This window comes from Micromonospora sp. NPDC050980 (assembly GCF_040653835.1).
Lineage (GTDB): Bacteria > Actinomycetota > Actinomycetes > Mycobacteriales > Micromonosporaceae > Micromonospora.
On record NZ_JBFAGS010000005.1, the window covers coordinates 283,149 to 335,434 of the forward strand.

Annotated in this window: 56 protein-coding genes and 2 pseudogenes (1 of these 58 only partly in view); 32 read left to right on the forward strand and 26 right to left on the reverse strand. The window is 73.9% G+C overall.

Translation table 11 applies throughout. The annotated features are described in order from the left end of the window. On the reverse strand, positions 1–124 hold the 5' portion of the coding sequence (locus AB0H28_RS11440) for a DUF2267 domain-containing protein (protein WP_358037242.1). Its footprint begins 272 nt before the window's first position; the window shows 124 of its 396 coding nt (coding positions 1–124); the start codon lies at positions 122–124; its stop codon lies beyond the left edge, outside the window. Between the two features lie 133 nt (positions 125–257). Here AB0H28_RS11440 and AB0H28_RS11445 point away from each other — a divergent pair, with 133 nt between their 5' ends. Continuing rightward, a complete protein-coding gene (locus tag AB0H28_RS11445; protein ID WP_358037245.1) occupies positions 258–2,399 on the forward strand; it encodes a molybdopterin-dependent oxidoreductase in 2,142 nt (713 codons plus the stop codon). Here AB0H28_RS11445 and AB0H28_RS11450 read toward each other — a convergent pair. After that, positions 2,353–2,589 carry a hypothetical protein gene (locus AB0H28_RS11450; protein ID WP_358037248.1) on the reverse strand — a complete coding sequence of 79 codons (237 nt, stop codon included), beginning with the start codon at positions 2,587–2,589 and terminating at the stop codon, positions 2,353–2,355. The genes AB0H28_RS11445 and AB0H28_RS11450 overlap by 47 nt on opposite strands. A 115-nt stretch (positions 2,590–2,704) precedes the next feature. Here AB0H28_RS11450 and AB0H28_RS11455 point away from each other — a divergent pair, with 115 nt between their 5' ends. Beyond that, on the forward strand, positions 2,705–3,307 hold the full coding sequence (locus tag AB0H28_RS11455) for a class I SAM-dependent methyltransferase (RefSeq protein ID WP_358037251.1): 603 nt from the start codon (positions 2,705–2,707) through the stop codon (positions 3,305–3,307). 45 nt (positions 3,308–3,352) lie between these two features. On the opposite strand, the gene eccB is transcribed toward AB0H28_RS11455, so the two are convergent. Next, positions 3,353–4,735, reverse strand: a complete 1,383-nt coding sequence (gene eccB, locus AB0H28_RS11460; RefSeq protein ID WP_358037254.1) for a type VII secretion protein EccB — start codon at positions 4,733–4,735, stop codon at positions 3,353–3,355. Positions 4,736–4,891: 156 nt separating this feature from the next. On the opposite strand from eccB, the gene AB0H28_RS11465 reads away from it, so the two are divergent. The 11 genes from AB0H28_RS11465 (at position 4,892) to AB0H28_RS11515 (ending at position 13,475) form a co-directional block, all read left to right on the forward strand. Continuing rightward, complete coding sequence (locus AB0H28_RS11465) at positions 4,892–5,161, forward strand: metal-sensitive transcriptional regulator (RefSeq protein ID WP_358037257.1); 270 nt, start codon at positions 4,892–4,894, stop codon at positions 5,159–5,161. Between the two features lie 133 nt (positions 5,162–5,294). Next, positions 5,295–6,695 carry an MBL fold metallo-hydrolase gene (locus AB0H28_RS11470; RefSeq protein WP_358037260.1) on the forward strand — a complete coding sequence of 467 codons (1,401 nt, stop codon included), beginning with the start codon at positions 5,295–5,297 and terminating at the stop codon, positions 6,693–6,695. 71 nt (positions 6,696–6,766) lie between these two features. Continuing rightward, positions 6,767–7,354: a rhodanese-like domain-containing protein gene (locus AB0H28_RS11475; RefSeq protein ID WP_358037263.1), complete on the forward strand. Its 588-nt coding sequence runs from the start codon at positions 6,767–6,769 to the stop codon at positions 7,352–7,354. After that, a complete protein-coding gene (locus AB0H28_RS11480) occupies positions 7,351–8,247 on the forward strand; it encodes a sulfite exporter TauE/SafE family protein (protein ID WP_358037266.1) in 897 nt (298 codons plus the stop codon). The genes AB0H28_RS11475 and AB0H28_RS11480 overlap by 4 nt, the downstream gene beginning before the upstream one ends. Continuing rightward, positions 8,186–8,794, forward strand: coding sequence for a class I SAM-dependent methyltransferase (locus tag AB0H28_RS11485; protein ID WP_358037269.1), 609 nt, complete (start codon positions 8,186–8,188; stop codon positions 8,792–8,794). Before AB0H28_RS11480 ends, AB0H28_RS11485 begins: the two co-directional genes overlap by 62 nt. A gap of 78 nt (positions 8,795–8,872) precedes the next feature. Further along, entirely contained in the window at positions 8,873–9,583 is a 711-nt protein-coding gene (locus tag AB0H28_RS11490; RefSeq protein WP_358037272.1) for a spermidine synthase, read from the forward strand. 72 nt (positions 9,584–9,655) lie between these two features. Next, entirely contained in the window at positions 9,656–9,835 is a 180-nt protein-coding gene (locus AB0H28_RS11495) for a hypothetical protein (protein WP_358037275.1), read from the forward strand. A gap of 89 nt (positions 9,836–9,924) precedes the next feature. Further along, on the forward strand, positions 9,925–11,604 hold the full coding sequence (locus AB0H28_RS11500) for a long-chain-fatty-acid--CoA ligase (RefSeq protein ID WP_358037278.1): 1,680 nt from the start codon (positions 9,925–9,927) through the stop codon (positions 11,602–11,604). A 59-nt stretch (positions 11,605–11,663) separates the two neighbouring features. Then, entirely contained in the window at positions 11,664–12,026 is a 363-nt protein-coding gene (locus tag AB0H28_RS11505; RefSeq protein ID WP_358037281.1) for a nuclear transport factor 2 family protein, read from the forward strand. Between the two features lie 64 nt (positions 12,027–12,090). Continuing rightward, positions 12,091–12,327: a hypothetical protein gene (locus AB0H28_RS11510; RefSeq protein WP_358037283.1), complete on the forward strand. Its 237-nt coding sequence runs from the start codon at positions 12,091–12,093 to the stop codon at positions 12,325–12,327. A 56-nt stretch (positions 12,328–12,383) separates the two neighbouring features. Continuing rightward, positions 12,384–13,475, forward strand: coding sequence for a winged helix DNA-binding domain-containing protein (locus AB0H28_RS11515; protein ID WP_358037286.1), 1,092 nt, complete (start codon positions 12,384–12,386; stop codon positions 13,473–13,475). Positions 13,476–13,602: 127 nt separating this feature from the next. Here the strand turns inward: AB0H28_RS11515 and AB0H28_RS11520 are convergent, their stop codons facing one another. The 3 genes and pseudogenes from AB0H28_RS11520 to AB0H28_RS11530 all read right to left on the reverse strand — a co-directional run bounded on the left by AB0H28_RS11520 (position 13,603) and on the right by AB0H28_RS11530 (position 15,604). Continuing rightward, positions 13,603–14,256 (reverse strand): hypothetical protein, encoded by a 654-nt coding sequence (locus AB0H28_RS11520; RefSeq protein WP_358037287.1) that lies wholly within the window; start codon positions 14,254–14,256, stop codon positions 13,603–13,605. Between the two features lie 18 nt (positions 14,257–14,274). Further along, positions 14,275–14,592, reverse strand: a pseudogene (locus tag AB0H28_RS11525) (SAM-dependent methyltransferase); the annotation flags it as partial. A 22-nt stretch (positions 14,593–14,614) separates the two neighbouring features. Then, positions 14,615–15,604, reverse strand: coding sequence for a LysR family transcriptional regulator (locus AB0H28_RS11530; protein WP_358037290.1), 990 nt, complete (start codon positions 15,602–15,604; stop codon positions 14,615–14,617). Between the two features lie 92 nt (positions 15,605–15,696). On the opposite strand from AB0H28_RS11530, the gene AB0H28_RS11535 reads away from it, so the two are divergent. Continuing rightward, complete coding sequence (locus AB0H28_RS11535; RefSeq protein WP_358037293.1) at positions 15,697–16,956, forward strand: MFS transporter; 1,260 nt, start codon at positions 15,697–15,699, stop codon at positions 16,954–16,956. 29 nt (positions 16,957–16,985) lie between these two features. Here the strand turns inward: AB0H28_RS11535 and AB0H28_RS11540 are convergent, their stop codons facing one another. The 4 genes and pseudogenes from AB0H28_RS11540 to AB0H28_RS11555 all read right to left on the reverse strand — a co-directional run. After that, complete coding sequence (locus tag AB0H28_RS11540; protein WP_358037296.1) at positions 16,986–17,591, reverse strand: GNAT family N-acetyltransferase; 606 nt, start codon at positions 17,589–17,591, stop codon at positions 16,986–16,988. Positions 17,592–17,647: 56 nt separating this feature from the next. After that, complete coding sequence (locus tag AB0H28_RS11545) at positions 17,648–18,256, reverse strand: class I SAM-dependent methyltransferase (protein WP_358037298.1); 609 nt, start codon at positions 18,254–18,256, stop codon at positions 17,648–17,650. A gap of 25 nt (positions 18,257–18,281) precedes the next feature. Beyond that, positions 18,282–18,926 (reverse strand): alpha/beta hydrolase, encoded by a 645-nt coding sequence (locus AB0H28_RS11550; protein WP_358037301.1) that lies wholly within the window; start codon positions 18,924–18,926, stop codon positions 18,282–18,284. Positions 18,927–19,052: 126 nt separating this feature from the next. Then, positions 19,053–19,286 (reverse strand): annotated as a pseudogene (locus AB0H28_RS11555) (aminoglycoside phosphotransferase); the annotation flags it as partial. Positions 19,287–19,308: 22 nt separating this feature from the next. Between AB0H28_RS11555 and AB0H28_RS11560 the strand changes: the two are divergent. Next, positions 19,309–19,914 carry a YdeI/OmpD-associated family protein gene (locus tag AB0H28_RS11560; protein ID WP_358037304.1) on the forward strand — a complete coding sequence of 202 codons (606 nt, stop codon included), beginning with the start codon at positions 19,309–19,311 and terminating at the stop codon, positions 19,912–19,914. Between the two features lie 11 nt (positions 19,915–19,925). Here the strand turns inward: AB0H28_RS11560 and AB0H28_RS11565 are convergent, their stop codons facing one another. Next, positions 19,926–20,465: an ATP-binding protein gene (locus AB0H28_RS11565; RefSeq protein WP_358037307.1), complete on the reverse strand. Its 540-nt coding sequence runs from the start codon at positions 20,463–20,465 to the stop codon at positions 19,926–19,928. Between the two features lie 68 nt (positions 20,466–20,533). On the opposite strand from AB0H28_RS11565, the gene AB0H28_RS11570 reads away from it, so the two are divergent. Then, positions 20,534–20,941 (forward strand): nitroreductase family deazaflavin-dependent oxidoreductase, encoded by a 408-nt coding sequence (locus tag AB0H28_RS11570; RefSeq protein WP_358037310.1) that lies wholly within the window; start codon positions 20,534–20,536, stop codon positions 20,939–20,941. Here the strand turns inward: AB0H28_RS11570 and AB0H28_RS11575 are convergent. From AB0H28_RS11575 to AB0H28_RS11590, 4 genes are all read right to left on the reverse strand, one after another. After that, entirely contained in the window at positions 20,905–21,627 is a 723-nt protein-coding gene (locus tag AB0H28_RS11575; RefSeq protein ID WP_358037313.1) for an AAA family ATPase, read from the reverse strand. The genes AB0H28_RS11570 and AB0H28_RS11575 overlap by 37 nt on opposite strands. Before the next feature lie 4 nt (positions 21,628–21,631). Continuing rightward, positions 21,632–22,369 carry a GNAT family N-acetyltransferase gene (locus AB0H28_RS11580; protein ID WP_358037316.1) on the reverse strand — a complete coding sequence of 246 codons (738 nt, stop codon included), beginning with the start codon at positions 22,367–22,369 and terminating at the stop codon, positions 21,632–21,634. Positions 22,370–22,525: 156 nt separating this feature from the next. Continuing rightward, entirely contained in the window at positions 22,526–23,035 is a 510-nt protein-coding gene (locus tag AB0H28_RS11585) for a GNAT family N-acetyltransferase (RefSeq protein ID WP_358037318.1), read from the reverse strand. 111 nt (positions 23,036–23,146) lie between these two features. Beyond that, on the reverse strand, positions 23,147–23,773 hold the full coding sequence (locus AB0H28_RS11590; RefSeq protein ID WP_358037321.1) for a VOC family protein: 627 nt from the start codon (positions 23,771–23,773) through the stop codon (positions 23,147–23,149). A gap of 62 nt (positions 23,774–23,835) precedes the next feature. On the opposite strand from AB0H28_RS11590, the gene AB0H28_RS11595 reads away from it, so the two are divergent. Further along, positions 23,836–24,420, forward strand: a complete 585-nt coding sequence (locus AB0H28_RS11595; protein ID WP_358037324.1) for a GIY-YIG nuclease family protein — start codon at positions 23,836–23,838, stop codon at positions 24,418–24,420. A gap of 2 nt (positions 24,421–24,422) precedes the next feature. Here AB0H28_RS11595 and pyrE read toward each other — a convergent pair whose 3' ends face one another. After that, on the reverse strand, positions 24,423–24,947 hold the full coding sequence (pyrE, locus tag AB0H28_RS11600; protein WP_358037327.1) for an orotate phosphoribosyltransferase: 525 nt from the start codon (positions 24,945–24,947) through the stop codon (positions 24,423–24,425). Between the two features lie 19 nt (positions 24,948–24,966). After that, positions 24,967–25,122 (reverse strand): hypothetical protein, encoded by a 156-nt coding sequence (locus tag AB0H28_RS11605; RefSeq protein WP_358037435.1) that lies wholly within the window; start codon positions 25,120–25,122, stop codon positions 24,967–24,969. Between the two features lie 75 nt (positions 25,123–25,197). On the opposite strand from AB0H28_RS11605, the gene AB0H28_RS11610 reads away from it, so the two are divergent. Further along, the gene (locus AB0H28_RS11610) at positions 25,198–25,773 is read left to right on the forward strand and encodes an HD domain-containing protein (RefSeq protein WP_358037330.1); all 576 of its coding nucleotides are present in this window, start codon (positions 25,198–25,200) and stop codon (positions 25,771–25,773) included. Between the two features lie 130 nt (positions 25,774–25,903). Here the strand turns inward: AB0H28_RS11610 and AB0H28_RS11615 are convergent, their stop codons facing one another. The 6 genes from AB0H28_RS11615 to AB0H28_RS11640 all read right to left on the reverse strand — a co-directional run bounded on the left by AB0H28_RS11615 (position 25,904) and on the right by AB0H28_RS11640 (position 34,764). Continuing rightward, positions 25,904–27,724 carry an acyl-CoA dehydrogenase gene (locus AB0H28_RS11615; protein WP_358037333.1) on the reverse strand — a complete coding sequence of 607 codons (1,821 nt, stop codon included), beginning with the start codon at positions 27,722–27,724 and terminating at the stop codon, positions 25,904–25,906. 17 nt (positions 27,725–27,741) lie between these two features. After that, positions 27,742–29,211 carry an ATP-binding protein gene (locus AB0H28_RS11620; protein ID WP_358037336.1) on the reverse strand — a complete coding sequence of 490 codons (1,470 nt, stop codon included), beginning with the start codon at positions 29,209–29,211 and terminating at the stop codon, positions 27,742–27,744. 66 nt (positions 29,212–29,277) lie between these two features. Next, on the reverse strand, positions 29,278–30,321 hold the full coding sequence (locus tag AB0H28_RS11625; protein WP_358037339.1) for an alanine--tRNA ligase-related protein: 1,044 nt from the start codon (positions 30,319–30,321) through the stop codon (positions 29,278–29,280). Positions 30,322–30,885: 564 nt separating this feature from the next. Beyond that, on the reverse strand, positions 30,886–32,394 hold the full coding sequence (locus AB0H28_RS11630; RefSeq protein WP_358037432.1) for a glycosyltransferase family 4 protein: 1,509 nt from the start codon (positions 32,392–32,394) through the stop codon (positions 30,886–30,888). A 126-nt stretch (positions 32,395–32,520) separates the two neighbouring features. Next, on the reverse strand, positions 32,521–33,660 hold the full coding sequence (locus AB0H28_RS11635; RefSeq protein ID WP_358037342.1) for an acyl-CoA desaturase: 1,140 nt from the start codon (positions 33,658–33,660) through the stop codon (positions 32,521–32,523). A 12-nt stretch (positions 33,661–33,672) separates the two neighbouring features. Next, positions 33,673–34,764: a ferredoxin reductase gene (locus AB0H28_RS11640; protein ID WP_358037345.1), complete on the reverse strand. Its 1,092-nt coding sequence runs from the start codon at positions 34,762–34,764 to the stop codon at positions 33,673–33,675. A gap of 83 nt (positions 34,765–34,847) precedes the next feature. On the opposite strand from AB0H28_RS11640, the gene AB0H28_RS11645 reads away from it, so the two are divergent. The 10 genes from AB0H28_RS11645 (at position 34,848) to AB0H28_RS11690 (ending at position 45,743) form a co-directional block, all read left to right on the forward strand. Continuing rightward, positions 34,848–36,080, forward strand: a complete 1,233-nt coding sequence (locus AB0H28_RS11645) for a helix-turn-helix domain-containing protein (RefSeq protein ID WP_358037348.1) — start codon at positions 34,848–34,850, stop codon at positions 36,078–36,080. Positions 36,081–36,193: 113 nt separating this feature from the next. Next, entirely contained in the window at positions 36,194–37,195 is a 1,002-nt protein-coding gene (locus AB0H28_RS11650) for a nitroreductase (protein ID WP_358037351.1), read from the forward strand. Between the two features lie 516 nt (positions 37,196–37,711). Beyond that, positions 37,712–39,025, forward strand: coding sequence for an aminotransferase class I/II-fold pyridoxal phosphate-dependent enzyme (locus tag AB0H28_RS11655; RefSeq protein ID WP_358037354.1), 1,314 nt, complete (start codon positions 37,712–37,714; stop codon positions 39,023–39,025). After that, on the forward strand, positions 39,022–40,200 hold the full coding sequence (locus AB0H28_RS11660; protein ID WP_358037357.1) for an MFS transporter: 1,179 nt from the start codon (positions 39,022–39,024) through the stop codon (positions 40,198–40,200). Before AB0H28_RS11655 ends, AB0H28_RS11660 begins: the two co-directional genes overlap by 4 nt. Beyond that, positions 40,197–41,162, forward strand: coding sequence for a sulfotransferase (locus tag AB0H28_RS11665; protein WP_358037360.1), 966 nt, complete (start codon positions 40,197–40,199; stop codon positions 41,160–41,162). The genes AB0H28_RS11660 and AB0H28_RS11665 overlap by 4 nt, the downstream gene beginning before the upstream one ends. Before the next feature lie 5 nt (positions 41,163–41,167). Then, positions 41,168–41,998: an SDR family oxidoreductase gene (locus tag AB0H28_RS11670; protein WP_358037363.1), complete on the forward strand. Its 831-nt coding sequence runs from the start codon at positions 41,168–41,170 to the stop codon at positions 41,996–41,998. Positions 41,999–42,028: 30 nt separating this feature from the next. Then, positions 42,029–42,868, forward strand: coding sequence for a methyltransferase domain-containing protein (locus AB0H28_RS11675; RefSeq protein ID WP_358037366.1), 840 nt, complete (start codon positions 42,029–42,031; stop codon positions 42,866–42,868). 14 nt (positions 42,869–42,882) lie between these two features. Then, entirely contained in the window at positions 42,883–43,761 is an 879-nt protein-coding gene (locus AB0H28_RS11680) for a family 3 encapsulin nanocompartment shell protein (RefSeq protein WP_358037368.1), read from the forward strand. A 12-nt stretch (positions 43,762–43,773) separates the two neighbouring features. After that, positions 43,774–45,051, forward strand: coding sequence for an FAD-dependent oxidoreductase (locus tag AB0H28_RS11685; RefSeq protein WP_358037371.1), 1,278 nt, complete (start codon positions 43,774–43,776; stop codon positions 45,049–45,051). Continuing rightward, the gene (locus AB0H28_RS11690) at positions 45,051–45,743 is read left to right on the forward strand and encodes an aspartate/glutamate racemase family protein (protein ID WP_358037374.1); all 693 of its coding nucleotides are present in this window, start codon (positions 45,051–45,053) and stop codon (positions 45,741–45,743) included. The genes AB0H28_RS11685 and AB0H28_RS11690 overlap by 1 nt, the downstream gene beginning before the upstream one ends. On the opposite strand, the gene AB0H28_RS11695 is transcribed toward AB0H28_RS11690, so the two are convergent. After that, positions 45,740–46,609, reverse strand: coding sequence for an alpha/beta hydrolase (locus AB0H28_RS11695; protein WP_358037377.1), 870 nt, complete (start codon positions 46,607–46,609; stop codon positions 45,740–45,742). The two genes, AB0H28_RS11690 and AB0H28_RS11695, sit on opposite strands and share 4 nt — an antisense overlap. Positions 46,610–46,730: 121 nt before the next feature. On the opposite strand from AB0H28_RS11695, the gene AB0H28_RS11700 reads away from it, so the two are divergent. The 3 genes from AB0H28_RS11700 (at position 46,731) to AB0H28_RS11710 (ending at position 49,006) form a co-directional block, all read left to right on the forward strand. Beyond that, entirely contained in the window at positions 46,731–46,901 is a 171-nt protein-coding gene (locus AB0H28_RS11700; RefSeq protein ID WP_358037380.1) for a hypothetical protein, read from the forward strand. Between the two features lie 189 nt (positions 46,902–47,090). Further along, entirely contained in the window at positions 47,091–48,590 is a 1,500-nt protein-coding gene (locus AB0H28_RS11705) for a SulP family inorganic anion transporter (RefSeq protein WP_358037382.1), read from the forward strand. Beyond that, positions 48,590–49,006, forward strand: coding sequence for a MerR family transcriptional regulator (locus AB0H28_RS11710; RefSeq protein ID WP_358037385.1), 417 nt, complete (start codon positions 48,590–48,592; stop codon positions 49,004–49,006). Before AB0H28_RS11705 ends, AB0H28_RS11710 begins: the two co-directional genes overlap by 1 nt. A gap of 14 nt (positions 49,007–49,020) precedes the next feature. Here the strand turns inward: AB0H28_RS11710 and AB0H28_RS11715 are convergent, their stop codons facing one another. Further along, positions 49,021–49,281, reverse strand: coding sequence for a hypothetical protein (locus AB0H28_RS11715; RefSeq protein ID WP_358037388.1), 261 nt, complete (start codon positions 49,279–49,281; stop codon positions 49,021–49,023). Between the two features lie 17 nt (positions 49,282–49,298). Then, positions 49,299–51,080, reverse strand: a complete 1,782-nt coding sequence (locus AB0H28_RS11720) for an N-acetylglutaminylglutamine amidotransferase (RefSeq protein ID WP_358037391.1) — start codon at positions 51,078–51,080, stop codon at positions 49,299–49,301. Between the two features lie 153 nt (positions 51,081–51,233). Between AB0H28_RS11720 and glnA the strand changes: the two genes are divergently transcribed. Next, positions 51,234–52,286: type I glutamate--ammonia ligase (glnA, locus tag AB0H28_RS11725; RefSeq protein ID WP_358037394.1), on the forward strand; the 1,053-nt coding region annotated here is incomplete at its 3' end.

Consider the following 52,286-nt stretch of genomic DNA (forward strand, 5'->3'; position numbering starts at 1 on the left):
CCGACTCGTCGGCGGTGACCCGCTCGGCGAGGGTCTGCAGCACCGCCCGGGAGATCGTCGCGGCGTCGTCCGCGGGCAGCTCGGCCCGGCGCGCCACCGCGTCGACGAACAGGGGAAACCGCATGCCGTCCCTCCCCTCGCCGCCGATCCCGCGACCGGCGTGCCGCCACCCGGCCCCGGCGAGTACCCGGCCCGCCCGCACCCAAACGATCTCCAAGATCCGCTCCGCCTCGGCGGGGGTGGGTAGCATCCGCGGCATGGCCCCCGTCACCCACCCCGGCGCCTGCCCGCTGGACTGCCCCGACACCTGTGTCTGGCAGCTCACCGTCGCCGACGGCCGGGCCGTCGCGCTGCGCGGCGACCGCGACCACCCGTTCACCCGGGGCGCGCTGTGCGGGAAGGTGAACCGTTACCTCGACGCGGTCAACGGCCCGGACCGGCTCACCACGCCCTGGATCCGCACCGGCCCGAAGGGCGCCGGGCGGGTGGCCTACCGGCCGGCGACCTGGGCCGAGGCCCTCGACCGGGTGGCCGCCGGGCTGCGGGCGAGCATCGACCGGGACGGGCCGGAGGCGGTGCTGCCCTACTACTTCGCCGGCACCATGGGTCTGGTCCAGGGCTGGACCATGGGGCCGCGGCTCTTCGCCCACCTGGGCGCGTCCCGGCTGGACACCACCATCTGCACGGCGGCGGCGAACGCGGCGACCCGGTCCGTCTACGGCCGGTCGGTGGGCTTCGAGCCGGAGACGATCGTCGAGGCCCGGCTGATCGTGCTCTGGGGCGCGAACCCGCTGGCCACCAACCTGCACCAGTGGCCGTTCGTGCAGCAGGCCCGCGAGCGCGGCGCGTACGTGGTGACGATCGACCCGCTGCGCACCGACACCGCGGCCCGCAGCGACGAGCACGTCGCGCCGCTGCCCGGCACCGACGCGGCGCTCGCGCTCGGGCTGATGCGCCACGTCCGCGACGCCGGTGCGGCCGACGAGCGGTGGTTGGCCGCGCACACCGTCGGCTGGGCCGAGCTGTCCGCCCGCCTCGACGAGTGGCCGGTGCGGCGGGCCGCCACCGAGTGCGGCCTGCCGGTCGAGGTGGTGCGCCGGCTCGGCGACCGGATCGCCACCACCCGGCCCACCGCGATCCGGGTCGGCCTCGGCCTGCAACGGCACGCCGGCGCCGGGCAGGCGATCCGGGCGATCTGCGCGCTGCCGCTGGTCACCGGCGACTTCCGGTATCCCGGCGGCGGGGCGCTGGTGACCACCAGCGGGCACCACCCGATCGACAACGGGCCGGTGATCCGGCCGGACGGCATGCCGGCGCCGCCGGCCCGGTCGTTGAACATGAGCCGGCTCGCCGCCGTCCTCACCGGGGAGGCCGACCCGCCGGTGACCTCGCTCGTGGTGTTCAACGCCAACCCGGCCGCGACCGCGCCGGACCAGACCCGACTGCTCGCCGGCCTGCGCCGCGCCGACCTGTTCACCGTGGTGCTGGAGCAGCGCTGGACCGACACCTGCGATCACGCCGACGTGGTGCTGCCGGCCACCATGCAACCCGAGCACCTCGATCTCCAGACCTCCTACGGGCACCACTACACGACGCTGAACCTGCCGGTCACCCGCGCGCCCGGGGAGGCGCTGCCGAACACCGAGATCTTCCGCCGGATCGCCGCCGCACTCGGCGTCGACCACCCGGCGTTGCGGGACAGCGACGAGGACCTGGCCCGGCAACTGCTGGCCGGCACGCCGGTCACGTTCGAGGAGCTGCGCGAACGCACGTTCGCCCGGCTCACCGGCGTGCCGGTCGGCTCGGCGCCGTTCGCCGACGGCGGCTTCCCCACCCCGGACGGGCGCGCGCGGCTGCACGACCCGTCGCTGGCCCGCCTCGGCGTGGACCCGCTGCCCGGCTACACGCCGCCGGCCGAGGCTGCCGACGGCGACCTGGCCCGCCGGTTCCCGCTGCTGCTGCTCGCCCCGGCCGGCCGTTACCTGATGAACTCGACGTTCGCCTCGCTGCCCTGGCACGCGCGCCGGGCCGGGCCGCCCCGGGTGCACCTGCACCCGGTCGACGCGGCGGCGCGCGGGCTGGCCGACGGCGACGCGGTGCGGGTGCGCAACGACCGGGGCGCGTTCCTCGCCGCGGTCATGGTGGACGAGGCGACCCGGCCGGGGCTGGCGTTCACCTACAAGGCGTACTGGGCCCGGCTGAGCCCCGGCCGGTCCACCGTCAACGCGGTGACCGCGGTGCGCGACGCCGACCTGGGCGGGGCGCCGACGTTCCACGACTGCCGCGTCGAGGTGGAGCCGGTGCCGGCCGAGCTGCTGGCCACCGATCCACCCGCCGAGCCGGCCGGGCCGCTCACGCCTCGGCGAGCGCGTCCAGCACCAGCGCGGCGGTCCAGCTGAACGCCGGTGAGCCGAGGCCGGCCCCGGTGTCCGGGTGGAAGTACTCGTGGCAGCCCGCGCCGTCGACCAGGGCGAGCAGGGACGGCCGGTCCGCCCGCAGCACGGCGGCCGGTTCGCCGCGCAGCCGGTCCGGGGGGGGCTCCGGACGAACGCGCCGGGGCCCGGCCGAAGAGACAACCCAGTTGCCCATGGCGTCGCTCCGAGAAAGTGCCGGGCCCCAGCCTCACCGAGGAAATGCGCATAGGTAAATAGACCTGTAAATCAACGGGTATAGGCACCGTAACCGTGCTTGTTACCGTGGGGACATGGGCAAGCCGACCCGCTGGGTGACCGACACCGAACCCGGCCACTCGCAGTGGTACGTCGACCGGTTCCGCCGCCTCGCCGCCGAGGGGGCCGACCTGGCCGGCGAGGCCCGGTTGGTGGACGCGCTCGTGCCGCCGCGCGCGCGGATCCTCGACGCCGGCTGCGGCACCGGCCGGGTGGCCGCCGCGCTGGCCGCCCGGGGGCACACCGTGGTCGGGATCGACGCCGACCCGACCCTGATCGAGGCGGCCCGCGCCGACCACCCCGGCCCCCGCTTCCTGATCGCCGACCTGGCCGAGCTGGACCTGCCCGGTCAGGGTGAGGCGGAGTCGTTCCACGCCGCGGTGGTGGCCGGCAACGTGATGACCTTCGTCGCCCCGGGCACGGAACGCGCCGTGCTGGCCCGCATCGCCGCGCACGTGCGCCCGGACGGCCCGGTGGTGGTCGGCTTCGGCACCGACCGGGGTTACCCGGTCGCCGCGCTGGACGCCGACGCGGTGGGCGCCGGACTGCGCCCCGAGCACCGTTTCGCCACCTGGGACCTGCGCCCCTGGCACGACGACGCCGGGTTCGCGGTGACGGTGCTGCGTCGGCCCGCCTGAGCCGTAGACCGCGTCGGTGGAGCGCCAGGCGGCCCGACCCGCCCGTCACGCCGGTGCGGCCACCGCCCGGGCGGCCTCCGGGTCCAGCGGGCTGCCCGCCGGCAGCAGATCGACCAGGCTCGCCGGCAGTCGCACCGGGCGCACCCCGGCGTAGCCGAGCATCCCCGGCACCCTCGCGCCGGCCAGCACGTACCGCCGGCCCAGGTCGGTGAGCACGCAGACCGCGCCGCCGGTCGCGCCCGGCGCGGCCACCGCCTCCACCAGCGCCCCGCGCCCCGGCTCCACCACGACCCGGTCGGCCAGCCCGCTGCGCCCCCCTGGGGTACGCGGAGCGGCGGTCAGGTCCGGCGCGCTCACCCCGAACCGGATCTCCCGTGCCCCCGCCTCGTCGCCGGCCCGGGCACAGAGCGCGCCGCCCTCGGGTGCGGCCAGGCGGGGCGGCACGACGGGCGGGGCGGTCGGCCCCGACGGCACCAGGTCGGGCAGCTTCGGCAGCGCGGCGAACCGGCCGAGCGTGATCGGCTCGGGCTCACCCTGGCCGGTGCGTGCGAGCAGCAGCGCGGCCTGCAACTCGGTGATGCCGGCCAGCCCACCGCGTGCGGCCACCGCGTACTGCCGGCCGCCACCGGAGTTGCGCACCAGGTAGACATCGCCCACGGTGGCGCCGTCCACCCGCTCGGCGGGGGCGCCGAGGTCGCCCACCGGCGGCGGGCCCAGGTCGGCGCCGGCCGGCACCGTGTTGAGCAGCGCCGCCGCGACCGGCACGGCGCGTTGCCGGGTGGCGGCCAGCGCGGCGAGCGCGCGGTCGGTGTCGCGCAGCAGGTAACGCCGGTCGCGCCAGAGCAGGTGCAGCCCGCCGTCCGGGTGGCGGACCAGCAGCCCCTGCTCACCGAGCGCCTGGCCGCCCGCCGCGCCGCGGCCGATCAGCAACGTGGACCGGGCCTCGGCCCGGCCGGCCTCACCGGTGACCGACGAGCAGATCGTCCAGGCGTCGCGGACCAGCCGGTTCGCCGCGGGCAGCGAGTCGGGGGCGTCGGCGATGCCGAGCGGCAGGCCACGTGGCACACCCTCGATGGCGCGGCGGCTCACCAGCACGGTCTGCGGCCGGTCCGCTCCGATGATCAGCAGGGCCGAGGCGTAGTTGAGCACCGGGTGCAGCTTCTCGTCGCGGTAGACGAAGCGGGCGCCGGACTCCTTCTCCACGATCACCGCGCGGCTGTCCCGCCAGGCGCTGCCGCCGCCGGCCCACCGCCCGTACAGGGCCGTCGCGCCGAGCGCGATCGCCGCCACCAGCAAGCTGGCCAGGCCGGCGCCGGCCAGCCGGCGGAACGGCGACCGCGCCGGGTCGGTCTCGCGCATGACCAGCGCGGCGACCGCCCGCTGCACGGCGAACTGGTACGAGTGCAGCTGGTCCTGCCGCGACGCCATCAGGTCCCCCCACCGGGATAGTCGCCGCACAGGATAAGCGCTGCGTCGATCCTCCGGCGACCCTGCGTGCCCCCACCCCCCGCCCCTCTGGTCCACCGCCTGGCCGGGTGGCGGGTCGGGTACCCCCTGGGGTATGTTCGGTGCAGGAGGTGGGACGTGAAGCTTCGACCCGAGATGACCAGCGACGCGCTGACCCGGCTCAAGCGGGCCCGGGGCCAGCTCAATGCCGTGATCGAGATGATGGAGAACGGCGAGGACTGCCGCGCGGCGCTGACCCAGCTCGCCGCGGTGTCCAAGGCCATCGACCGGGCCGGGTTCAAGATCATCGCCTCCGGCATGCGGCACTGCGGCACCGCCCGGCAGGCGGGCGAGGAGCCGGAGATGACCGAGGAGGAGCTGGAGAAGCTCTTCCTCGCCCTGGCCTAGCCAGCACGCAACGCCCGATCCGGGTCGCGTGATCGCGGCCCGGATGGGTACTCCCGTGCCCGGGAAACCCGGGCCGCAGTCTGTCCGTCACATACCCCCGGGGGTATGTGACGCAAAGAGAGGAGAACGGCACGTGACCGTCGAGGTGTCCGTCATCGCCACGTCCTCGCTCGGCGACCGCAGCTACCTGGCCTCCGACGGCCGGGTGGCGATCGTGGTCGACCCGCAGCGCGACATCGACCGCGTCCTGCACCTGGCCGGAGCCCAGGGAGCACGCATCACCCACGTGGTGGAGACCCACATCCACAACGACTACGTCTCCGGCGGCCGGGATCTGGCCCGGATCACCGGCGCGCACTACCTGGTGGCCGCCGCCGACGAGGTCGGCTTCGAGCGGGTGCCGGTGGCCGACGGCGACGTGGTGCCGGTGTCGGACGAGCTGCGGCTGCGGGTCGTCGGCACGCCCGGCCACACGTTCCACCACCTGTCGTACGTGCTGGACGAGGCGAGCGACGGCGGCTGGACGCCGGTGGGCGTGTTCACCGGCGGTTCCCTGCTGTTCGGCACCACCGGGCGCACCGACCTGCTGGGCCAGCAGCACGCCCACGAACTGGCCCACCACCAGCACGCCTCCGCCCGCAAGCTGACCGACCTGCTGCCCGACGGCGCACAGGTGTGGCCGACACACGGCTTCGGCAGCTTCTGCTCGGCCAGCCAGGCCGACGCGCCCGAGTCGACCATCGGCCGGGAGAAGGAGGCCAACCCGGTGCTGCGGCTGGCCGCCGATCGGTTCGTCACCGAGACGCTCGCCGGCCTGGACGCCTACCCGGCCTACTACGCCCACATGGGCGTGGCCAACGCCGCCGGTCCCGCCCCGGTCGACCTCACCCCGGTAGCCCGCGCCGACGCCGGTGAGCTGCGCCGCCGGATCGCCGGCGGCGAGTGGGTGGTCGACCTGCGGCAGCGCAAGGCGTACGCGGCCTCGCACCTGGCCGGCACCGTCAGCCTCGGCCTGGACGGGCCGATGTCGACCTGGCTCGGCTGGCTGATCGACTGGGGCGTGCCGATCACGCTCCTGGCCGAGACCCCGGACCAGGTCGCCGACGCCCGGCGCGAACTGGTCCGGATCGGCATCGACCGGCCGGCCGCCCAGGCCACCGGCGCGCCCGAGCAGTGGGCCACCGAGCGGTCGGAGGTGCGCGGGCTGGCCGTGGCCGACTTCGCGGCCCTGGCCGCCGCGCAGGCCGGCGACGTGCCCGCCGGGCTGCCCGCCCCGCAGGTCGTCCTCGACGTGCGGATGACCAACGAGTGGCGGGCGGGCCACATCGACGGCGCGGTGCACGTCCCGCTGCCCGACCTGCCCGCCCGGCTCGCCGACGTGCCCGCCGGGACGGTCTGGGTGCACTGCGGCTCCGGCTACCGGGCCACCGCCGCCGCGTCCCTGCTGGCCAACGCCGGCCGCGACGTGGTGCTGATCGACGACCTGTTCGCCCGGGCCGAGGCCGCCGGCGTCCGGATGGCGCCGACCGCCTGATCTCCGTTCCACGCCCGGCCGGCGCGCCCATCGCGCCGGCCGGCGACGCCCCCTGCCCAGAAGGAGAAAGCATGACCACCACGAGTCCCTCGACCGTCGACGCGGCCACCCTGCGGGAGCTGATCGCCGCCGGTCGCGCCCCCCGGATGCTGGACGTCCGCACCCCCGGCGAGTTCGAGGCCGCGCACGTCGCCGGCGCCTACAACGTGCCGCTGGACCTGCTCAAGGAGCACCGCGAGGAGCTGCGCAACCACCTCGACGAGGACGTGGTGCTGATCTGCCGCTCCGGCGCCCGGGCCACCCAGGCCGAGCAGGCGCTCGCCACCGTCGGCCTGCCCAACCTCAAGGTCCTCGACGGCGGCATGCTCGCGTGGCAGGCCACGGACGCCCCGGTCAACCGGGGCCGGCCGCGCTGGGACCTGGAGCGCCAGGTCCGCCTCGTCGCCGGCTCGATCGTGCTGGCCGCCGTGGTCGGCTCGGTGTGGGCGCCGGGCCTCAAGTGGGTGGCCGGCTTCATCGGCGCCGGCCTCACCTTCGCGGCGGTCTCGGGCACCTGCGCCATGGGCATGCTGCTCAGCAAGCTGCCCTACAACCAGGGCGCGAGCTGCGACCTGGACACGGTCGTCGGTCAGCTGCGCGACGCCGGGCGTCGGTCGTGACCGCGCTGGCGCTGACCGTGGCCGGCGCGGTGCTCATCGGCGTGAGCCTCGGCCTGCTCGGCGGCGGCGGGTCCATCCTCGCCGTGCCGCTGCTGGTCTACGTCGCCGACCTGCCCGCCAAGGAGGCCATCGCCACCTCGCTGCTGGTCGTCGGCGCGACGAGCGCCGTCGGCGTGCTGCCGCACGCCCGCGCCCACCGGGTGCGCTGGCGCACCGGCCTGGTCTTCGGCCTGGCCGGGATGACCGGGGCGTACGCCGGCGGCCGGCTGGCCGAGTTCGTCCCGGCGGGCGTCCTGCTCACCGCGTTCGCGCTGATGATGCTCGCCACCGCGGCCGCGATGATCCGCGGCCGGCGCCCGGTCGAGGGGCGTCCGACTCCGCACGAGCTGCCGGCGCGCCGGGTGATCCTCGACGGTGTGGTGGTCGGCCTGGTCACCGGCCTGGTCGGCGCGGGCGGCGGCTTCCTGGTGGTGCCCGCCCTGGCCCTGCTCGGCGGGCTGCCGATGCCGGTCGCGGTCGGCACGTCGCTCGTCGTGATCGCGATGAAGTCGTTCGCCGGCCTGGCCGGCTACCTGTCCAGCGTGCAGATCGACTGGAGGCTCGCCGGCGCGGTCACCGCCGCCGCGATCCTGGGCAGCCTGCTCGGCGGCCGACTGGCCGGCCGCATCCCGGAGGACGTCCTGCGTCGGGCGTTCGGCTGGTTCGTGGTGGTGATGGGCGTGTTCGTCCTGGCCCGGCAGTTGCCGCCGGTCGCGGGGCTCGCGCTGGCCGTTCTCGCCACAGCCGGTACGGTCACGGTGGCGGTGTGGGGCCGTCGAAGGAGGGTGCACAGTGGACAGCAACGCCTGGGACGACCGGTACGCGACCGCATCCGGCCTGGTGTGGAGCGCTGAACCGAACCGGTTCGTGGTCGAGTCGGTCGCCGGCCTGAATCCCGGCTCGGCGTTGGACCTCGCCGCCGGCGAGGGGCGCAACGCGCTCTGGCTGGCCGGTCAGGGTTGGCGGGTCGCCGCGGTGGACTTCTCGGCCGTGGCCGTCGAGCGGGGGCGGGAACTGGCCGCCGCGCGGGGCGTCCCGGTCGACTGGCGGGTCGCCGACGTGACCGCGTACCGGCCGGTGCCGGGCAGCTACGACCTGGTGCTGATCAGCTACCTGCACCTGCCGGCCGCCGACTTCGCCGGGGTGCTCGCCGCAGCCCGCTCGGCGCTACGCCCCGGCGGCACGCTCGTGGTGGTCGGCCACGATGTGACGAACCTCGCCGACGGCACCGGCGGCCCGCAGGACGCGAACGTGTTGCTGACCCCGGAGGCGGTGGTCGACGGGCTGGCCGGGCTGCGCATCCGGCGTGCCGAGACAGCCCGCCGCCCGGTGCCGACCGCCGACGGCGGCACGGTCGACGCGCGGGACACCGTGGTGGTGGCCACCCGCCCCGCCGACTGACGGTGGGGTGGGCGTTCGCCGAGCCGGACCCGGAGCCGGCCGGTAACATCCGGTGACGGATCGGCGGAGAGGACCGCGGTGGGCGTGCGTTTCGAGGAGTTGGCCTGGCGGGAGACCCCGATCGGGGAGATCAGCCTGCGCCGGCGGCGGGATCCGGCGCTGGACGCCGACGTCTACGAGGTGAAGCTGGACGACGAATACCTCATGTCGAGCGCCTTCCCGGTCGCGGAGATCGAGCTGGCCCGGCTCGGCCTGGCCCCGCTCACCGGGGAGAAGCTGGACGTGGTGGTGGGCGGGCTCGGGCTGGGCTACACCGCCCGCACCGCGCTGGAGGACGCCCGGGTGCGGTCGCTGCTGGTGCTCGAGGCGATCGAGGACGTGATCGACTGGCACCGCCGGGACCTGCTGCCGTTCGCCGCCGGCCTGGCCGCGGACCCGCGTACCCGGTTCGTCCGGGCGGACTTCTTCGCCGCGGTCGCCGACGGCGGTCTCGACCCGGACGAGCCGGGGCGGCGGTTCGACGCGGTGCTGCTCGACGTGGACCACTCCCCCCGCCACGTGCTGCACCCGAGCCACGCCCCGTTCTACTCGGTCGACGGGCTGCGCCGGCTGGCCGCGCTGCTGCACCCGGACGGGGTGTTCGCGCTCTGGTCGAACGACCCGCCGGACTCCGCCTTCCAGCGCACGCTGACCGAGGTGTTCCCGACCTCGGTGGCGCACGTCGTCCGGTTCCCCAACCCGTTGCAGGGCCGCCCGGCGGCGAACACCGTCTACGTGGCCCGGCGCTGACCGTCCGCCGCCGGCATGGTCGCCGGCGGAGCGGGAAAGCGCGCGGTCACCGGAGGAGACGGGAGGCACGACATGCGGGCGTTGCTCTGGGTGGTCGGCGTGGTCGCCGGCGTGCTCATCCTGCTCGGGCTGCTGCTGGAGGCGGTCCGCTGGCTGATCATCATCGGGGTGATCGCGCTGGCCGCGGTCGTCGTCGTCGCGATCCTGAAGACCCGGCGGGTGGCGCACCGCCACTCCGCGACGCACCGCTGATGTGACGAACCCGGCAACCTACGCCAACGTAGGTTACCGGCCGGTCACGTTAGGCTGGGCCGTCATCCGCGCAGCGAGGAGAGACGGCGATGGACACGACCGACCCGCGGCCCTGGACCCGCAGCTACGCACCCGGGGTGCCGGCCGAGATCGCCGAACCGGACGGGTCGCTCGTCGACCTGCTCACCGACGCGGCGGCCCGGTTCGGGCCCCGGGTGGCGCTCGACTTCTACGGCGCCACCACCACCTTCGCCGAGCTGGCCGAGCAGGTGGCCCGCGCCGCCGAGGCGCTGCGCCGACTCGGCGTCTCGCCCGGCGACCGGGTGGCGCTGGTGCTGCCGAACTGTCCGCAGCACGTGGTCGCCTTCTACGCGGTGCTGCGCCTCGGCGCGGTGGTGGTCGAGCACAACCCGCTCTACACCGCCGACGAGCTTGACCGGCAACTCACCGACCACGGCGCCGAGGTGGCCGTCGTGTGGGACCGGATCGCGCCGCTGGTGGCGGGGCGCGGCGCCGTGCGTACCGTGGTCGCGGTCGACCTGACCGCGGCGCTGCCCCGGCTCAAGCGGTGGGCGCTGCGGCTGCCGCTGCCGAAGGTCCGCGCCGCCCGCGCGGCCATGACCGGCCCCGCGCCCGGTGCGCCGGCGTGGTCGGACCTGCTCGCCGCCGCCGGCGAACTGCCGGCCGCGCACCCGGGCCCGGGCGTCGACGACGTCGCGTTGTTCCAATACACCGGCGGCACCACCGGCGTGCCCAAGGGCGCCGTGCTGACCCACCGCAACCTGCGGGCCAACGCCGCGCAGGGCCGGGCCTGGGTGCCCGGCCTGCGTGACGGCGCGGAAACCGTGTACGCGGTGCTGCCGCTGTTCCACGCCTACGGGCTGACGCTCTGCCTCACGTTCGCCGTGGGCATCGGGGCGACGCTCGTGCTGTTCCCGCGCTTCGACGTCGACCAGGTGCTCGACGCGACCCGGCGACGCCCGCCGACGTTCCTGCCGGCGGTGCCGCCGGTCTACGCGCGGCTGGCCACCGCCGCCCGCGAGCGCGGCGCCGACCTCACCTCGATCCGGTACGCCATCTCCGGCGCGATGGCGCTGCCGCCGACCACTGTGGACCTCTGGGAGCAGGTGACCGGCGGGCTGCTGGTCGAGGGCTACGGCATGACCGAGACGTCCCCGATCACGTTGGGCAACCCGGTCGCGCCGACCCGCCGCCCCGGCACGGTCGGAGTGCCGTTCCCCTCCACCGAGATCCGCATCGTCGACCCGGAGGACCCGACCCGCGACCGGCCCGCCGGTGCGGCCGGTGAGCTGCTGGTCCGCGGCCCGCAGGTGTTCTCCGGCTACTGGAACCGGCCGGACGAGACGGCGCGGGTGCTGCTGCCCGGCGGGTGGCTGCGCACCGGCGACATCGTCACCATGGACGCCGACGGGTTCGTGACCGTGGTCGACCGGATCAAGGAACTGATCATCACCGGCGGCTTCAACGTCTACCCGTCCGAGGTGGAGGAGGCGTTACGCCGCATTCCCGGCGTGGTCGAGGCCGCCGCCGTGGGGGTGCCCACCGCGGACGGCGAGGAGGTGGTCGCGGCCGTGGTGCTCGACGTCGCGGCGGCCGGCCCCCCGGAGGCGATCCGCACCGCCTGCCGCGCCCACCTGGCCGGCTACAAGGTGCCCCGCCGGGTGGTGGTGGTCGAGGACCTGCCCCGCTCGCAGATCGGCAAGATCCTCCGCCGCGAGGTCCGCGACCGGCTGCTCGCCGACGGCTGACGTTCTGCCGAGCGCGAAGTCGCCGGCGGACACCCCGGCGTGCGGGCCACACTCGACGCATGACGGCACCCGACCCGGCACGCGCCCGACTCGCCGGCCTCTACGAGGCGTTCAACGCGCGCGACGTGCCGACCCTGCTGGCGGCGATGACCCCGGACGTCACCTGGCCCAACGGTTGGCAGGGCGGCGTCCTGCACGGCCGCGCCGAGGTGGGCGACTACTGGCGCCGGCAGTGGGCCGAGCTGGAGCCGACGGTGACGCCGACCGGGTTCGCCGCCGAACCCGACGGCCGCGTCGCGGTCACCGTCCACCAGGTCGTCCGGGACTCAGCCGGCGCCGAACTCACGAACCAGACCGTCACACACGTCTACCGGCTCGTCGGCGGGCTGGTGGCCGAGATGGAGATCCGCCCGCACCCCTGAGTCGGTCGCTCTCCCGGCGCGCGCTGACGTTTGCCGCCGCGCCGGCACGGGTAGACGGGCGTCCATGATGGAGTCACGGGGTAAGGCGGTCGGGCGTTATCTGCTGCGAATCGTCGGCGTGGTGGCGGTGATCTGCGGGCTGCTGATGGCGGTCGGCAGCCTCGCCGACGGCAACCTCGTCGGGATCGTCCTCGGCGCCGTGCTGATCGGCGGCGGCGTCTTCGCGCTCAAGCGTTCGGGCGGCCCCCGCCGGGCGGAGGGCTCGACCTCCCCGCCGGTCGCGGGGCAGCGGGCACACTGACCCGACACCGGCCGCGTCTCGCGGCCGGTGTCGGTGCCTGCGCCTAGGCTGTGGCGATGGTCGACCGACGGCAGGTGCTGAGCTTCCGCGTCCGCGCCCAGCAGCTCGACCGCGCCGAGGGCACGCCTGCCGACACGGCCGTGCTCGACCTCGGCGCGCAGGACACCGGCCCCGACGGCGGCCGGTGGGCGTTGGCCGTGCGCGGCGTCGACGCGTCGGCGTGCTCCGGCGACGACCTGGTCCTGCTCTGGACCGTGCGCGGCGCCCCCCACCTCTACCGTCGCGCCGACGTCGGGCGGGTGGCGGCCGCGGTCGAGCCGTTCTCGGACGCCGACGCCGGCAAACGCATCTACGACGCGGCCAAGCCGTTGAAGGCCGCCGGGATCGGCATCCTCGCCGCGCTCGACGAGGTGGCCGACCGGATGCGGGCGATCGTCACCGGGCCGACGGTCAAGGGAGACGTCTCGGGCCGCCTCGCCGAGACGCTGCCCGAGCCCTACCTGCGGTTCTGCCGCCCGTGCGGTGCCACCCACCTCTACGAGATGCCATTCCGCCTGGCCGCCGTCCGGGCCGGCCTGGAGCTGACGCCCGGCACCTCACCGCCGGTGCTGCGCCGCATCCCGGCGTTCCGCCGCGCGGCGGCCCCCGGTGACCGGTTCGACGTCGTCCGCGCCTACCTGCGACTGCTCGGCCCGGCCACGCCGAAACAGGTGGCCGGCTACCTCGACGCCCCGGTCAAGGACGTGCAGGCACGCTGGCCGCAGGACGTGGTGCAGGTGACCGTCGATGGCGAGACCCGCTCGCTGCTGGCCGACGACGAGGCGGCGCTGGCGTCGGCCGAGAGCACCGCGACCCGGCTGCTCGGCCCGTTCGACCTCTTCCTCCAGGCGAAGGACCGGGCGACGCTGGCGCCCGAACCGATCCGCGCCAAGGAGTTGTGGCCGGTGCTGGGCCGGCCGGGCGCGGTGCTGGCCGACGGCGACCTGATCGGCACCTGGCGGCCCCGCAAGGCCGGCGCGAAGCTGACCGTCGCCGTGCAGCCGTGGCAGAAGCTCACCGCCGCCCACCGCCGGGCCGTCACCGAGCAGGCCGAACGCCTCGCCGCGCACCGCTCGGCCACCCTCGCCGGTGTCGAGTTCACCGACTGACGGGGCCGGGCGACGAGTGACGAGCCGCCGGTACGGGTGGCGCTGCGGGTCGCCGATGTCGAGGCGGCAGCGCTCCCGTCCGGGTGACCACTCGCGGAGCCAGGAACGGGCCGACCGGGACCAAGCCTCAGTCGAGGCATTCGACGGTCGCGGGCACCAGGCCGTGGCGTCGCACGACGTCGATGAGCCGGCGTAGCAGCGGGCGCACCACGGTCCGGTCGAGCGGCTCGGCCGTCACGTCGAGGCACCACGCCACCCCGCCACCGACGCGACGCAGATCCCAGCGGAGCGTGACGTCGTCGACGCGCAGCCGTCCCGTCCCGACGACGCCGGCGGCGGTGCTCCCGTCGAGGCGCAGGGCCCGGCGCAGGGCGGCCAGCGGCGCGGCGTCGAGCCCGCCGGCGAACAGCACCCGGTGCACGGCCGGACCGACGCCGAGCCGCAACGGCGCCACGGCCGCCAACGGCACGTCGTCCCGGAAGTGGCCGCGCAGCGTCTCCTCGTCGGGCAGCACCCGACCGCCCGACCGGCGGTAGGTCTCCTCCGCGTCGGCGCGGGTGACCGCGCGGACCCGGGCCCGCACGTTCGGGTCCGCGCGCACCGCTCGGGCGAAGGCCGCCGAACTCCACCAGCCGCCGTCCGCCGGCGTCCACCCGGCGGTACGCAGCCGCGTCGCCGACAGGTCTTCGGCCAGGTCGAACTCCTCGACCAGCAGCCCGACCGGCGTGGCCGGGTCGAGCAGGTAGTAGTCGAGCGTGGACGGCACCGGAGCCTCGGTCACCCGGGCACGGTAGCGCGCTCACCGGTGGCCGAAGACAAATCCGCCCTCGACACCCGGGGCCGGGTGGTGCGTCATCTCGGCCTCCACCGTGAACCCGGCCGAGTCAAGCCATCGTGCGACCCGCTCCGGCGGTCGCCGGTGCACGTGCACGCGCATCGGGTGGCCGCCGTACCCCTCGGTCTTGAGCCGGCTGCCGTCGCCGGCGTGGAACCCGAGCAGCACGACACCGCCCGGACGCAGCACCCGGTGGAACTCGGCGAGGACCGTGGGCATCTCGGCGTCGGGGACGTGGATGAGCGAGAACCAGGCGAGCAACCCGGTGAGGCACTCGTCGGCCGGGTGTCGTCGAGCCAGCCGGTTACGTCCACTGTCGGCACCCTAGCCGTCGGTCCCCCGCCGCGTGGCCCCGGACCGCCGCCGGGGTGAACCGGGGCCAGGACGGTCGCCAGACCGGCTCGGACAGCGGCGGCAGGCTCGCGAGGTGGTCGATGATCGGCCGGAGGCCCGGGTGCGGGTCCGCCGGCAGCAGCAGCGAGATCGGGTACGCGAGCGTCGGGCGCACGATCGGGATGCGCCGCAGGTCGTGGCCGGGCGGCCAGAGGTAGCGGTCGCGGGCGCCGACGAGGGTGGCCAGGTCGGCGGAGTCCGCCAGCGCGTCGAGGAGGACCTCGGTGCCGAAGTTCGGCCCGGCGGCGTCGACGCGCAGGTCGAACGCGGCGGCGAGCTGGTCGTAGAACTCCGCCCATTCGCTGCCGGCCACGATGCCCGGCACCCAGATCCGGTGCCGGCGCAGCTCGGGTGGGGTCAGCGTGGGGGCGGCGGCGAGCGGGTGCCGGGGGCCGACGAGGAGTTCCAGCGGGGAGTCGAACGCGTGGACCATCCGCACGTCGGGCGGCAGCGTCGCCGGGTCGGTGACGGTGCGGAAGGCGGCGTCGAGGTAACCGGCGGCGACGGCCGCGGCGACCCGGTGCGGGTCGTCCACCCGCAGTGTCACCACGTCGAGGTCGACGCCGGGGCGTGAGCGCCAGTAGTCGTGCAGCAGGACGGCCTGCGCGCTGCGCAGGCCGAGCACGTCCACGCGCGGGGCCCGGGAGGCCGGCCGGACCGCGGCCACGCCGCGGTCGGCGTGCGCGACGACACCGCGGGCGTGCGGCAGGAACGCCTGGCCGTCGAGGGTCAGGTCGACCCCCCGGGCGGTGCGGGTGAACAGACGGACGGCCAGTTCCCGCTCCAGAGCGGCGACGCGCTTCGAGACGGCCTGCTGGGTGACGCCCAGCTCGTCGGCCGCGTGCCGCAACTGCCCAAGCTCGGCCGCCCGGACGAACGATCGCACTGCCTCGGTGTCCACCGGCTCAGCCTATGGCCGCCCAACCGACGGTTGTGGCTCGCCCGTCGGTGGTTGTTTGCTCCCGCCCGCCGGTCGCCGGTCTGATGCGCAGGATGCGGGAGAAACTGGGGGCCGACTTCGGCCGGCTGTGGTGGGCCTACGCGGTGAGCACCTACGGAACGTGGCTCGCCTTCGGCGCGTTTCCGCTGCTCGCGGTGCGGGTGCTGCACTCGTCGGCGGTCGCGGTGTCGCTGCTGGAGGCGGCCGGGTTGGCGGTGGCGGCGCTCGTCGCGATCCCGCTCGGACCGTGGGTGGAGCACCGGCCGAAGCGCCCGGTGATGATCAGCATGGACCTGGTCCGGTTCGCCGCGCTGGCGAGCGTGCCGGTCGCGTACGGCCTGGGGTTGCTCAGCTACGGCCAACTCCTTGTCGTCGCGGTGGTTTCCGGGAGCGCCGGCATCGCGTTCACGGCGGCGTCCGGCGCGTACCTGAAGCATCTGGTCACCGGCGACCGGCTGCTGGTCGCGAACGGGCGGTTCGAGGGCACGGCCTGGGTGGCGACCGCGTTCGGCCCGCCGCTCGGCGGCGCGCTGGTCGGGCTGCTCGGCCCGGTCGTCACCGTCACCGCCGACGCGGTGAGCTACCTGCTCTCCGCGGTGGCGGTGCGGCGCGTCCGCGGGGGTGACGTGGCGACGCCCCGCACCGGCGGCAGGCGCGGCGCCGACGTGCTCGCCGGCTGGCGGTTCATCCGCCACGACCCGGTACTGCGGCGCCTGTTCCTCAACGCGGTGCTGGTCGGCGGTCTGATCACGGCCACCGTCCCGTTGCTGGCCGTGCTGCTGCTCGGCGACTACGGCTTCCCGGCCTGGCAGTACGGGCTGGCGTTCGGCCTGCCGGCGCTGGGTGGCTTCGTGGGTGCCCGGCTCTCCCCCGGTCTGGTCCGGCGGCACGGCCTGCACCGGGTCATGACCACGGCCGGCTGGCTGCGCTCGATCTTCCCGCTCGGGCTGGCGTTCCTGCGGCCCGGCGTCACCGGGCTGGTCACCGTGATCGTGGTGGAGTCCCTGCTGATCGTGTGCATGGGTGTGTTCAACCCGATCCAGGCCACCGAACGCCTGCGGCGGACTCCCCCGGACCGGGCCGCCCGGGTGCTCGGCGCGTGGAGTGTCGGCAGCCGGCTCACCCAGGCCGCGCTCACGGTGCTGTGGGGTGTGCTGGCCACCGTCGTCGGCCCGCTGGCCGCGATCGCCGTCTCCGGCGGGTGCCTGCTCGCCACCCCGCTGCTGCTGCCCGGCGCGGCGCTCCTGCGGTCCGACGCGTCCGCGTCGACCGGCGTCCCCGCGCCCACACCGTCCGGCCGGACCGGTTCGTGAGCGCGGTTCGCCGACGGATCGGGACAACCTCAGCGGGCCCGCCACATCTGCCGGGTCATCTCGTACTCGACCTCGCCCTGCTCCGCGCCCGGCAACGGCTCGTCCCAGCGGGGGAAGTACGTGCGCACGTAGCGCATGCCGACGGCCTCCATGACGCCGCGCGAGCCGACGTTCACGGCCATGGTCTGCGCGATCACCCGGCGCTGCCCGACGGTGTCGAAGGCGTGCCGCAGCAGGCGGCGGGACGCCTCACTGGCCAGGCCCTTGCGCCAGTGCCGGCGGACGAGCCGGTAGCCCAGTTCCGCGACGGTGGGGTCGTCGGGCTGGTCCGGGCCGTGCGCCGGCGGGAGCATCATGAGGCCGACGAACTCGCCCTCGTCCTCGCTGGCCGGCGCGGCCGAGCCAGGCGTGGCGTCACCGGACCCGAACGCCATCCAGAAGCCCAGGCCGTCGACCTTGGCCGCGTGGCCCATCCGCCGGGCGTGATAGCCGATCACCTCGTCCCTGGTACGCGGCCGGTCGAAGAGAAAGCGCAGCACCTCGGGGTCGGAGTCGAGCCGCACCTCCAGGTCGAGGTGCCGGTCGGCCAGCGGAACCAGCAGCAGCCGCTCGGTACGCAAGATCGGTTGGGGCATCCGGCAACGATCGCACGACCCGGCCGACCCCGGCGATCGTTTTCCGCCGGCCCGACTCAGCCGGCGGTCCGCACCGCCGCGACGGCGGCGTGCGGCCGGTGGGCGCCGTCACCGGGCCGGTGCCGGCGCTGCACCTCGGTGAAGCCGGCACCCGCCAGCCGGGCGGAGAACTCGTCGACCGGCCAGCGGTAGGCGGTCGTCACTTTGTGGTCGAACGCGGCGATCTCGTCGCCGACGAAGATGCCGAACACCGCGGTCGCGCCCGGCGCGGTCACCCGCCGGAACTCGGCGAGCACGCCGTCGAGGTCGGGCGGCGGCAGGTGGATCACCGAACCCCAGGCCAGGATGCCGGCCGCGCTCCGGTCGGCGAGCGGAAGCCGCTCCATCGACCCGAACACGTAGCGACCGCCGTCGTGGGCGGCCCGGGCGTGGGCGATGAACTCGGGCACGATGTCGAAGCCGGTAGCGTCCGCGCCCAGCGCGCGGAGGAAGTCCGTCAGGTGGCCCGGCCCGCACCCGAGGTCGAGCACCGGCCCGGGCCGTCCGGTCAGGTGCCGCCGGATGAACGCGAGGTCGTCGGCGTGCACCTGGCCGCTCGTGCCGAACAGCTCGATGTAGCGGTCCGCCACGGCGGCGTACGCCCGGCGGACCTGTTCCGTCGTCATGCCCGGAACCCTACGAGCCGCGGGCTCAGGGCAGCAGGTAGCCGGACAGCCGATCGGCGAGTTGCTTCGGGTGGCTGAGCGGCACCGAGTGGCCGCCGTCGATCTCGTCGGGTGTGATGCCGAGCCGCTCGGCGGTCACCCGCCGTTGGAAGTCCGCCTCGAAGAACTGGTCCTCACGGCCGATGAGCACGGTCGTCGGCACGTCCGGCCAGGAGCCGAGGGGCCAGGGCTCGTCGCCCTCGGCGCTGACGTGCTGCCGCGCGTGGCGCGCGGCCTCGGCCACCACCTCGGCCGGCACGCCGTTGTAGAACTGCTGCTCCTCGCTCAGACCTTCCGCGCCCCGGTAGCCGGTGTCGTCCCACCAGTCGGCGGGCCGCTCACCCGGCCGGGGGATCATCGGGGTGAGCAGGACGAGCAGCCGGACCGGCAGCTTCTCGGCGACCAGCGGCGCGGTGAACGCGCCGTAGGAGTGGCCGACCACCACGAGATCACGCCGGTCGCCGACCGCGTCGACGACCACCTGGCAGAACTCGGCGAGGCCGGCCGACCTGTCCTCGATCGGCAGCTCCGGCACCACCACGTCGTGGCCGAGGTCGGTCAGCTCGGGCACCAGGAGATGCCAGTCCCAGGCGCTGCCCCCGCCACCGTGGATCAGCACGAAAGTCGCCATGTCCCGGAGTGTCCCGGCCGGGTACGACATCGCTCAGCGGATCGTGCCGGTCAGGCGTCGCAGCGCGGCGGCGGCGGGCGGCCCCCAGGTGGCCTTGCCGCCCGGTCGACCGTGGACGCCGTTGTCGGGCACCGGCAGCGGGAGGCGCGCGGCGAGCCCGGGCACCCAGTGATGTTCCTTGTACAGCAGCGCGCCCGCCGTCGCGGTCGCCCAGGGAAGCCGGACGGCCAGGTCGTCGCCGAGCCGCCACATCTGGTTGTCCCACCCGCGCGCCGCGAGCCGGAGCGGACGGTCGGCGAGGTCGCGATGCTGGTCGCGGAGCAGATCCCGGACCAGCTCGGCGGTGATCGGGTGCGTCATACCGAACGGTTAGCCTTCCGTCATGGCGAGCGCCGAGTTGGACGAGTTGGTGGTCAGGGACGCCAAGGAACTGCGCGCCTGGCTGTCGGCCCACCATGCCACGTCGCCAGGCGTGTGGCTCGCCCTGACCAAAAAGGGGGGCACGGTCACCACGCTGACCTGGCAACAGGCGGTCGACGAGGCGCTGTGCTTCGGCTGGATCGACGGGCAGGCCCGCAAGCGGGACGCGGAGACCTCGTGGATCCGGTTCACCCCGCGCCGCCCCCGCAGTTCCTGGTCGCAGCGCAACGTCGCGCACGTGGCCCGGCTGGAGGAGCAGGGGCGGATGCGGCCCGCCGGCCGCGCCGCGGTGGAGGCTGCGAAGGCGGACGGGCGCTGGGCGGCGGCCTACGCCCCGCCGTCAGAGGTCGAGGTGCCGGCCGACCTGCTCGCCGCCGTCGCTGCCGAGCCCGCCGCGCAGGCGATGTTCGACGTGCTCACCAAGACCAACAGGTTCGCGCTCGTCTACCGACTCAATGCCGTCAAGCGGGCGGAGACCCGGGCACGGAAGATCGGCGAGTTCGTCGCCATGCTGGCCCGCCACGAGACGATCTACCCGCAGAAGGCCAAGCCGCCGAACGCGCCGTGATCGAACTCCGGTCAGGACACCGACGGGGGCCAGCGGTGGACGCGCCACTGCTGCCAGGTCGCGAATCCGGCCGGTGGGTCGTCGACCGGTTCGCTGCCGTCAAGTTCACCCGGCGTCGGGACCTCGAAGGTTGCGGCCCACTCGGCGAGTTCCTGGTCGGACATCGGCCACGTCGTGTGCGGCGTTTCGGCTTGGCGCCGGGCGACCCGCCTGCGCTGCTCGACGGCGGTGAGCGCGAAGTAGCGCAGTTCCACCCCCGCGCCGGCGTCGGTCGCCGCCTGGCGTAGCGCCGAGCGTTCGTCCCGGCTCCACAGGCCGAAGTCGATCACGACGTTGGTGCCGAGTTCGAGGGCGCGCAGCCCGATCTGGATGAGGCGTCCTTCGATAACGTCCTGCGCCGAGGGTGGATTCGCGTGCCCGTAGAGAGCCTTCACCCATTCGTCCTTGGTGAGGCGAAGCGCGTTCCGTTCGACCTCGATCCGCCGAGCGGCGGTGGTCTTCCCGGTGCACGGAAGTCCCACGGTCAGGAACAGGGTTGGTCGCCGCATCATCGCCGCCGCATCGTTGGTAACGATCAGGGTAGTGTTCCGAGCGCCGGCCAGCGGGATGAGGAGTAGTCGTGAGCGACTGGAATGACAAGATCATCGCAGAGTTCCGGGACAACGGCGGCCAGGTGGGCGGCCAGTTCGCCGGCGCACCGCTGCTGCTGTTGCACACCGTCGGCGCCCGCAGCGGCCAGCCCCGGGTGAACCCGATGATGTATCAGAAGCTGGATGACGGCTACGCCGTGTTCGCGTCCAAGGCGGGCGCGCCCACCAATCCCGACTGGTACCACAACCTGCTCGCCCAGCCGCGGGTCCGGGCCGAGATCGGCACGGAGACGATCGATCTGGTCGCCCGGGTCGCGGACGGCGACGAGCGGGACCGGATCTGGAGCGCGCAGAAGGCCGCGTACCCGGGCTTCGCCGACTACGAGCGGAAGACCGCCCGTCAGATCCCGGTCGTCGTGCTGGAACCGGTGTCATAGTCGCCGGCCGTCCGGCGCGTCCGGAACTCCCAGGCCGGCCGCTGCGGCTCGTCGTTGTGCAGCACGACGTCGGCGAGGTCGGCCGGACGAGCCCTGGTGGCGTAGAGCCGTTGGGCCGGGAGGTAGCGCTCCCGCCAACGCCGTTCGACCTCGGCCCGCGACGACACCCGCCCCTCCCGGATCACAGCCCGCGCCACGATCCGGTCGAGCGCGACCGACACGAGGACGCGCAGTTCCCACCGGTCGACCAGTTCCGGGCGTAGCAGGAAGACGCCGTCGAAGAGCAGCACCGCGTCGACCGCAGCGGTCCGGACCGGCGGCGACAGCACGGTGTCCGTGGCGTGGTCGTAGACCGCGTGCTGGAAGCGTCGGTGCCCACCCGGCCCCAACGGATCGAGCAGCATCCGGTTCAGCGCGCCGTGGTCGTGGGCGTCGAGGTAGCAGCCCTCGGCCGTGAACTCACCGCGCCGATAGCGCCGTTGCCGGGGGACGAGGAAGTCGTCGACCGTCGCCCGGATGACGGCCCGGCCACGCGCGCGCAGGGCGACCGCCAGTTCGTCGGCGAGCGTGCTCTTGCCGGCAGCCGGCGGCCCGTCGACCGCGACCCGCGTCGGGTGCGCGGCGCGCACGGCCCCGGCCGCATCGGCCAGGCGGCGCAGCAGTTCCTCGCGGGTGCCGTACTCCATGTCGTCACTCCTCGGCGAGCGAGAGACTCAGTTGAGTGCCGAGCTGACGGAACCCCAGCGCCCGCGCCACCCGGCGCGACGGCCCCGGCCGGGCCCGCCACTGCGGCAACAGATCGTGCGCCAACGCGTCCGCGACCGCCGCCGAGGATACCGCACGCGCCAGCTCTCGCCCGCGACGATCCGGCCTGGTGAGCACGCCGAGATGGGCCACGTGCCCCGGCCAGTGTCGGTAGCCGGCCGCCGCGAGCACGTCGTTCCCTCGGCGGACGACGAACGCCCGGGAGGTGATGTCCGCCAGCCCGCACTCGTCGCTCGATCCACGCCACTGCCGTCTCAGCACCAGATGTTCCACCGCCTCGAAGCCGGTGGTCAGCGCCCAGTTGACGAGGTCACGCTCGTGCAGCGACGCGCCGAGCGCGACCAGGGCGGCCGGAACCGCGGCGTCCGCCAGCAGGGTCAGCGGCGCGGCGGCCACCGACGGCAGGTGCAGGCCGGCGGTCGAGCACGCGACACTGAGCAGCGACGCCAGGATCACCGGGTTGCGTACGGGCCGGGAGGCGATCCGGCGGACCCGTGCCCGCCACTCCGGGTCGCGGTGCCGGTCCAGGGCGACCACGATGACCGGCGCCACCGCCAGCACCTGCAGCAGCAGCACCGCCGCCAGGAACGACACGTCGTCGAGAACCTGGGTGGCGATCGGGATGCCGAGGTTCGCCGAGTCGAACGCCGACACCAGATTCACGTGGGAGTCACCGGAGAGCGTCGCGCCAGGTCAGGGACCGGCGGGCGGTCCGGGGGCGTACGAGCCGATAACCCCGCCGACGCGGTCCGCAGTGCCTACCGAGCTGGCAGGCAGCCGGGAGCTGTCCACACGTACACCGATCGCGAAGCCACGCGTTCAGCCTCGCCTCGCCTTCGGGACAGGGCCAGCGCTTTCTCCTCGATCTTCGCGGGTGGGGTCGACGGTGAGGTTGAGTAGTGCCAGGCCGGTGACGGGCTGGAAGCCGATGTCGGTGTAGAGCGTCAGGGCGGGGATGTTGTCGGTCTCGGTCTGGAGCGAGACGCGATGCGCGCCAGCGGCACGGGCGTTGCGGATGACGTGCTGGAGCAGGGCGTTCGCGATACCGCTACGGCGATGGTCCGGGGCCACGTAGAGGTCGCGGACCGACCATGAGGTGCCCAGCATGAGCGATGCCGGCATGATCGTGACCGTGATGAAGCCGCAGACGTGATCAGCTCGGATGGCGGCAGCAGCGGAGATCCGGTGTTGTGCGATCTGGTCGTGCAGCCAGGAGCGGGTGACCTCCGGGATCGACGGTTGGCCGTAGTGCGCCCGGTAGTCGTCGAAGAGAGCAGCTACCTGATCGAACGCCGGATCGGCGGGGCCTGTTGGCACGATCGTCGTCATGCCGTCAGTGTGGCCGACGGTCAAGCCGGTGTGTCTGTTCGTGCCGGCCCACGTCGGCGAGCGTCGGTCGACACGATCGATGGCGGCCGTGAGCTTCCGAGTGGGCCGCCGTCATCGGCCGAGCCAGGTGGCGACGCACGCCTCGTTGCCCTCGGCGTCTGCCAGGACCCACCACTTCGGTGCGTGCGCATCAGAGACCAGCCGGCCACCGGCAGCCAACGCGGCGGCGATTCGGGCCTCGGCCTGATCATGTGGGACGGCGACATCAAGGTGCATGCGGTTGCGTTGTGGACGCGGAGCATCCATCGGCTGCACCCCGAAGCCCGGACCCCGGCGTGCCGGATCGGCCAGATAGTCGTCGTCGATCTGGCGGTAACCCAGCAGCGCCCGCCAGAACGGCAGCACGTCCGCGCCGACCAGGGCGTCGAGTGTGACGTTGACGAGCTGCACGGCGGTCGGGTCGGCGGGGATGCCCAGGTCCCTGGCGGCAGCCGAGATCCGCCGGGCCAGCGTGACGTCGCGCGACGACAGGGACACCGTGACGCCGGCATGACGCAGATCGACGTTGACGTACTGCTGCTCCGCGCCACCGGCGAGCCGGCCGATCTCTTCGACGAACGCTATGCCCTCACCCAGCGAGCCGGTGCGGAAATACGCCGAGACCACGTGGTAGAGGCAGCGCCAGTCCTCGACACCGCCGGCCGCGTGGAACTGTCCGGCCGTGATGCGCACCGTCATGCCGGCGAACCTAGCATCGGCTGCACGACGGGGCGCGCCGTCGCGCTCGTACTCACCCTAGGATGGTCCCGGTGACCATCCCTGAACGGCTACCCACCGACGTCCCGACCGACGAAGCCCGGGTCGACGAGGCCCTGCGGTTGCTCACCGGTGTGCCGGTCGCCCTCGATGTCGCCGTCAAGCGGCTCGCCCGTGGCAGCGGCGTCTACGCCTGGTGGGCTGCTCCTTCGGTCCTCCCGGACCTTCCCGGGCCGCCGAACGACAGCGACCCGTCGCGGCGGATGCTCTATCTGGGCCGGGCGACCAGCCTGCGCGGCCGGATCCTGCGCAACCATCTGCGGCGCTCGGGCAGCTCGACGCTGCGCCGCACGTTGGCCGGGCTCCTCGTGCCCGAGGGCTACCGGACGACCTGGACCGACCGGGTCGTCCTGATTCCCGAGGACGAGACACGGCTGACCGCGTGGATGCACGAGCACCTGCGCCTGACCTGGGCGGAGGACGCCGAGCCGGCGGACATCGAGGCCGAACTCGTCCGGCGTCTGCACCCGCCGCTCAACGTCCACGGCGTCGACCCCGAGCACATCCAGGCCGCAGTGGTCGCCGCCAAGAACGCGTACAACGTCAGCAGCGGGCCGGCGCAGCCCTAGCCTCACGCCGTCAGTGCGGCTTCCAGGTCCCGGCGGGTGAGGGCGGCGCGGAGCTGCAGCCCCTCGGCGGCCAGGTTCTCCCGGCCGCCCTGCTCGCGGTCGATCGCGCAGACCACCGTCTCCACCTGGGCACCTACGGACCGCAGGTGTCCGCACGAGGCCAGGAGCGCGCCTCCCGTGGTCACGACGTCCTCGATCACCACGACCCGCAGACCGCTCACCGGCCCACCCTCGGCCACCTTCGCAGTGCCGTACTCCTTCGCCTGCTTCCGCACGAAGACCGTCGGCAGCCCGGTCAGCTGGGACATCACCGTGGCGATCGGGATGCCACCCATCTCCATCCCCGCCAGCACGTCGCACTCCGGCAGCAGGGCCACCATCGCCTCGGCGACCTCACGCAGCAGCTCCGGCTTCCCCTCGAACAGGTACTTGTCGAAGTACTCGTCGCTGACCTGCCCGGATCGAAGATGGAACCGGCCGGTGAGATGGCAGGTGTCGTAGACGCGGCGCGCGAGCGGGTGAGTCACCGGCCCAGTTTCGCACCCGTCACACGATCCGGCGGATGCGTACCCTCGGACGCTCGTTGCGCAGGTGCCCCAGCTTGTGCTGGCGGACCTGCTCCTCCCACACCTTTTGGTCGTACTCCGGATCCGGCGCCGTCCACCGGTGCGCCATGCTGCTCGACAGTGACCAGCTGTCCACGCAGTCACGACAAGAACTAACGTCTATCCTCTACAGCCTCCGTGCTGACGGAGTCACCGGTACAGGGACGGGCAGATGAGCGAGGACCAGGACGCCGCAGGAGCGATGAGCTTCATCTTCGAGGCCGGCGTGCTCAAGCGCGCCGCCCGTACCGGTTGGTGGTTCGCCGGTGTGAAGCATCCCGAGTCAATCGCCGAACACTCGTTCCGCACGGCGCTCATCGGCATGATGCTCGCAGCTATGGAGGGGGCCGACCCGGCTAGGGTCTCGATGTTGTGCGTCCTGCACGACACCCAGGAAACCCGGATCACCGACATCCCGCACATCGCCAGGCGCTACCTCACCGCCGCGCCCAACACCGCCGTCACCGCCGACCAGGTCGCCGGCTGCCCGCCGCCCGTTGCTGATGTGATCAATGCCGCCGTCGCCGAGTACGAGGCCGGCGAAACCCTGGAAGCCGTCGTGGCCCGCGACGCGGACAAGTTGGAGTGCCTCGTCCAAGCGGTCGAGTACCGGCAGCAGGGCGTCGCCGACGTTCAGCGCTGGATCGACAGCTCACGGGCATCGCTCAAAACAGCTTCCGCTCACCGTCTCGCCGACGCCGCATTGGCCGAGCAGACCCTATCCTGGCTCGCACCGCCCAGCGCATGAACACCATAGGTTCAGGGGAGTCCAGCAGCTAATTCCTGAAGCAGCGGGAGAAGACTGACGGGTTGCGAAGCCCTTTGGCGGCGCACACACAATCCGTTTCGGGGTTTCGGTTCAATCTGTAGGCATGCCCTCAGAACCAGCTCTCCCGCATGTCCAGCGTGGTCCGGTCCAGCCCTTCCAGCAGGTCGAACTGCGCACCCACCTTCGGCAGCTCCCACCGGTAGAAGTACCGCGCCGCCTGCCGCTTCCCCGCCAGGAACTCCCCCTCGGCCCCGTCCGGCGTCCCCAGCGCCTCCACCACGAGCACCTGCTCCAGCCACATCCACGCGATCACCACATGCCCGACCGCCTCCAGGTACACCGAGGCGTTCGCCAGCGCCAGCTCCGGATCACCAGCGGCCCACAACCGCCGCGTCACCACGGCGACGCGGTCCACGGCGGCGGTGAGCTGTCCGGCCAGCTCGGCGGCGAACCCCTCGGCCTTCCAGGCTCGGGTGACGGTGCCGCGAATGGTCTCCAGCAGCAGTTCCAGCGCTGCGCCGTCGCGCATGGTGACCTTGCGGCCGAGCAGGTCGAGCGCCTGGATGCCGTGGGTGCCCTCGTGGATGGCGTTGAGCCGGTTGTCCCGCCAGTGCTGCTCGACGTCGTAGTCACGGGTGTAGCCGTACCCGCCGTGCACCTGGATGGCCAGGTCGTTGGCGGCCAGGCACCACTGCGACGGCCAACTCTTGGCGATCGGGGTGAGCAGTTCCAGCAGCAGGTGCGCCCGTTCCCGGTCGGCCTCGGCGGGGGCGGTCTTCTCCTCGTCGAGCAGCCGTCCGCAGTAGAGCACCAGCGCGAGCGCGCCCTCCACGTAGCTCTTCTGCGCCAGCAGCATCCGGCGGACGTCGGGGTGGGCGACGATCGGCACCTGCGGCGTGGTGGGGTCCTTGTCGGCGACCGGGCGACCCTGCGGGCGCTGCCGGGCGTACGCCACGGACTTCAGGTAGCCGGTGTAGCCGAGCGCGGTGGCGCCGGCGCCGATGCCGATGCGCGCCTCGTTCATCATGTGGAACATCACCGCGAGTCCGTGGTGCGGCTTTCCTACCAGGTAGCCGACCGCGCCGGCCCGCCCGTACGGCCGGTGCACGCCCTCGCCGAAGTTGAGCAGCGCGTTGGTGGTGCCCCGGTAGCCGAGCTTGTGGTTGAGCCCCACCAGCACCACGTCGTTGCGCGGCCCGAGGTTGCCGTCCTCGTCGAGCAGCACCTTCGGCACGATGAACAGCGACAGCCCCTTCACGCCGGGCGGCGCGCCGGGGATGCGGGCCAGCACCAGGTGCACGATGTTCTCGGCCAGCTCGTGGTCGCCGCCGGAGATCCACATCTTGGTGCCGACGATCCGGTACGTGCCGTCGTCCTGCGGCTCGGCCCGCGTGGTCAGGTCGGTCAGGGAGCTGCCCGCCTGCGGCTCGGACAGGCACATGGTGCCGAAGAACCGGCCCGCCACCATCGGCCTGACCCAGGTGTCGACCTGGTCGGCGCTGCCGTGGGCGAGCAGCAGGTTGGCGTTGCCGAGGGTGAGGAACGGGTACGCCGAGGTGCCGACGTTGGCGGCCTGGAACCAGGCGAACGCGGCGGCGGCCACCGCGTGCGGGAGTTGCATGCCGCCGACCGACTCGTCCAGCGTGGCGGCGAACAGGCCGGTGTCGGCGAACGCGTCCAGGGCGGCCCTGACCTGCGGAATGGTGCGCACGCGACCACCGTCGACGGTGGGTTCGGCGGTGTCGGCGGCCCGGTTGTGCGGGGCGAACTTCTCGGCGGCGACCCGGGCGGCGAGGTCGAGCACCGCGTCGAACGTCTCGCGGGAGTGCTCGGCGTATCGGGGGCGCTCGGTCAGCCGGCCCACGTCCAGCCAGTCGTGCAGCAGGAACGCCAGGTCACGGCGGGACAGCAACAGGTCCGACGAGGACAATGCCGGCTCCTTTCTCCTCAGCCGCGGCGCAGTCCGGCGATGGCCTTGCGCAGGTCATCCTGGCCGATCGGGGCCGGCGGCGCACCCTCCGTGGCTTCCCGCAGCGCCTTGGCGAGTTGCACCCGGCGCAGGGCCTCCCGCAGGTCCGCGCCGGTCAGCCCGGCCGTGTCGGCGGCGAGCGCGGCCGGGTCGAGGTCGTCGGCGAACATCCGGAAGCCGGGCCGCTCATGCCGGTCGATCAGCTCGCGGACCATCTTGCCGAGGATCTCCGCGCGCCCGGCCTCGTCCGGCGCCGGAATGGCGATCTTCAGGTCGAAGCGGCCGGAGCGGATCAGCGAGGCGTCCACCCGTTGCGGGAAGTTGGTGGTGGCCACCACGATGACGTCGGGGTTCTCCTCGAACAGCGTGTTCATCTCCTGCTTGAAGATGCCGGCGACGGCGTTGACCGCCTGGCTGGCCGCGTCGCCGCCGGCCGCGGCGTAGCTGATGATCGAGTCGAATTCGTCGAAGAGCATCACGGTGGGCCGGCGGTAGCGGCGGGCGTCGCGGAAGATGCGCTTGATGTTGCGTTCCGAGCCACCGAGGTACTTGTCCAGGATCTCCGGCGTGCGGATCTCCACGAAGTCCGCGCCGACCTCGTTCGCCAGCGCCCGGGCCAGCATGGTCTTGCCGGTGCCCGGCGGGCCGTACATCAGGATGCCCTGCGGCCGGCGCGCGCCCCAGCGGGCCATCGCCGCCGGGTGCCGGAACGACACCGCCACCTCGCGGAACCGGGCCACCACGTCGGCCAGGCCGCCGACCTGGTCGAGGGTCACCGTGGCGCTGCGCGGCGCGGCCACCGCGACCGGTCGCCGCCCGACCAGGTACGTCCGTCCGCGCAGCACCGTCGGCTCGACGCTGTCGCCGGCCAGTTCGCGGACGGCCTGGAACACGAGGCCGAGCACGGCGCGCAGGTGCTCCGGTGCCACCTCGGCGCTGGGCACGTCGGCGCGGATGCGTACCGCGCCGTTGTCCTGCTCGACTCGGGGCCGCACGCCGGCGGCCTCGGCGGTGGCCAGCACCGCCCGGCCGGCCGGGTCGCGCGGCGGCGCGACCAGGGCGGCGCCGGTGGGACGCAGCCCGAGGCGACGGCCCGCCCCGGCCGCGACCCGGCCCACCACGGCGGCCGGGCCGTCACCGCCGCGCGCGGCGAGCCGCTCGGCGAGCAGCAGGCCGACCGGCCCGGCCAGCCCGACGGCGAGCAGCCCGGCCGGGGCGGCCTCCACCCGCAGGTACGCCTCGAAGCGGTGCACCGGCAGCCCGCCGGCGGTGTCGGCGCGCACGGTGCAGCGGACCTCCCGCACCGGGGCGGGGAATCTCGCGCCGGCCAGCAGCTCCACCGGACCGTCCCCGGCGGCGGCGAGCAGCCCGGCCGGATCGGTGATGCGCAGCTCGGCGCCGAGCAACGGCACCCGCTCCTCGTCCGGCCGCACCTCGTACCCGGTCATGGGTCCTCTTCCCTCGCGCGACGTGTGAGGACGAGTCTGGCATCCGCCGGGCCGGGCGGCCACCGCTCAGCCCGCGTCGGCGAGCAGGCCGTCGACCAGCTCGCGGGGCAGCCCGTGGGTGTCGTGCAGCCAGTGGTAGTCGCGGTCGGTCAGCGGACCCCGCGCGCGGACCCGGTCGACAAGCGGCCGGCCTCGTCGCAGCAGCTCCCGGAACCGGCGTTCCTCGTCACACAGCAGCTCACGCGCCGGCCCGGGGTCGGCCGGCCGGCGGAACCGGCGCTGCGTGTCGGCGTAGGCGGTGAGCGGCAGCTCCGCCAGGCTCCGCGTCTCCTCGCCGCGCCACAGCACGGTCAGCGCGCGGCGCAGCAGCCGACGCAGCACGTAGCCCCGGCCGGTGTTGCCCGGGCGTACCCCGTCGGAGAGCACCACCACCGCGCAGCGCAGGTGGTCCGCGACCACCCGCAGGTCCGCCCCGGGCAGGTCCCACCGGTCGCGGACCGCGCCCACCCACGGGCGCAGTCCGTCGCCGGTGTACACGGACGTCTCGCCACGCAGCACCATCTCCAGCCGCTCCAACCCCATCCCGGTGTCGATGCTGGACAGCGGCAGCGGCGTCAGCCGACCGTCGGGGTGGCGGTGGTAGCGCATCTGCACGTGGTTCCACACCTCCACCCAGCGCCCGTCGCCGCTCGGGGTGCCGGTCGGCGGCCCGTCCCCGGTCCACACGAAGATCTCCGAGTCCGGTCCGCACGGACCGGTCGGGCCGTTGGACCACCAGTTGTCCGCGCCGAGCGCCTCCACCGGCACGCCGAGCGCGGTCCAGGTCCGGCGGGCGGTGTCGTCCGGGCCGAGCTGGTCGTCGCCGCCGAAGACCGTCGCGTGCAGCTTCTCCGGCGGGATGCGGTAGCCGTCGGTGAGCAGCTCGTTCGCCAGTCGCCGTCCGCCCGGGTGCGGGCGCCCCAGCAGGTACGGCGTGAGCGGGTGCATGCCGGACGTGGTGAACAGCACCGGGTCGCCGGGCGGCGGCACCAGGGAACTCTCCGGCGCGTCGCGATGGTCGAGGCGGTGGTAGTGCTCCGCGAAGGTGCGGATGATCTCGTCGGGTGTCATGGCGGGCGCCTTCCGGTAGGGGCGTCCGGACGGTCCACCGGGAAGTGGGGTGACACGACGACGCCGGCGGACCGTCTCCGGTCGCCGGCGTGCGGGGTGGGGCAGGTCAGGCGGCGGCAACCGGCGAGCGGAAAGCTCGCGCGGCCGCGGCGGTGACTGATCGCCTGCTCTGCATACCCCCCACGCTAACCCACCAGTTCTCCCCCCGCCCACCCCTTTCCCCGCCCCCGCTCCCGCTCCCGCTCCCGCCCCCGGCCCCGGCCCCGGCCCCGGCCCCGGCCCCGGCGATCATGAAGTTAGCGGTCCCCGTCGCCCGATTTGTCGTCCGCCAACCTCATGATCGACGCGGGCGGTCCGACCGGGCGGGTGGCCCGGGGGACGGTGTGGGGCGTCAGGACGGGTCGAGACACCCGTGGTGTTCCACCCACGAGCGCCGATCGTGGTGAGTGGAACACCATGGGTGTCTCAACCCGGTTTTGACACCCACGGTGTTCCACTCCCGTGCGGCGCGGACCACGGGTGGAACGGCATGGGTGTCAGGGCGTTCCGGTTACGGCCGACGGCTCATGGGGTGGGGGTGAGCAGGCGACGGTAGAGGGCGTCGAGGCGGTCGGCCTGGGACTCCCACGTCCAGGTGGGCAGCGGTGAGTCCGGGCCGTCGTAGGCAGCGCGGTAGCGGCCCGGATCGGCGAGGACGGCCCGGACCGCACGGGCCAGGTCCGCCGCGTCCCGGGCGCGGAACACCTCGCCCTGGCCGGTGGCCCGGACCGTGTCGGCCATCGTGCGGACGTCGCTGACCACGATCGGCAGCCGCGCGTGCGCGTACTCGAAGAACTTGGTGATCAACGCGATCTCGTGGTTGGGCCAGTGGTGCAGCGGGATGAGCCCGACGTCGGCGGTGGCGAGGAACGCGACGAGCTGCCGGTGCGGCACGTACGGCAGCACGTGCACCCGGTCGGCGACGCCATGGCGGACGGCACGTGCCACGACCTGCCGGACATAGGCGGCGGCCGGGTCGGCCACGACCAACGCCAGGTGTACGCCGGGAAGTCGGGGCAGCGCCTCCACCACGGTGTCCACGCCGCGCTGCACGGCCATCGCGCCGCTGTAGACCAGCAGCGGGGTGTCGGCGGCCAGGCCGCAGCGGGCCCGCAGGTCGGGGGCGGGCACGCCGGCGGTGGTGGGTGCGGGCTCGGCGACCGGCGCGTTGAGCACGACGGTGGGGCGTTCCGGCAGGTCGTGGTCGCGGACCAGCAGGTCGGCGAGTGTGTCGGAGACGGTGACGACCGCGTCGACGTGGCCGACGTACTCGCGGACGTAGCCCAGGTGGGCGGGCAGCCAGCGGGCGTTGTCGCGGCGGGGCCGGGCGCCGGGCAGCCACTCGTGGGCGTCCCAGACCAGCTTCACCGTGCGCCCCCGGGCGCGGGCCCGGTCGGCCGTGCGGGCGGCCACGCCGAGCATCCGGAAGTCGTGCGCGTGGATCAGGTCGGGGCGCAACTCGTCGATGATCGGGCCGGCGACCCGCTCGTAGTCCCAGAGGCCCGGCTCCAGCCGGCGCCAGGCCCGGTCGCCGAGCCGGGCCCGCCAGTAGCGGACCTGGGCGTGCTCCACCGGCCGACGGGCCAGCCGGGCCACCCGCAACGGCAGCCCGCCACGCGCCACCAGCCGCCCCCGCAGGCCGGACGAGGCGCCCCCCAGGCCGCGCACACCACCACGAAAGCCGGCAGCACCGTGACGACCGGCGGTCTCCCCGTCCGCGTCGCGCCGGCCGCCCGCCGCACCCCGGCCGGCCACACCCGCGTCGCGCAGGCCCGCAGCCACCGCGCCCGCGTCGGGCGGACCGTGCGTGTCGACGGGCGGGGCGTCCAGGGGCAGCACACGCACCTCGGCGTCACCGAGTCGCCAACGGCGCTCGGCGGCGACCCGGGCGCAGCCGAGGAGCGTGACGTGCCAGCCGGCGTCGGCGGCGGACCGGGCGGCCTTCTGCACCCGCGAGTCGCCGTCGACCGCGTTGTCGACGAGCATCACCACGCGCCGGCCGGCGCCCGGCGGCGTCGCGACGTCCCGCTGCATCGGCATGGGCGCGAGTGTACGGGGACGCGAGACCGGCCCGACGGCCGCGCGATGCGGCCTGAGCTGCAAGGACATCGATTGTGCGGGTGCCGGTGGGCGGACGTTCACCGGCCGTGCACGTGCCGGTCAGGCGGCGCCGGAGGGGAGCAGCGGACCCGACGCGACGGGCTGCCGGCGGTGACGCCGGTTGGGCAGCGACAGGCGCACGACCTTCCACCAGGCGGAGGCGACCTGCTTGGGCAGCGGGCCGGTGGTGTAGCGCAGCCCGTACCTGTCGAACAGCGCCCGCACCTGCGGGGCGATCTCCTGGTAGCGGTTGCTCGGCAGGTCGGGGAAGAGGTGGTGCTCGATCTGGAACGACAGGTTCCCGGTCATGAGGTGCAGCAGCCGGGGGCCGCTGATGTTCGCCGAGCCGAGCATCTGCCGCAGGTACCACTCGCCGCGCGTCTCGCCCTCGATGGAGGTCTTCTCGAACGTCTCCACGCCGCTCGGGAAGTGCCCACACATGATCACCGAGTGGCTCCACACGTTGCGGATCAGGTTCGCGGTGAACGTCGCGGCGAGCGTGGACAGGAACGAGGGGCCGGAAAGCAGCGGGTGCACCACGTAGTCCTTGAGCACCTGGCGGCGGATCTTGCGGCCGACCGCCTTCGCCTTGGCCCGGAACGTCGGGTCCTTGAGCCGCTTCTGCTTGACGTGCTCACCCAGCTCCAGGTCGTACGCGGCGATGCCGTACTCGAAGAAGGCGGCGTTGAGCAGGTTCCACACCGGCTGGCCCAGGTGCATCGGGTGCCACGGCTGGTCCTCGTCGACGCGCATGATGCCGTACCCGAGGTCGTTGTCCTTGCCGACCACGTTGGTGTAGCGGTGGTGCAGCTCGTTGTGCGACTGCTTCCACTGGTCGGCCGGGGAGACGTGGTCCCAGTCCCAGGTGGTGGAGTGGATCTTCGGGTCGCGCATCCAGTCCCACTGGCCGTGCAGGACGTTGTGCCCGATCTCCATGTTGTCGAGGATCTTGGCGATCGACAGGCCAGCGGTGCCGACGATCCAGGCCGGCGGGAACAGCGAGAACAGCAGCACGGCGCGACTGCTGATCTCCAGCGTCCGCTGGGTCTTGATCACCTTGCGGATGTAGCGGGCGTCCCGCTCCCCCCGGTCGGCGACGACCCGGTCCCGGATCGCGTCCAGCTCCTTGCCGATGATCTCGATGTCCTCGGCGCTCAGGTGGGCGATCGGGTTGTCGGCCTTCTTCTGGATCACGGTCACGTCGGTGGCTCCTCAGAGTTCGATGTCGCAGGTACCGGCGGCCGCCGACACGCAGGTCTGGATCCGCACGCCGTCACCCGGCACGGCAGTGGTGACGTCGCCGTTGCGCAGGTCGCGCACCGCGCCCTGGCGCAGCGGCACGACACAGCCGAAACAGATCCCCATCCGGCAGCCCGAGGGCATCAGCACCCCCGCGTTCTCCCCCGCGTCGAGCAGGGTGGTGGCACCGTCGGCCTCGACGGTCACCCCCGCCCCGCTGAAGGTCACCGTGCCGCCGTCGCCCGGCGTGATCACGGTGGGTCGGAACCGCTCGGTGTGCAGCAGTTCGATGACGCCCTTCGACGTCCAGTACCCCTCGACGGCGTCGAGCATGCCGATCGGCCCGCAGGCCCAGGTGTGGCGCCGGGCGTGGTCGGGTACGAGTTCGTCCAGCTCGGCCACGTCGAGCAGGCCGGAGGTGTCGGTGTGCCGCTCGACCAGGCGTACCGCGCCGCGCGCGGCAAGCGCCCGCAGCTCCGCGCCGAAGATGACGTCGTCCCGGGTGGGCGCGGAGTGCACGAGCACCACGTCGGCCCGTTCGGCGAGCCCGGCCCGCAGCATCCCCATGACCGGGGTGATGCCGCTGCCCGCGGTGAGGAACAGGACCCGCTCGGGCGTGGTCGTGGGCAGCACGAACTCGCCCTGCGCCTGGTCGAGTTGCACGATCGTGCCGGGACGGATCCGGCGGACCAGGTGGTTGCTGACCTTGCCGTCTTCGATCGCCTTCACGGTCACCGCGATCCGGCCGTCCGCCGCGCCGGGCGGCGAGGTGACCGAGTACGCGCGCCACTGGCGCACCCCGTCGACGTCGACGCCGAGCCGCACGTACTGCCCCGGCAGGTGGCCCCGCCAGCCGCGCCCCGGTTGGATCACCAGCGTCGCCGCGTCAGGGGTCTCCGGACGGACGGCGACGATCCGACCGCGCAGCGGCGCGCCGGCCCGCAACGGCGCGATCAGGTCGAGGTAGTCGCCCGGCAGCAGCGGGGTGGTGACCGTGCCGGCCAACCGCAGCAGCCTGTCCCGGAAGGAGCCCTTCTGGGAGCGGCGGGGGGCAGTTGTGGTCATATGACCAGCGTGGCTGCGTAATCGCATAACATCTTGACCGGCGAAGGTGAAACGGCCACGGGTTTTTGTTCGAGGGGAACAACATGACGCAGGAGACCGGGACCGGGCCGCGCGCCGCCCACCTCGATCTCGACGCCGAGGTGGCGGCGATGCTGCGCAACCGGCTGCCGATGGTCGCCGAGCGGACCGTCACCGCGATCACCGCCGAGGTGCCGGACTACTCCGGCGCGCTCACCGACGCCATGCGCGCGAAGATCGAGAACGCGGTACGCATTGCGTTGGGCACGTTCCTCCAGCTCATCGAGGGTACCCAGGCGTTCGACCCGAGCACCCCGCTGGCCCCGGCGCTGGAGGCCGCGTACGCGCTGGGCAGCGGCGAGGCACGCTCGGGGCGGAGCATGGACGCGCTGCTGGCCGCGTACCGGGTGGGCGCCCGGGTGGCCTGGCGGGAGGTCTCCACCACCACCGTGCGCAGCGGACTGGCCGCCGAGACGGTGGCCGAGTTCGCCGAGCTGATGTTCGCCTACATCGACGAGCTGTCCGCGGCCAGCGTCGCCGGGCACGCCGACGAGCTGGCCAGCGCCGGGTGGGTGCGCCGCCGCGACCTGGAGCGCCTCACCCAGCAGTTGCTCGCCGGAGAGCCGGAGGAGTCGCTGCGGCGCAGCGCGGAGCGGGCCGACTGGCCGCCGCCGCAGACGCTGACCGTGGTGCTGCTGCCCCGCCGGCACCTGCGGGCCGTGCTCGCCCTGCTCGGCTCCCAGACGCTGGAGAGCGGCGAGGACCTGCCCGGCGTGCGTCCGGCCGAGGAACTGGCGGTGCTGCTGGTGCCGGACGCGCACGGCGGCCGGCGCCGGCAACTGATCCGGCTGCTGCACGGGCACCGGGCGGTGCTCGGCCCGGCCCGCCCCTGGCACCGGGTGGCGGCCTCCTACCAGCGGGCCACCCGGGCTCTCGCCCTCGGCCTCGGCGAACCGGACGCCGGGCCGGTCGACACCGAGCGTCACCTGGCCACGCTGCTGCTCAGCACCGACCCGGAGGCGCTTGCCGACCTGCGCGCCCAGGCGCTGGCCCCCCTCGCCGCGCTGCCCCCGGCCACCGCGCACCGGCTCGCCGAGACGCTGCGGTCATGGCTGCTGCACCAGGGACGCCGCGACGACGTGGCGGCGGATCTGTTCGTCCACCCGCAGACCGTTCGCTACCGGATGGGCAAGCTGCGGGAGCTGTTCGGCGAGCGCCTGCACGACCCGGCTGCCGTCCTCGACCTCACCATCGCCCTCGCCGTCCCAGCCGAGCAAGGAGGGGCCCCCGCTCAGTGAGTGTTCGAGATTCCGGGGCGCCGCGGTCCCGGGCAGGCGGGTCCTCCGGCCCTGTCCGGCCGCCTCGGGGGCGGGCAGCCTCGGAAGGGGACGAGCAACGAGGAGGCGCCGCCATGGACCGGTCATCGACCCGCACGCAGCAGAACCCGGCGGTACGGGTGCTGGAGGCGGCGGCCCGGCAGTCGCTGCACGCCCCCTCGGTGTTCAACACCCAACCGTGGCGCTGGCGGGTCGGCGGGGACACGCTGGAGCTGCGTGCCGACCCGGGCCGGCAGCTCACCCACACCGACCCGGACGGCCGGCTGCTGGTCCTGAGCTGCGGCGCGGCCCTGCACCACGCCCGGGTGTCACTCGCCGCCGCCGGCTGGGCGGTCACCGTCGACCGGCTGCCCGACCCGGCCGACCCGACGCTGCTGGCCCGGCTGCGCGCCACCGGCCCGACCGCGCTGGACGTGCCGGCGCTGCGGCTGGTCGAGGCGATTCCCCGCCGCCGCACCGACCGACGCGCGTACGGCGACCGGCCGGTGCCCGAGTGGGTGCTGACCCGGCTCACGGACGCCGTCGAGGCGCAGGGCGCGCACCTGCACGTGGTCCGCCCGGACCAGATGCCGATGCTGGCCGTGTCCACCGGTCGCGCGGCCGACGCGGAGCTGGCCGACCCGGCGTACCGGGAGGAGCTGCGCCGGTGGACGAACCGGCCGGCCGGCAGCGGCGACGGCGTGCCCGCCAGCACCGCGGTCCGGCCCGCGCCACGACGCGTCCCGCTGCGCGACCACGCCCCCGACGGGGCGGCCGGGCTGGCCGCTGGCGCGGACTTCGACCGCGGCGCGGCGTACCTGATCCTGTTCGGTGACCGCGACGAGCCGGTGGCGTGGCTGCGCGGCGGCGAGGCGCTGTCGGCGCTGCTGCTCACGGCGACCGCCGAGGGGTTGTCCGGCGCGCCGCTCAGCGACGCGATCGAGCTGGCCTGGCCACGCCGGACGATGCGCGACCTGCTCGCCGGCATCGGGGACCCTTACCTGGTGGTGCGGGTCGGCTGGGGCCCGGACGAGGATCTGCCACCGGCGCCGCGCCGCGCTCCGGCCGAGGTCATCGAGGTGGTGGCGCCGGGGTGAGCGCGCGGTCCGTGCTCAACCACGCCACCGTGCACGGCTCGGACCGCTCGGCCCGGCCCGCTTCCAGCGCCTCCCGGTCGCCGAGGTCCGCGCCGCCCTGGCGGCACGCCGGGCGTTGACCGTCCGACGCCCGCCGCGCCGTCTCCGCCGGCCGGCCGACGACACCGGATCGGTCACCCTCAGTCAAGAGGGCGGGCGTCCGGGCGGATCGGCGCGGAGACCGGCGGCACGGGGCCGCGACGGCGGGCGCGGCACGCCCCGCGAGGGACAGTTCCTTATTGTCCACTGTCACTGTCAGCAACCATTCTTCGAGATATTGACGGTGGCGACCCGGAGGACAATCATGATGGTCACTGGATCCACCCCACGCCAATGTCGGATCCGGTGGCACTTCCCACCCCTCGACGGGATCACGCCGGGACCGCGAGATTCCGCCGAGCAAGCCTGCCCGGCGCGCGCCCGACAAATCCCATCGCGCGGATAGGACTTGCCGCCGCTCGCCCGAGGAGTCCGCCGGTGAACGGGAACGACGACGCTCCCGCGCCGAACCGGCCAAGGCCGGTTCCATACGGCGCTGAGCTGGAAAAACAGCTCGCACTGCACGGCGGTCCGCCGGTCCGGCGCACGCCGTGGCCCACCTACGACAAAGGCGCGGTATTCGTACACGCCGAGGACGAGGACGCCGCGATTCGGGCTATCCGCAGCCATCTCTACTTCCGCTACGACCACCGCCCGCAGAACGAAACCGAATGCGGTCGCCTCGAGGACGAACTGTGCCGCTATTTCGGCACCCGGCACGCTCTCGCCGTTTCCAGCGGCACCGCCGCCCTGGCCCTGGCCCTGATGGGCGCCGCAGTGCCGCCGGGGTCATTGGTCGCCTGCCCCGGATTCACTTTCGTCGCCACTCCGAGCGCTATTGTGTTGGCCGGCTGCCGACCATTTCTGGTCGAGGTCGACGACGACCTGCGGATGGACCTCGACGACCTGCGACGCCGGTGGCGGCCGGACATCCGCGCCGTCATGGTCGTGCACATGCGCGGATTCGCCGCCGACGTCGAGGCGCTCGCCGCCTTCGCCGCCGAGATGGGCGTGCCGCTGATCGAGGACGCCGTACCGGCGCTCGGCGCCGAACTGCACGGTCGGAAACTCGGCACGTTCGGGGCGGCCGGCGCGTTCAGCACCCAGTCCGACAAGGCGCTCAACTGCGGTGAGGGCGGCTTCCTGGTCACCGACGACAGCGAACTGTTCGCCCGGGCGGTCGCGCTGTCCGGCGCGTACGAGGGGCGGCTACGCCGGCACTTCCCGCACGGCGAGCCGCCGCTCACCGGCCTCGACCTGCCCCTGCTCAGCCTGCGGATGGACGAGATCCGGGCGGCCCTGCTGCGGTCCGAGCTGACCCGGCTGCCACAGCGGTTGACGCTGTTCCACCGCAACTACGCCCACGTCCGGCGTGCCCTGGCCGACCAGCCCGGCATCGCCGTGCGGCGGCCGGTCGCGCCCGGGGCGTACCTCGGGGAGGCGTTCCTGTTCCGCGTGCCCGGCGGCGACGCGGGCTGGTTCGCCCGGGCGCTGCGGGCCGAGGGCATCGACGCCCGCAACATCGGCGCCGACGACGACCTCAACGTCCGGGCGTTCTGGAACTGGCGCTTCCTCTACGACACCGCGGACCCCGGGCAGGTCCGGGCGACGCTGCCGCACACCGCGCGGCTGCTCACCGAGACCGTCGACGTGCCGCTGTCGTCCAACCTCACCCCGGACGACTGCGACGACCTGGTCCACGCGGTCCGCAAGGTGGCCGCCGCCCGCGACGCCGCGCTGGCGCGGCCGTGAGCGACCCGGCCACCGAGGGGAGGCGGCTGCCCCGGCTCGCGCTGGTCGGGCTGCTCGGCGGCCTGTTCGCCGGCTACCTCGGGCTGACCGCGGTCATCCCGGTGCTGCCCGGGTTCCTGCGGGAGCGGCACGCCGCCGGCGACCTCACCGTCGGCGTCGTGGTCACCGTGACCGCGGTGACCGCGCTGCTGGTCCGGCCGGTCGCCGGCGCGCTCGCCGACCGGTACGGCCACCGCACCGTGATGCTGACCGGCGCGCTCGTGGTGGCCGCCGGCGGGCTGCTGTACCTGGCGCCGCTGGGCGTGCCGGCGCTGGTGGCGATCCGGCTGCTGCTCGGCGCCGGGGAGGCCGCGCTGTTCACCGCCGGGGCGGTGTGGATCGTGCAACTCGCCCCGCACCACCGGCGCGGCCAGCTCATCGGCCTGTACGGGGTGAGCATGTGGGGCGGCATCTCCGCCGGTACCTTCCTCGGCGCGACCGTGCAGCAGGCCGGGTACCCGGCGGTGTGGGCGCTCAGTGCCGCCGCCCCGGCCGTCGGCGCCGCGCTTGTCGCGCTGGCACCGGCGCCGCCGCGGGCCGCGCCGGCGGCGCGGGGCGGTGGCCTGCTGCTGCGCCCCGCGCTGCTGCCCGGCGTGGCACTGACGTTCGGCGCGGCCGGGTACGCCGGGCTGGCCGCGTTCGTGGTGCTGCACCTGGACGCCCGCGGCATCGGCCACGGCGTGGTCGTGCTGAGCTGCTTCAGCGCCGTCTACGCGGGCACCCGGCTGGTCATCGGTCACCTGCCCGACCGGCTCGGCCCCCGCCGGGTGGCCACCTGGTGCGGCGTGGGCGAGGCGGTCGGGCTGCTGGTCATCGCGGTCGCGCCGAACCTGCCGGTCGCGGTGGCCGGCAGCGTGGTGATGGGCGTCGGGTTCTCCCTGCTGCACCCGTCGCTGGCGCTGATGGTGATGAACCGCACCGACCCGGCGCGCCAGGGCGCGGCGATCGGGGCGTACACCTCGTTCTGGGATCTCGGGCTGGCGGTGTGGGGGCCGGCGACCGGCCTGGTCGCCGCCGGGTTCGGCTACCCGGCGGTGTTCGTGGCCGGCGCGGCCGGGGCGGCGGTGGCCGCCGTGATGGCGCTGCGCATCGGCCGGCCCGTCGCCGTCGGACAGCCCGTGGAGGCGCGCACATGAGCGGAACCGTCACCGTCCTGAGCGTCACCGGTTGGTGCCGCAACGGCAGCACCATCATCGGCAACGTGCTCGGCGAGACGCCCGGCGTGACGCACGTCGGTGAACTGCACTTCCTGTGGACGAACTCCACCGGCCGCGGGGTCAACGACAGGTGCGGCTGCGGCGTCGCGCTGACCGCCTGCCCGCTGTGGTCCGCGGTGCTGCCCGTCGGCCGGCCGACCGGGGTGTCCGCGGAGGCGCACGCCGCCGAGGTGATCCGCCGCCAACGCGCCCGGCTGCGGACCCGGCACACCTGGCGGGTGCTGCGCCGGGGCGCGGACGACGCGGACACCCGCGCGCACGCCGAGCTGCTCGGCGCGGTCTACCGGGAGGTGGCCGCCCGCACCGGCGCGCGGGTGATCGTGGACAGCACGAAGATCCCGGGCGAGTCGGCGTTGCTGCCGCACGTGCCCGGCGTCGAGCCGTACTGGCTGCACCTGGTCCGCGACCCGCGGGCGGTGGCGCACTCCTGGCGGCAGCCGAAGGACTACGTGTACGCCATGTCGGCGGCGCGCAGCACCGCCTACTGGCACGGGTTCAACCGGGCCTCGGCGGCGATCAACCGCCGGCATCCCGGGCGCTCGACGTTCCTGCGGTACGAGGACTTCGCCGCCGACCCGGCCGGCACCGTCGACGCCCTGCTGCGGCTGGTCGGCGTCGACCCGGCCGGCAACCCGGTCCGCGACCGCACCGTCGAGCTGCACGGCAACCACACGGTGACCGGCAACCCGGACCGGTTCCGGACCGGCCGGACGGTCATCCGGGACACCGACGACGGGTGGCGTCGGACGCTGAGCGGCCGGCAGCGCCTCGCCGTGACGGCGCTGGCCTGGCCGCTGTCCGCCCGCTACGGCTACCGGTCCGGCGCTTCGACCGGACCGCGCACCGGCGCGGCGGCCCGCGTCGGCGAGACGGAGAGGTGACGGACGTGGATCTGGGACTCACCGGTCGGGTGACGCTGGTCGCCGGCGGCACCAGCGGAATCGGGCTGGCCTGCGCGAAGGAGTTCGCCGCCGAGGGCGCGCACGTGGCGGTCTGCGGGCGCGACCCGCAGCGCCTCGCCGCCGCCGAACGGGAGTTGCGCGCGGTGGCCACCGGACGGGTCAGCGCGACCGCCGTTGATCTCACCGACACCGATGCCGCCGCCAGCTGGGTCGACCGGGTCGCCGCCGACCTCGGCGGGGCGGACGTGCTGCTGGCCAGCGGCGGCAGCCCACCGGTCGGCACCGCCGCCGGGTTCGTCGCCGACGACTACCGGGCGGCCGTCGACCGGGTGCTGCTGCCCGCGGTCGCGCTGTCCCTGGCCGCGGTGCCGCACATGCGCGCCGCCGGGTGGGGCCGGCTGCTGCTGGTCGCCTCCGAGACCGCCTGCGTGCCGATCGGCCCGCTGGTGCTGTCCGGGGTGACCCGCGCCGCGCTGGTCCGCTTCGCCCAGGGACTCGCCGTGGACGTGGGCCGCGACGGGATCACCGTGAACGTGCTCGCCCCCGGCGGGGTGCGTACCCCGCCGATGGAACGCGCGGCGGCCCGCCTGGCCGGCGACGACGGCGACGTGGAGGCGCGGCTGGCCGCGATGGGGCACCACAGCGCCGTCGGCCGGCTGGCCCGTCCCGAGGAGGTGGCCGCGGTGGCCGCGTTCCTGGCCGGCGAGCGGGCGTCGTACGTGACCGCGGGCGTGCACCTGATCGACGGCGGCGCCGCCGCCACCGGCCCCGACCTGCCCCACCTCACCGGGGTCCGCAAGGACACCTACGCCTGAGTCCACCCGCCCGCCGCACGAGGGAGTGCCATGTCCACGACCAGCCAGTTCACCGAGCGCGACGTCTCCGAGTTCTTCGACCAGACCACGCAGACGTACCTCAGCTTCTGGGACAGCGAGGGCGTGCTGCACACCGGCTACTTCGCCGCCGACGACGACGCCGACTACCACGCCGCGGCCGACCGGACCTCGGACATCCTCGCCGACGACGCCGGCATCGACGCGTCGTCGAACGTGCTCGACGTGGGCTGCGGCTGCGGCAACTTCCTGCTGCGGCTGGCCGGACGCACCGGCTGCCGGGGCGAGGGGGTGGACCTGAGCATCGAGCGGGTCCGGTTCGCCGAGCAGCGGCGCGCCGAGCGCGGCGCCGGGCTGGACGTACGGTTCCGGCACGGCTCGGCCACCGCGCTGCCGTACGCCGACGACACGTTCACGCACGTGGTCAGCCAGGACGCGTTGTTCCTGGTGCCGGAGAAGCCGCGCAGCCACGCCGAGATGTTCCGGGTGCTCGCCCCCGGCGGCGTGCTGGCCGTCTCCGACTTCCTCCAGCCGACCGAGCGGATCGGCGAGGCGGCCCGCCGGCACGTCTACGACCGGGTGCGCTGGAACGGCGGCTACTCGCTGGACGGCTACCGCGAGGCGCTGGCCGAGGCCGGGTTCGTGGACGTGGTGGCCCACAGCCTGGACACGCACATCCGGCAGACGTACCGGGTGTTGGGCCGCACCGCGCGCGAGCGCGCCGCGACCACCACCGACGAGGCGGCGCGCACCTGGATCGGGAACTTCGCCGACTCCTGCGACGAGATCCAGGCGGCCATCGACCGGGGCGAGTTCGGCTGGGGCATGTTCGTCGCCCGCAAGCCGGCCTGAGGAAGGGACACCAGATGCCGCAATCCACCGAGACCGTGAAGCGGACCATCGCCGAGGTGGTCGCCGCCCGCAGGACCCAGATGTCGCCGGGCGGGCTGTTCGTCGAGGCGTTCGCCTCCGACGGCTTCGACACCAGCGTCGACTTCGACGTCACGATCACCGACTCGCTGACCAGTTCCCGGCGCAAACCGCGCTACCCGTCACGGAACATGCTGAAGGTGGTGGACCTGTCGGCGGACCCGCAGGACTTCTACTGGCACGAGAGCCCGCCGCGCCCCGGCGACCCGGCGGTCGACGGCGCGGACCTGCGCCGGGAGGCGGCCAACCACTTCCACCGCTCCCCCGTCCCGCCGCTGCTCACCACGACCGCGTGGGTGCAGGTGCCGGACACGCTGTGGGAGGACCCGGTCAGCTTCGCGCAGTTCATCGACTACCGGCTGGTGGTGCGGCTGGCCACCGCCGAGAACCACACCATCCTGCGCGGCGAGGGCGGGCTGCTGGGCATGCCGGACCTGGGACGGCTCACCGAACCGGGGCCGTTCGGCTCCACCATCCTGTCCGCCTGCAACGAGGTGGAGCAGATGGGCAGCACCGCCGACGGGCTGATCATCAACCCGGCCGACTACTACCGGCTGCTCGGCACCGGGACGCTGATGCGGGACGTGGAGGACAACGGCGTCTTCATCGTGCGTACCCGGCTGGTCGACCCGGGCACCGCGATCGTCGGCGACTTCGGCCACGGCGCGCTGCTGTTCGACGCCGGCCGGTCCACGATCGGCTTCGCCGAGCCGCCGCCGGGCACGTTCGCCGAGCCCGGGGTGGCGTTGCGCGCCGAGATCTGGGAGCGGGTCGTGGTGAATCTGCCCACCTGCTTCTTCGTCGTCACGCTCTGACCGGCGGCGACGATGACTTCGCCCGCCCGCTGCGATCCCGACGTGCTGGTCATCGGCGCGGGCGTGGTCGGGCTGTGCTGCGCCTGGTTCCTGAGCCGCGCCGGTCACACCGTCACGGTGGTGGACCGGGGCGAGGTCGGCGACCCGGCGGCCTGCTCGGCGGGGAACACCGGCTTCGTCGGCACCCAGGGCTCGGCGCCGCTGGCCGAACCGGGGGTGCCGGCGAAGGGGGTCCGCTGGTTGTTCAGCCCGGAGAGCCCGTTCTCGGTCAAGCCCCGGCTGGACGGCGCCCTGTTGGCCTGGCTGTGGCACTTCCGCCGGCACTGCACCGAGCGGCACGCCCGCGCCGGCTTCGAGACGCTGCTCGCGCTCAAGCAACGCAGCCTCGCGCTGCTGCGCGAGATCTGCGTCCGCGACGAGCTGGCCGGCACGCTCACCGAGCGCGGCATGATCCTGGCCTGCCACACCGAGCCGGGGTACGCGCGGGCGCGGCGGAGCATCCCGGCGGCGACCGCGCGCGGGGTGCCGCTGCGCGACCTCGGCCGCGCCGAGCTGGCCGCGTTGGAGCCGGGCGTCGACTTCGCGGTGGCCGGCGCGCTGCTCAACGAGGAGGGCGCCGCGCTGCGCATCCCCGCGTTCCTGGTCGGCCTCGCCGGGGCGCTGCGGGCGCAGGGCGTGGAGATCGTCACCGGCGCCGAGGTGAGCGACTTCGAGGTGACCGGCCGGCGGGTGCGTGGCGTCCGGACCGGGCGGGGTGACCTGCGCCCGGCCGAGGTGGTGATCGCCGCCGGGGTCTGGTCGGCGGCGTGCGCGCGGATGCTCGGCGTCGGGTTGACCCTGCAACCGGCGAAGGGTTACACGGTCACCGTCCCGGCCGGTCCGGGCACGCCCACCCGGCCGGTGCTGCTCAGCGAGGGCAAGGTCGCGGTGATGCCGCTCGGTGACCGGGTCCGCGTCGGCGGCACGCTGGAACTGGCCGGGCTGGACGCCTCGGTGTCGCCGCGCCGGGTGGACGGGATCCTGCACACCGCCCGGCGCTACCTGCCGGCGCTGGACACCGACCGGCGGCTCGACGTGTGGAGCGGCCTGCGCCCGTGCACCCCGGACAGCCTGCCGCTGATCGGCCGGGCCGGCGGCTGGGACAACGTCAGCGTGGCGACCGGGCACGGGCACATCGGGATGGGCCTGGCCCCGGCGGGCGGGGAACTGCTCGCCCAGCTCGTCACCGGCGCGGAAGCGGCCCTGCCGCTGGAGACGTTCGCCCTGGACCGCTTCCGGAGGGGGATCTGATGGACGACCGGCCGGAGGTCGGGGTGCTCTGCCTCGACACCAGCTTCGACAAGATCCCCGGGCACATCCGCAACCCCACCACGTTCGACTTCCCGGTGCGCTACCGGGTGGTCGAGGGCGCCACCCCGCAGCGGCTGGTGTGCGAGGCCGACCCGACGCTGCTGGAGCCGTTCGTCGCGGCGGCCCGCGACCTGCAGGCCGCCGGGGTGGCCGGCATCACCGGCGCGTGCGGCTTCCTCGTGCTGTTCCAGGCCGAGCTGGCCGCCGCGGTGGACGTGCCGCTGTGGTCGTCGAGCCTGCTGCAGGTGCCGATGGTGCACCGGATGGTCGGGCGCACCGTGGGGCTGCTGGTCGCCGACGAGGCGGCGCTGACCCCCCGGCACCTGGCGGCGGTGGGCGCGGCGGACGTGCCGGTCGCGGTCACCGGGATGGCCGGGCAGCCCGAGTTCCGCGAGGTGATGCTTCAGGGGCGGCGCGACGCGCTGGACGTGGACCGGCTGGCCGCCGAGGTCGACGCCCGGGTGGACTCGCTCGCCCGCGCCCACCCCGACCTGGGCGCGCTGGTGATCGAGTGCACCGACCTGGTGCCGTTCGCCCACCGGATCCAGGCACGGCTCGGCGTGCCGGTGTTCGACATCGTCACGCTGACCACGATGGCCCACGCGACGCTCACCCGCCGCCCGTACGGCTAGGCCAGGACCTCGCGGAGCCGGGCGGCGAACTCCGCCGGCCTGCCCGCGTAGCCGGAGTGCTCGCCGAGGAAGCCGCCGTGGTGGCTGGGGAAGACCGCCGCCTCCTGCCCGAGCAGCGCCGCCGTGCCCCGCGCGGTGCGCGCGGTGTAGGTGCCGGCGGACTCCTCGCCGACCGCGACGACGATGCGGGTCGGCGCGGCGGCGAGCCGGGCCGCGTCGGGGCGGTAGTCGGTGACCGCCCACGAGTTCTGCGACAGCAGCGGATCGTCGCGGCTGCCGTCGTCGTCGACGGGCAGGCCGAACGCGGCCGGGTCGGCGGCGGGCCGGTCGAAGTAGTCGTCGGTGAACTCGCCCTGCCAGGACGTCATGGCGATGAAGTCGGCCATGCCCGCGCCGGAGCCCCTCGCCCGGTAGGCGTCGTGGAAGCGGGCCCGGGCCCGCTCGGCGCCCGCCGCGTCGGGGAGCACCGCGTTGATCGGGGGCTCGTGCGCCACAAGCGTGACGACGTCGCCCGGGTGGGTGGCGACCAGTTCCAGCCCGGTCACCGCGCCACCGCTGCTGCCGAAGACCTCGACCGGGCCGGCGCCGAGCGCCTCGATCAGCAGGTGCAGGTCGGCGGCCTGCTGCTGCGGCGTGTGGTCGGACCGGCCGTCGGTGCGCCGGCTGCGGCCCAGACCGCGCGGGTCGTAGGTGACCACGGTGCGGTCGGCGAGGTGCTCGGCGAGCGCCGCGAAGCCCTCCGCCGTCATCGGTTGACCGATCATGAGCAGCACCGGGCGGCCATCCGGCGGCGGGAGCGGCCCCCGCACGTCGTAGACCAGGTCGGCACCGGGCACGGCGAGCGTGTGGGTGCGTGTCGTCGTCATGGCGGTGACCCTACGAGGCCGGTACGACACCGCGGAAACGCCTGCTCGCCGGGCGGGCGGCACATAGCGTGAGGGCAGGAGGCGCCTGGCAGGCGGGCAGCCGGGACCGGAGGGGAAGGCCGTGACGGAACCGGAAGAGGACCGGGAGAAGACCCGCAAGACCGACCAGGTGCTGTATTCCCCCGACGGCGACCCGCACCACACCCTGGCGGAGGCGCCCCAGCCGGACGAGCACCTCGACGTCACCGCCACCGTCGACGACCGGACCGAGGTCGTCGACGACGAGCAGTGACCGCCGGGACGGCGGTGACGATCATCACCGGCGCGGGAACTCTCCTCTCCCCGGAGAGTAGGGTTCGGGCCGGCCCTGGTGGTCGCCTTCGCGGCGACGCCGACCGGGCGATCCCGAGTTGTCCCGACCCGCCCTGCGGCGCGGCGTCGGCGTGTGCGTGCCCGCACGCCCCCGAGCGGAAAAGGCTTCATGTCTCCTGTGCTGTCCACGGCCCTGCGGCCGTCCCTGCCCCGCCCCTCCTGGCTGTCGCCGAAGGTGTTCCGGACCGAGGTCCTCGCCGGCCTGGTCGTCGCGCTGGCGCTGATCCCGGAGGCGATCAGCTTCTCGATCCTGGCCGGGGTGGACCCCCGGGTGGGACTGTTCGCCTCGTTCACGATGGCGGTGGTGATCGCGATCTGCGGTGGCCGGCCCGCGATGATCAGCGCCGCGACCGGCGCCATCGCGCTGGTCGTCGCGCCGCTGGCCCGGGAGCACGGCCTCGACCACCTGATCGCCGCGGTGATCCTCGGTGGCGTCATCCAGATCGTGCTGGCGGTGCTCGGGGTGGCGAGGCTGATGCGCTTCGTCCCCCGCAGCGTGATGGTCGGCTTCGTCAACGCGCTGGCCATCCTCATCTTCGCCGCCCAGATGCCGCACCTGCTCGGCGTGCCGTGGCTGGTCTACCCGCTCGTCGCGCTCGCGTTGGCGATCATCGTCGGGCTGCCCCGCCTCACCCGGGCGGTGCCGGCGCCGCTGGTCGCCATCATCGTGCTGACCACGGTCACCGTGGCCGCGCACCTGGCCGTGCCGACCGTCGGCGACCAGGGCGAACTGCCGGACAGCCTGCCCGCGCTCGGCCTGCCGCGGATCCCGTGGACGACGGACACCCTGGCCCTCATCGCCCCGTACGCGCTCGGCATCGCCCTGGTGGGGCTGATGGAGTCGCTGATGACCGCCAAGCTGGTCGACGACATCACCGACACCCCCTCCAGCAAGACCCGCGAGTCCTGGGGCCAGGGCGTGGCCAACATCGTCACCGGCCTCTTCGGCGGCATGGGCGGCTGCGCCATGATCGGCCAGACGATGATCAACGTGAAGACCTCCGGCGCCCGCACCCGCCTGTCGACGTTCCTGGCCGGCGTGTTCCTGCTGATCCTGGTCGTGGCGCTCGGTGACGTGGTCGCGACGATCCCGATGGCGGCGCTGGTCGCCGTGATGATCATCGTGGCGGTCTCGACGTTCGACTGGCACTCCGTCGCCCCCGCCACGCTCAGGCGGATGCCGTACGGCGAGACGACCGTCATGGTCGCCACCGTCGTCACCACCCTGGCCACCCACAACCTGGCCGTCGGCGTGGTCGTCGGCGTGCTCACCGCGATGGTGGTCTTCGCCCGCCGCGTCGCCCACCTGGTCGAGGTGACAAGTGTGCTGGACCCCGACGGCGGCACCCGCATCTACTCGGTGCGCGGGGAGCTGTTCTTCGCCTCCAGCAACGACCTGGTGCACCAGTTCGACTACGCCGGCGACCCAGACCACGTGGTCATCGACATGACCCACGCCCACATCTGGGACGCCTCCTCCGTCGCCGCCCTCGACGCGGTCAGCACCCGGTACGCCGCCCGTGGCAAGACCGTCGAGATCGTCGAGCTGAACCAGCCGAGCGCCGCCATCCACGGCACGCTCGCCGGCACGCTCTCCGGCGGCCACTGATGCCGCCGCCCGCCCCCGCCGCCGGGCGGCTCATGCAGATCGGCGAGGCAGCCGACCGGGTGGGCCTGAGCATCCGCACCATCCGGCACTACGACGAGGCCGGGCTGATCGTCCCGTCGGCGCGCAGCGAGGGCGGCTTCCGCCTCTACACCGACGCCGACGTCGACCGGCTCGCCGTGGTCAAGCGGATGAAGCCGCTCGGGTTCACCCTCGACGAGATGCGGGACCTGCTCGGCGTCCTGGACGCGCTGCCCGACGCGCACGGTGACGACCGGGCCGCCCTGCTCGATCGACTCGGCATGTTCCACACCGTCGCCGCCGCCCGGGTCGCCGCGCTGCGTGACCGGCTGGCCACCGCCGAGGGCTTCGCCGACACGCTGCGCGAGCGCCTCGACCGGTACCCGGCCCGGGGGTGAACGCCGCCCCGCGGTCAGACCGGGGGGATGCCGGAGCGGCCGATGGCGGACATGTCACCGCCGCCGATCTCGCTGGTCGCGGTCGGCGGCGCGGCCGTCGCCTCGGTGCGGTCCTCGATGCAGGCGTCCCCCAGCCCGTGCATCAGCTCACCGATGGCGGCCAGCGCCGAACCCTTGTCCGGGCAGGGCCGGCCGGTGGCGAGCACCTGCCCGTCGCCGCCCAGCACGGTGAAGCCCACCCGGCCGTCGGTCTCACTCTCGATGACGAACTTCACCGCGCTCCCTCCGCCGATCAGACGCCGTGGGCCTGTAGCCACAGCTCCAGCAGGCCCAGTTGCCACAGCTTGTTGCTGCCGGCGGCGGCCTGCGCCCGGTCCGGCTCGGCGAGCAGCTCGTCGACGTACGCGCGGCGGAACAGGCCGCGCCGGCGTGCCTCGGGCGCGTCCAGGGCCTCCACCACCAACTCTCGCACGGGTCCGTCGACGTTGCGCAGCGCCGGCACCGGGAAGTAGCCCTTGGGCCGGTCGATCACCTCGGCCGGCAGCACCTCGCGGGCCACCTCCTTGAGGACGCCCTTGCCGCCCTGGGCCAGCTTGTGCTCGGGCGGGCAGGCCGCGGCCAGCATCACCAGGTCCTGGTCGAGGAACGGGGTCCGCACCTCCAGCCCCCAGGCCATGCTCATGCTGTCCACCCGCTTGACCGGGTCGTCGGGGAGCATCAGGTGGGTGTCCAGGCGCAGCACCGCGTCCACCGCGGTCTGCGCGCCGGGCGCGGCCAGGTCCGCGGCGACCAACTCGCCGCTGACGTCGACGTCGCAGGCGTACGCGGGGTCGACCACCCGGTTCAGCCCGGCGTGGTCCCGGTCGAAGAACGCGGCGGTGAACTCGGCCGCGGCGTGCGGCCGGGCGGCCCGGGCGAGCCGGTGGTGGTAGCCGTAGCCGGCGAACACCTCGTCGGCGCCCTGACCGGACTGGGCCACCTTGACGTGCCGGGCGACCTGCTCGGAGAGCAGGTGGAACGCGACCACGTCGTGGCTGCCCATCGGCTCGGTCATGGCCGCCACGGTGGCACGCACCGCCGGGCCGAGGTCGCCGTCGGCGAGGCGGATGCGGTGGTGGTCGGTGGCGAACGTCCGGGCGACCAGGTCGGAGTAGTGGAACTCGTCGCCGGCCTCGTCGCCGCGGCTGTCGAAGCCGATGCTGAACGTCTTCAGGTGGTGCTGCCCGGCCCCGTCGAGCAACGCCACGATCAGGCTGGAGTCGAGGCCGCCGGAGAGCAGCACCCCGACCGGCACGTCGGCGACCAGCCGCCGGCGTACCGCGGTGCGCAGGGCGTCGCCGATCGCGGCCCGCCAGTCGCGGGCGTCCATGCCGTCGTGGGCCGGGTCGCGCCGGTACTCCGGCCGCCAGTAGATGTGCTCGCGGACCCGCCCGTCGGCCTGCACCACCCGCACCGTCGCCGGGGGCAGCTTGCGCACCCCGCGCAGGATGGTGCGCGGCGCCGGGACGATGGAGTGCCAGGACAGGTAGTGGTGCAGCGCGACCGGGTCGACGCCGGTGTCCACGTCGCCGGCGGCGAGCAGGGCCGGGAGGGTGGAGGCGAACCGCAGCCGCCCGGGTGACTCGGCGAGGTAGAGCGGTTTGACGCCCAGCCGGTCCCGGGCCAGCACGAGGCGGCGCCGCGGCCGGTCCACAAGCGCGACGGCGAACATCCCGACGAGGTGGTCGACGAACCGCTCCCCCCACTGGGCGTACGCGACCAGGACGACCTCGGTGTCGCTGGTGGATCGGAAGGTGTGCCCGGCGGCCCGCAGCTCGTCGCGCAGCTCGGGATAGTTGTAGACGCAACCGTTGAAGACCAGGGCGAGGCCGAGGTCGTCGCGGGCCATCGGCTGGTCACCGGCCGCGGAGAGGTCGATGACGGTCAGCCGGCGGTGCCCGAGCATCACCCAGTCGTCGCTCCACCGGCCCGCACCGTCCGGGCCGCGCGAGCGCATGGCCTCGGTCATCCGGTCGACCGCGTCGGCGTCCGGGGTCGCCCCGTCGAAGCGGGCCTCACCGCTGATCCCGCACATGTCGGCGACTACCCGAGGTGTGACGCAGGAAACCCGGGATGGGCGGTTGGCGCGCTGGCGACGGCCGGCCGTCGTACGGTGGCCGTACGGGCCATGTCCCCGGGCGGTCCGGCCACGGGACGTGGCCGGAGATCAACAACGCCTGGAGGACGTGTGTTCGCCAATCCCGAGGAACTCCTACGTCACCTCAAGAACGAGGACGTGAAGTTCGTCGACGTACGTTTCTGTGACCTGCCCGGCGTGATGCAGCACTTCAACCTGCCGGTGGAGTCCTTCGACGACAGCGTCTTCACCGACGGCCTCGCCTTCGACGGCTCGTCGATCCGCGGCTTCCAGTCGATCCACGAGTCGGACATGCTGCTGCTCCCGGACGTGGCCACCGCGTTCGTGGACCCGTTCCGGGCGCAGAAGACGCTCGCGCTGAACTTCTTCGTGCACGACCCGTTCACCCGCGAGGCATACTCGCGTGACCCCCGCAACGTGGCGAAGAAGGCCGAGGCGTACCTCGAAGCGAGCGGCATCGCGGACACCGCGTACTTCGGCGCCGAGGCGGAGTTCTACATCTTCGACTCGATCCGCCACGAGACCTCGGCGCACCGGTCGTTCTACTACGTCGACTCGATCGAGGGCGCGTGGAACACCGGCCGCGAGGAAGAGGGCGGCAACCGCGGCTACAAGACCGCCTACAAGGGCGGCTACTTCCCCGTCCCCCCGGTGGACCACTACGCCGACCTGCGTGACAGCATGGTCCGCCGGATGGTCGACGCCGGCTTCACGGTGGAGCGCTCGCACCACGAGGTCGGCACCGCCGGGCAGTCGGAGATCAACTACCGGTTCTCCACCCTGCTGCACTCCGCCGACCAGCTCCAACTCTTCAAATACCTGATCAAGAACGAGGCGTGGGCGCACGGCAAGACCGCCACGTTCATGCCCAAGCCGCTGTTCGGCGACAACGGCTCCGGCATGCACACCCACCAGAGCCTGTGGCGCAACGGCGAGCCGCTGTTCTACGACGAGACCGGCTACGCCGGCCTGTCCGACACCGCCCGCTGGTACATCGGCGGCCTGCTGCACCACGCCCCGTCGCTGCTCGCCTTCACCAACCCGACCGTCAACTCCTACCGGCGCCTCGTGCCCGGCTTCGAAGCCCCGGTCAACCTGGTCTACTCCCAGCGCAACCGCTCCGCGTGCACCCGCATCCCGGTC

What these genes read in the sequence shown, in the direction of transcription:
- AB0H28_RS11510 (WP_358037283.1), top strand. Translation starts at nt 12,091, where the DNA reads ATGATGGAGTCACGGGGTAAGGCGGTCGGGCGTTATCTGCTGCGAATC.
- AB0H28_RS11640 (WP_358037345.1), bottom strand. Translation starts at nt 34,764, where the DNA reads ATGACCACAACTGCCCCCCGCCGCTCCCAGAAGGGCTCCTTCCGGGAC.
- AB0H28_RS11705 (WP_358037382.1), top strand. Translation starts at nt 47,091, where the DNA reads ATGTCTCCTGTGCTGTCCACGGCCCTGCGGCCGTCCCTGCCCCGCCCC.
- AB0H28_RS11445 (WP_358037245.1), top strand. Translation starts at nt 258, where the DNA reads ATGGCCCCCGTCACCCACCCCGGCGCCTGCCCGCTGGACTGCCCCGAC.
- AB0H28_RS11540 (WP_358037296.1), bottom strand. Translation starts at nt 17,591, where the DNA reads ATGCCCCAACCGATCTTGCGTACCGAGCGGCTGCTGCTGGTTCCGCTG.
- AB0H28_RS11455 (WP_358037251.1), top strand. Translation starts at nt 2,705, where the DNA reads ATGGGCAAGCCGACCCGCTGGGTGACCGACACCGAACCCGGCCACTCG.
- AB0H28_RS11560 (WP_358037304.1), top strand. Translation starts at nt 19,309, where the DNA reads ATGGCGAGCGCCGAGTTGGACGAGTTGGTGGTCAGGGACGCCAAGGAA.
- AB0H28_RS11550 (WP_358037301.1), bottom strand. Translation starts at nt 18,926, where the DNA reads ATGGCGACTTTCGTGCTGATCCACGGTGGCGGGGGCAGCGCCTGGGAC.
- AB0H28_RS11595 (WP_358037324.1), top strand. Translation starts at nt 23,836, where the DNA reads ATGGTCCCGGTGACCATCCCTGAACGGCTACCCACCGACGTCCCGACC.
- AB0H28_RS11625 (WP_358037339.1), bottom strand. Translation starts at nt 30,321, where the DNA reads ATGACACCCGACGAGATCATCCGCACCTTCGCGGAGCACTACCACCGC.
- AB0H28_RS11685 (WP_358037371.1), top strand. Translation starts at nt 43,774, where the DNA reads ATGACTTCGCCCGCCCGCTGCGATCCCGACGTGCTGGTCATCGGCGCG.
- AB0H28_RS11650 (WP_358037351.1), top strand. Translation starts at nt 36,194, where the DNA reads ATGGACCGGTCATCGACCCGCACGCAGCAGAACCCGGCGGTACGGGTG.
- AB0H28_RS11585 (WP_358037318.1), bottom strand. Translation starts at nt 23,035, where the DNA reads ATGACGACGATCGTGCCAACAGGCCCCGCCGATCCGGCGTTCGATCAG.
- AB0H28_RS11620 (WP_358037336.1), bottom strand. Translation starts at nt 29,211, where the DNA reads ATGACCGGGTACGAGGTGCGGCCGGACGAGGAGCGGGTGCCGTTGCTC.
- AB0H28_RS11515 (WP_358037286.1), top strand. Translation starts at nt 12,384, where the DNA reads ATGGTCGACCGACGGCAGGTGCTGAGCTTCCGCGTCCGCGCCCAGCAG.
- eccB (WP_358037254.1), bottom strand. Translation starts at nt 4,735, where the DNA reads ATGGCGTCGCGGCAGGACCAGCTGCACTCGTACCAGTTCGCCGTGCAG.
- AB0H28_RS11610 (WP_358037330.1), top strand. Translation starts at nt 25,198, where the DNA reads ATGAGCGAGGACCAGGACGCCGCAGGAGCGATGAGCTTCATCTTCGAG.
- AB0H28_RS11680 (WP_358037368.1), top strand. Translation starts at nt 42,883, where the DNA reads ATGCCGCAATCCACCGAGACCGTGAAGCGGACCATCGCCGAGGTGGTC.
- AB0H28_RS11695 (WP_358037377.1), bottom strand. Translation starts at nt 46,609, where the DNA reads ATGACGACGACACGCACCCACACGCTCGCCGTGCCCGGTGCCGACCTG.
- AB0H28_RS11535 (WP_358037293.1), top strand. Translation starts at nt 15,697, where the DNA reads ATGCGGGAGAAACTGGGGGCCGACTTCGGCCGGCTGTGGTGGGCCTAC.
- AB0H28_RS11565 (WP_358037307.1), bottom strand. Translation starts at nt 20,465, where the DNA reads ATGATGCGGCGACCAACCCTGTTCCTGACCGTGGGACTTCCGTGCACC.
- AB0H28_RS11630 (WP_358037432.1), bottom strand. Translation starts at nt 32,394, where the DNA reads ATGCAGCGGGACGTCGCGACGCCGCCGGGCGCCGGCCGGCGCGTGGTG.
- AB0H28_RS11475 (WP_358037263.1), top strand. Translation starts at nt 6,767, where the DNA reads ATGACCACCACGAGTCCCTCGACCGTCGACGCGGCCACCCTGCGGGAG.
- AB0H28_RS11545 (WP_358037298.1), bottom strand. Translation starts at nt 18,256, where the DNA reads ATGACGACGGAACAGGTCCGCCGGGCGTACGCCGCCGTGGCGGACCGC.
- AB0H28_RS11645 (WP_358037348.1), top strand. Translation starts at nt 34,848, where the DNA reads ATGACGCAGGAGACCGGGACCGGGCCGCGCGCCGCCCACCTCGATCTC.
- AB0H28_RS11665 (WP_358037360.1), top strand. Translation starts at nt 40,197, where the DNA reads ATGAGCGGAACCGTCACCGTCCTGAGCGTCACCGGTTGGTGCCGCAAC.
- AB0H28_RS11495 (WP_358037275.1), top strand. Translation starts at nt 9,656, where the DNA reads ATGCGGGCGTTGCTCTGGGTGGTCGGCGTGGTCGCCGGCGTGCTCATC.
- AB0H28_RS11450 (WP_358037248.1), bottom strand. Translation starts at nt 2,589, where the DNA reads ATGGGCAACTGGGTTGTCTCTTCGGCCGGGCCCCGGCGCGTTCGTCCG.
- AB0H28_RS11500 (WP_358037278.1), top strand. Translation starts at nt 9,925, where the DNA reads ATGGACACGACCGACCCGCGGCCCTGGACCCGCAGCTACGCACCCGGG.
- AB0H28_RS11505 (WP_358037281.1), top strand. Translation starts at nt 11,664, where the DNA reads ATGACGGCACCCGACCCGGCACGCGCCCGACTCGCCGGCCTCTACGAG.
- AB0H28_RS11720 (WP_358037391.1), bottom strand. Translation starts at nt 51,080, where the DNA reads ATGTGCGGGATCAGCGGTGAGGCCCGCTTCGACGGGGCGACCCCGGAC.
- AB0H28_RS11590 (WP_358037321.1), bottom strand. Translation starts at nt 23,773, where the DNA reads ATGACGGTGCGCATCACGGCCGGACAGTTCCACGCGGCCGGCGGTGTC.
- AB0H28_RS11710 (WP_358037385.1), top strand. Translation starts at nt 48,590, where the DNA reads ATGCCGCCGCCCGCCCCCGCCGCCGGGCGGCTCATGCAGATCGGCGAG.
- AB0H28_RS11675 (WP_358037366.1), top strand. Translation starts at nt 42,029, where the DNA reads ATGTCCACGACCAGCCAGTTCACCGAGCGCGACGTCTCCGAGTTCTTC.
- AB0H28_RS11575 (WP_358037313.1), bottom strand. Translation starts at nt 21,627, where the DNA reads ATGGAGTACGGCACCCGCGAGGAACTGCTGCGCCGCCTGGCCGATGCG.
- AB0H28_RS11690 (WP_358037374.1), top strand. Translation starts at nt 45,051, where the DNA reads ATGGACGACCGGCCGGAGGTCGGGGTGCTCTGCCTCGACACCAGCTTC.